The sequence below is a fragment of the Levilactobacillus lindianensis genome (assembly GCF_003946095.1).
Lineage (GTDB): Bacteria > Bacillota > Bacilli > Lactobacillales > Lactobacillaceae > Levilactobacillus > Levilactobacillus lindianensis.
The window spans coordinates 1-57,006 of the sequence record NZ_RHOD01000011.1; the positions used below are offsets into that span (position 1 = coordinate 1).

The window sequence follows — 57,006 nt, forward strand, 5'->3', positions numbered from 1 at the left end:
TGGGAAGTAGATACGGTGCTTTCTAGTCGAAGTGAGTCACGATCATGTCTGGTTACATTCGTAGAACGTAAGACCCGACTTCTATGGGCCATCAAAGCCCCTAATAGAACGGCTAAGGCTCTAAACACCGCCTTTGGCAAGTTTATGGGGGCCTTCGGTCCCCAAGTAAAATCCATTACTGTTGATCATGGTAAAGAGTTTGCCAATTATCAGGCCTTAGAACAGGATTATCAGATCAAAGTTTATTTTTGCCATCCATATTCACCATGGGAGCGAGGTTCCAATGAATATTTTAATAGGCGGTTACGCTGGTTCTTCCCGAAAAAGACCAATTTTAGCCAAGTAACGACTGATGAGATCCTAGCAGCACTTGAACTAATTAATCAACGACCATTAAAAATACATCATCAACAGACTGCCATTGAAAGATTCCGGGCTTGTTCGGATTAAACTTGTAATTTGCCATAATAAAGAATATCCACTTTATGCGTTACATTTTTTAACTTTATGACGACAGTTGAACCGGAGGCAGTCGTTTCAACATCATCCGATGGAAGGTCATCATCATCAACCTTTGCTGTCAAATTGCGTGAGTCGTCCACATCGTCAGCATTCTGATAAAAAGTCATGTGAGGCCCAATTTGATCCGTTAGCGTCACATTACCTAAATTTTTACTATCCGGATTGACAACGATTTGCCACACAACATATTGCGGATTTCCGTCTTTATCTACATCGTATTTAGTTATCGGCCAACCATTTTTTCTTATCAATGAAGCACTCGTACCACCAGCTCCAGAACCGCTAGATTCGGTTCCATGAACATGGATGCTAATAGTACCTTTTCGCCCCGTATTCGTGTTTTCCAAAACATTGTTAAAAGTAATAATCATTTGTTTGTCGTTGTCAGGATCAAGTGTCATCGTCCCCACCGGCTTATCACTCCCAGAAAGCATGACATCAATAGGTTTTGTCATAAAATTATCGTAAACCGCGGTTTTAGGTAACTGTACCTTAACATAATCCCCACTGCTTATTGCCTTCTGATCTTTAATTCCCCAGTCGTACTCCAACATATAGTCTTGACTACTAAGTAAGTCTGTATCAATCGAAATCGGATCAGTTACACCACTTTCAGTAATGCTCGCGGGCTTTGTGACACTTCCGGTCAAGTCGTCACCCGACAGCTCTGCAGCATTAGCCCTCACCTGACCAACACCCATCAAAATAAGTAGTCCAACTAACAAACTAAACCCCAATACTCCAATTTTCTTCCACATGACACACACCTCTACACCGTTTTTGTTTGCTGGCCTAATTATATATCAATCTCCGATCTAATTTAAGGGGTAATCTGTAATAGCATTAAACTAGGCTACCTCCAATAATAAAAGCCGTTATCAATCACCCGATAACGGCTTAGTTATACACTTATTCATTTTTACTATTAGGCTGAGAGTTCTTGACTTCATCAGCTAATTTCAATAGTTCATGCGCATGTTCCAACGCTAATTTCGTCACTTGAGTACCAGCTGACATCCGAGCCAATTCATCCACTCGGTTGGATTCGTCTAAACGTGTCAGAGAAGTCTCAGTCCGTTCACCCACAACCTTCTTCGCAATGAAGTAGTGATGATCGGCCATGGCCGCCACCTGCGGTAAATGGGTAATACACAAGACCTGAGACTCTCGGGCAATACCGCTGATCTTCTCGGCAATTGCCTGCGCTACTCGGCCACTGACCCCCGTGTCGACTTCATCAAAGATAATGGACGTAATTCCCTGAGATTCAGAGAAAATGGTCTTTAAAGCTAACATAATCCGGGACAGCTCACCACCGGAAGCAATCTTCGCCAGCGGCCGCATGGCTTCTCCCGGGTTGGTCCGTAGATAGAATTCCACGTGGTCGAGTCCAGTGCTTAGCAATCCCTCATTCTTGGGACGGGAGAAGCGAACGGCAAAGACCGTCTTGGCCATATAGAGGTCCGCGAGCTCCGCGTGAATGGCTTTTTCTAACTTCTCAGCTGCATGGTGCCTGGCCTCACTCAGCTGTTCACCCACCTCGTGGAGCTTGGTTTCCTGCGCAGCCACCTGTTCCTCGAGATCATCGGCTTGTTCATCGGTCGCCTGCATCTGTTTTAATTCCGCCGCAATTTTATCGTAGTACTTGAGCACCTGGGCCTCGGAGTCGCCGTACTTACGTTTGAGTTGATTGATCACGTCCAGACGCTGTTCAATCGCATCTAGCCGGCCCTCATCCCACTCAAGTAAATCCAATTGCGAAGACACGGCACCCACGGCATCCGTCAGCGCGTAGTAAGCCGTTTCTAAGCTGTCACTAATTTGTTTGAAGGCCGCGTCGAAGTCGGCAATGCCCTGCATGGCTTGCAAGGCACTACTCAGTTGGTCCGTGACACCCGGTGCGGTTTCCTCTCCCGTCAGCGTCATCTGACTGCGCTGTAGGGCGTCGTTGATCCGTTGATAATTATCCAGGCGGTCTCGTTCGGCCACCAGCTTATCCTCTTCTCCCGGTTGAAGATTGGCGGATTGAATTTCATTAACTTGGAAGGTCAACATGTCTAAGTGTTGCGCCCACTCTTTCTCGTTCGTCCGCCGATTCTCTAGCGTCGATTGGAGTTGGGTGTAGCGCTGATAGATCTGCCCATAATTTTTGCGGAGTTTAGCGACCTTGGCCCCGGAAAATTCGTCGAGCATTCCCAGGTGCTTCTCCGGTTGCATCAGCTCCTGATGCTCATTTTGCCCGTGAATATCTACGGCAGTTTCGCCAATCCGTTTCAAGGTACTGGTATTGACCAGCATCCCATTGACCCGACAGGTGTTGCGACCATTGGCGTGAATCTCTCTTTGGAGGATCACACTGCCATCATCATGGTCGATCCCCAGATCGTCTAAGACGCGGTAGGTGGTCCCCCCGGTGGGAAAAATAAAGCTCCCCTGAATGATCGCCTTATCAGTCCCGGTCCGCACGAAGTTGGCCGAGCCCCGACCACCGGCAAGTAAACCCACCGCATCAATAATGATAGATTTCCCGGCCCCGGTTTCCCCAGTTAAAACGGTCATGCCATTCTTAAAGGCCACGTCGAGGTGGTCGATAATTGCAAAATTTTTAATCGACAGTTCTTGTAACACGTGTTGACCCCCTAAATAAAACGACCACCGCTGCTTATCAGCTTGTGCTGGTTAGTCAGTCGTGGTCGGTCTCTAATCCGCAATCATGCGGTTAATCGTCTTTTCCAATTGTAAGGCACCCTGATGGGAAACACAAATGGTGAGTACCGAGCTATCGTCACCCAGCGCCCCAAATACAAATTCATAACGCATCTGTGTCAGTAACGACGCAATGACTGGGCCGTTACCGGGTAGCACCTTCAGGATCGTTAGGTCGCCTTGAATGGCGAAGGAAACGTAGGCATTCTGTAAGGTGCGTTGTAATTTTTTCTGCGTATCAATCTTTTTCTGAACAGGGAGACTGTAGCGATAACCGCCGGACTCCGCGGGGAGCTTGACCAGTTGCATCTCTTTAATATCCCGTGAGATGGTGGCCTGGGTCACATGAATCCCATCCTCAGCTAAGAGGTGGACAAAATCCTCTTGTCGTTCAATTTCTCGCGCAGTTAATAAACGTTTTAATAGCTGTTGGCGTTCCTGTTTCTTCATACTTGGCCCCCCTTATACGGATAAAATGCATAATCTTATCATATACCAGAGCTTAGTATTTGGAAAGTAAATTCTCATAAATTTCTCATAATCTATTTATTTAGGCCTTCGTAAGCCGCGTCAAGCGTGCTTTCAACGGAAACTGAACTTACACAGACTGCATTTTTATCAACTGATTTGAGGTGCACCAGGAACTCAATATTCCCTTCGCCCCCCTTAATTGGTGAATAATCCAGTCCCAGAACGCTGTAGCCGGTAGCCACGGCAAAATCAATGATACTCTGGACCACCTTGGTATGAACGGCGCGGTCTCGGATAATCCCGTGAGCCCCGACGTCTTCACGATCGGCTTCGAATTGGGGCTTAATGAGGGCGACCACCTCACCACCAGTAGCTAGAATGCCCTTTAGTGGTGGCAAGATGAGCTTTAACGAGATAAAGGACACGTCAATCGAACTAAAGGTTGGCTGACCATGAGTAAAGTCGGCCAGCTGGCTGTAGCGGAAGTTCGTATGCTCCATAACCACGACTCGTGGATCTTCCCGTAACTTCCACACCAACTGATTACTGCCGACATCCAAGGCATAACTGAGTTTGGCTCCGTTTTGAAGCATCACATCCGTGAAGCCCCCCGTCGACGAGCCAATGTCTAGAACCACGCGGTCGGTTACATCGATGTCAAAGACTTCGAGAGCCTTAGCCAGTTTGAACCCGCCTCGTGACACGTAAGGCAACGGATGACCCTTTAAATGTAATTCGGTATCCGCTGGAATCAGTGTTCCCGGCTTATCCAAGCGTTCTTCGTTGGTCCCGAGAATTTCACCAGCCATGACCGCGCGTTTCGCATCGGCCAGCTCATCAAATAACCCTTGTTCCACTAATAGCTCCGCTACTCGCTTCTTCTTCATGCTTTCACCCGTTTCGTATCAAAATAACTAAAGAATGCCCGTAATAGCGAGGCATCGGTCCCGGCTGGCAGATCGTCCAAGGCCTTTTGTCCGGCCGCAATGGTCTGAATGAGAGCCTGATTAGCGCCCTGTAGACCGAGCTTACCAGGATAGGTATTCTTAGCTTCGGCCGCATCCTTTTGTGTCGCCTTGCCCAATTCCGCTGCCGTACCCACCACATCTAAGATATCGTCGTAGATCTGAAAGGCCAGGCCAAAGGCATCGGCAAACCGCAAGTAGGCCTCGCGCCCTGCTGTTGGGACACCACCCATAATGAGTCCCGCCGCAACGGCATAATGAAGCAAAGCACCAGTCTTTTCTTTATGTAACACGCGGAGGTCGGCTAATGGTAAGTCAACGGCTTCGGACTGAATGTCCTTCGCCTGACCCGCTACCATCCCTGCCGGACCGGCTGCTTGCGCCAATGAAGTCACCAGCTCCGCCTGGACGGTTGTGTCAAGGCCGGTCGCCGTCAACCATTGAAAGGCCAGCGTCAACAAACCATCCCCCGCGAGCGTGGCCATACCAGCGCCAAACTTCACGTGGTTGGTCGGTTCTCCCCGTCGAAGATCGTCGTTGTCCATGGCCGGTAAGTCGTCGTGAATCAAGGAGTAGGTGTGTAACAATTCCAGCGCCATAATGGGCCGCCAAACTCGTTTAAGATCAATGGTTTGCCCAAGCGTCTGAAGTGTCGCTACCGTCAGTAAGGGCCGCAAGCGTTTGCCTCCAGCCAGAACCGAATACTGCATGGCCGCCGCTAAGCGATCATCCCCCGTGTCTTGGGCAATAGCATCGGCAAGTGGCGCATTCAACCGGGGTAGCCAGGTTGCTTCAAACGTTGCCAACTGAGTCTCAATCGGCATTGTCAGAGCCTCCTTGAGGCGTCTCAAAAGCCTGTTCCTGATCATTATCATTCATCATGGTTGCCAGGGTCTTCTCGGCACCTTGGAGCGTCGTCTGCAGGGTCTTACTGAGGTCGACCCCCTTCTTGAATTGTGCGAGGGCTTCTTCCAACGGCACATCGCCCTGTTCCAATTGCGTCACGATCTGTTCGAGTGTAGTCAAATTTTCTTCAAAGGTTGGTTGCTTTTCTTCAGTCATCTTGTTGGGTCTCCTTATCTGGTGTGATGCCCGTAATCTCTGCGGCAGCGGTCCCACCATCCAAATGAATGGTAACCGCCGCCTGCTTTAAGTCTGTGATGTGGCGAACCACGTGATCGTCTTGGACCACGTACCCGTACCCGCGCCCCATGATCTTCAATGGGCTCAGATAGTCCAGACCATTGACTAGCCGGCCAACTTTTTCCTGTTGAGCCGCCAGGTAGCGAGTTGCCGCGGCCGTCAACCGCGTTCGCAGCTGATTCACGTCCTGTTGCCCACGTTGGACCCGTGTTAACGGGTTACGGCTACGCAAGCCCTGTTGGGCCAGGGCCACCCGTTGACCCTGTTGGCGCAACTGGGCCTGCATGTTACGTTGTAGGCCTTGTTGGGCGTGATCTAAGCGTTGAACGTAGGTCTCGTAGAGGCGTTGCGGTTGCTGGAACACGTAGGCCTTCAGGAGCTTATTCAGGCGCTCCTGCTGGAAATTAATCCGATTGGCCATGGCATTATAGAGCCGCGTACGTTGCTGCTGCAATTTTAAAATCTCGTCATTTAAGACGGGGACCGCTAGCTCGGCCGCGGCCGTCGGTGTAGCCGCTCTAACATCGGCAACCAAATCGGCAATCGTGGTGTCCGTTTCGTGACCCACTGAGGAGATAATCGGAATTCGACTACCCGCAATGGCACGGGCGACCACTTCTTCATTGAACGGCCAGAGGTCTTCAATCGAGCCCCCACCACGACCAATAATCAGGGTGTCATAACTCCCATCAGCATTAACTCGTTGAATCTGGCGCACCAGATCCGGGGCCGCACCGTCACCCTGCACGACAGCCGGATACAACACGATCTGCGCGATCGGGTAACGTCGGCGCGTCGTCGTAATAATGTCACGGATGACCGCCCCACTGGGACTGGTAATCACCGCAATTCGTTTGGGAAAGCGGGGTAACGGGCGTTTAGGGGCACTAAACAGGCCCTCTGCCTCGAGTTTCTTTTTCAGTTGTTCATAAGCCTGGTAAAGCTGCCCAATCCCGTCTGGTTCCATGCGTTCGACGTAGATCTGGTAACTCCCACTAGGTTCATACAGTGAGATGCGCCCGGTAACCAGCACCTTCATCCCGGTTTCCGGCGTAAATTTTAGTTTTTCAAAGGCCGATCGAAACATAATGGCATTGATCTTGGCATGATCGTCTTTCAAACTAAAATATTGGTGCGCATGTGACCGTAACCGGAAGTTCGAAATTTCACCGGTTAGGTAGATCTTTCCCAGATAGGGATCGACATCAAATTTACGTTTTAAGTATTGCGTTAAGGCCGTTACCGTTAAATAATCATTGGTTGCCACGTTGTTCACTCCACTCACAAATATCCACGGTTTGTTGCATCAAGGTTGCGATGGTCATGGGACCCACGCCCCCAGGGACCGGCGTGATGGCTCCTGCACGGTCAAAGACGCCATCGAAGTCGACATCTCCCGTCAGCTTGCCCTGGTCGTCACGGTCCATCCCCACGTCGATCACGATGGCTCCAGGTTTGACGTCGTTAGCTTTGATCAAATGAGCCACACCGGTTGCCACGACCAAGACATCGGCCTCACGGGTCACCTCACTCAGGTGTTTGGTATACACATGGGCGGTGGTGACCGTCATGTCGGCATTCAGTAGCATGGCCGCCATGGGCCGGCCGACAATGCGACTACGGCCAACCACGACGGCGCGCTTGCCCCGCAAATGCATATGGAGAGACGCCAACATGGTCATGATCCCCCGTGGGGTACAGGATACTGGATAGTTACCTGGGAGATTATTGAAGAGCCGACCGACATTGACGGGATGGAATCCATCCACGTCCTTTTGGGGATCGATGGCGGCCACAACTGCCTGTTCATCGAGGCCCCGGGGCAACGGTGACTGCACGAGAATCCCGTTAATGGTCGCGTCCTGATTGTATTCGGCCACGACAGCCATCAAATCGGCTTGGCTGACCGTTGCGGGTAATTCCCGTACAACAGACTTGATGCCCAGCTTCACGGCCTTACGGTGCTTGTTACGCACGTATAAAGCACTGGCGGGATCGTCCCCCACGATAATCACGGCAAGTCCAGGCGTAATCCCCCGTTCCACTAACTTAGCGACGCGTTGCTGGGTCTGTGCGTTCAAGTCCTTGGCCAATTGTTTGCCATCAATAATGGTCGTCATAAATTCCCATCCTCCCCAAAATCTTACAAAGTTTAACTTCCATTTTAGCATATCTTTTCTGAAAACGGGGTGGCGATTCCCCCTGACTTTTAGATCGCGTGGCGCGAGACTTAGACCAAATAAAAAAGAGTTTGGGATGGCATCCCAGACCCCTTTTTCTCCAAACTGATATCGCCGAAACGTGTGCTCCAAGACAGCTGGTTCCGCCTTCAGCCGTCACGCTCACAAAAAAAGCCCAAGACATAAGGTCTCAGGCTTCTGAATTAATCTTCTTGGTTGGGCTCATTGTCCAGTGTGTGGGCCAATACCCCATTGATGAACCGTCGTGAGCGGTCGTCACTAAACATCTTGGCTAATTCCAAGGCTTCGTTGACAGCCACCCGGTCAGGCACCTCATCCACGTGGTCAATTTCAAAGAATGCGAGGCGCATGATCACAAGGTCAGTCTTCGCAATTCGTTTCAACTGCCACCCGGTACTCAGATACTGGTCGATTTGGGCATCCAGTTCTGTTTGGTACTGAAGAACACCGTTAACCAGCGTCGACAAGTACTCCGGCACGGGGACGATTTGATTGGGATCATCGGTCAGAACCCGCTGGTAGAGCGCGTCATGATCGGCTTCCGGGTTGGCATTTAATGCAAATAGCATTTGGAATGCGCGTTCCCGAATCTGATGTCGTGTAAGTGTCACTATTGGTCACTGTCTCCTTCGTCGCTCTGGTTAAACAGGTGATCGGGATCGACCTGTTGCGCCGTCTTTTCGGGAATGACGCCTTCCACGTGAACGTTAACTTCACGTAAATCAAGGTCGGTCATGAACAACAATTGTTGTTTTACGCTGTCTTGAATGGCTAAGGCAACCTTAGGAACCGCTACCCCGTAATCCAAGTAAACGTACACGTCAACTGCTAATTCATCGCCGTCAAACACCAACTTGACACCCTTACCGTGTTGTTCCTTACGGCCAAGGAGTTCCGTCACGCTGTTTGCCAGTGAACCACGCATCCGCGCAACGCCTTCGGTTTGGCTGGCCGCAATGCCCACGATAATTTCGAGAACTTGTGGGGCCACCTCAATTCTGCCGAGTGCGGGTTCCTTTGATTCTAAAATGATATTAGTATCTTCTGCCATTCATTGACCCTCCCTTACTGATTAAACGTTGGACTAATTAAGCACGGGAAATGTAGGTCCCATCGGTCGTGTTGATTGAAAGCTTGTCCCCTTCGTTAACGAAGAAAGGTACTTGAACCACTAAACCAGTGTTCATCGTAGCAGGCTTGGAACCACCAGAAGCCGTGTTCCCCTTGATACCAGGTTCAGTAGCCTTAACTTCCAAGACAACCGTGTTGGGAACTTCGATCCCCAAGACTTCGGAACCGTATTGAATCAAGTCCACGTTCATGTTTTCTTGTAAGTACAAGAGTTGGTCTTTGATGGATTCTGAAGGCACTTCGATTTGTTCGAAGTTGTCCGTGTCCATGAAGACACGACTGTCACCATCTTCGTAAAGGTATTGCATGCTACGCGTTTGGATGTCAGCTAATTCCATCTTGGCACCAGAACGGAACGTTTTTTCTTGAACGGCACCGGTCCGCAAGTTCTTAAGCTTTGAACGAACGAAAGCGCCACCCTTACCAGGCTTGACGTGTTGGAACTCAACGATCCGCCAGATAGCGTGATCAACTTCGATAGTTAAACCATTTTTAAAATCAGCAGTAGAAATTGCCATAATCTTGTAGCCTCCTAAAATATGTCCTCTTTATAATATCAATTCTTACCCATAAAAAGCAAGACAGTAGCCGACTTACAGAATAATTAAATTCCGTGGGGCAGTCGTGAGGATCTCGTGCCCAGTCGCCGTAACCAAGATATCGTCTTCGATTCGCAAGCCACCCTCGTTGGCAAAGTACACCCCGGGTTCAACCGTAATGACTTCGTTAGCGGCCATCACATCCGGCCAATGACGACCGATGTTTGGTCCCTCGTGGATGTCCAGTCCGATCCCATGACCAGTTCCGTGAATAAAGGCCTCACCGAAACCGCGATCCGTCAGTAAATCACGACCAATCCGATCGAGTTCACCCCCGGTAACGCCCGGCTTGACCGCAGCGATGATGGCCTGTTGCGCATCTGCGACCGCCTGGTAGGCGGCCTTTAGATGCTCTCCCGGATCGCCAAGGGCCACGGTTCGCGTCACATCAGACGTGTACCCGTCAACGTAGAACCCACAGTCAATTGTGACCATGTCGTGAGCGGCTAACACCTTGTCACTCGCCGATCCATGGGGCCAAGCGGCACGTTTGCCACTCGCCACGATCGTCTCGAAACTAGTGCCAGTTGCCCCGTGGTCCAGCATCCATTCTCCTAACCAGTTGGCTACCTGTCGCTCGGTCTGACCGACCTTAATCTGGTCAAACAACGCGATTAGACCTTGACTCGTCAGCGCAGTTGCCCGGCGAATCGCGGCCAATTCGGCGGCATCCTTAATCTGGCGGAGATTGTCGACCACCCCAGCCATCGGCACGATGTCCGTTACCAGGTGCTCGTCTAACCACTGATACTCGTTGAGCGGTAAACTATCCTCAATCCCGAGTACCGTGGCACCAGCGGCCTGTAAGCGGTCATTAACGGCTTGCAGGTAATCACGGGTAATGACCAGTGGCATCTGAGGCACCGTGGTCTGAAATTCCGTCTGATAGCGGGCGTCGGTGATGAATACTGCTTCGTGCGCCGTGATGAGGAGATACCCGTCACCACCCTCCAAGCTAGCACCGGCGAGATACTGCTGATTGCTAGCATTGGAGACCAAGAAGCTGTCGATACTTAACCGATCAAATTGCGCTTGTAACCGTTCAATTCGAGTTGTCATGGACCGAACCTCCCTTGCTTTCTAAGAGAAAAAAGAAGAACTCAAAGCGAATTGGTCTCGCCTCAAGCTCTTCAGTCGTACGAGGAAAACCTCGTGTTATTTAGCTGCTTCTTCTGCAACTGGGTAAACGGATACTTGTCGCTTGTCGCGGCCGAGTCGTTCAAATTTAACAACACCGGCAACCTTAGCGAACAAAGTATCGTCACCACCGCGGCCTACGTTAACGCCAGGGTAAATGTGCGTCCCACGTTGACGGTAAAGGATTGAGCCACCGGTAACGATAGAGCCGTCAGCAGCCTTCGTTCCAAGACGACGACCAGCTGAGTCCCGACCGTTGGCAGTGGACCCACCCCCTTTATGGTGAGAGAAGAATTGTAAGTTCATGTTCATCAGCATCTGTTTCACCTCCGCAAATTTAATCGTTTATTTGAGCGAATTTCACAAAATCCGCGTAATTTTCGGCGACATCCTTTAATCCATCTTCAAAACTCTGGAGGAGTGTCTGTCCCTTTAATTCGGTCGTTGCTTCCAGCTTTGGTGGTAAGGTAACTTCCAGAAAGCCCCCTGCCTGATCGCGATTGTCGACTTGCACCGGAATCGAAGCGACCCGTTGTAAGCCATTGACAGTACTGATCGCAAGCACCGATACCGCAGCACAAACAATGTCTTGACCGTACTCACCTGAGTCAGCATGGCCAGTGATTTGAAATGAATTGATTCGGTTGGTTCCATGATGGAACGTCGCATGAATCACGGCAATCGCCTCTTTAATCTTTGAACTTAAGCGTTGATAGCATCAACGACAACCTTGGTATATGGTTGACGGTGACCTACCTTCGTGTGTTGGCCCTTCTTAGGCTTGTACTTGTAAGAAACAACCTTCTTTTCCAGACCCTGCTTTTCAACAGTTCCAGTTACGGTTGCCCCTGCAACAGTTGGCGTCCCGATCTTAGGCTTGTCACCACCGACAAAGACAACTTGGTCAAAAGTAACCTTTTCACCAGCTTCAACGTTCAACTTTTCGACGTAAACAGGTTGGCCTGCTTCGACCTTGTACTGCTTGCCGCCAGTTACGATAATTGCGTACATGGATGTGCACCTCCTTATATATTTAGACTTAGACTCGCCGAAATCAAGTGCTCCGCAAGGGAAAACTTAATAACTTGTTCCGAGCGGTTGCAGCTGTGGAAGTCCACAAATACAACATGAAAATTATACTTGATGGGTTTCTCCACGTCAAGCTTTTTCTGTAACCAACGCGGAATCCAGGCCCACCAGGGAGAACCAATCGGCTAGAACCGTGACCTCACTGGAAGCTAATTGTCGAAAGGATTGGGCTAAAAAGTCGGGTCGATACCGCCGATTATCTGCCAGCCAAGCCTCGACTAACCCTAAAAAGCTGGTCGTGAGAAAGGTTATCTGCACATCAATCGGTGGCGTTGCCGTGACCGGAACATGTTGACTATAACCTTGCAATTCTTGGGTAAAGCGCTGCCGCAACTGTGGTCGAAATTGCGTGAATTGTGGGTCCAAGAGAACCGACAAAATTTGATGATGACCATCCACGTAACGTAGCGCGGGACCCAGAGCAAAACCACGGGTCAGCTCGCCATCCGGTGCCAGCGTTGTTTTAGCCGCCTCAAACCACTCGGTAATCACCTGTTGTTCGGTCTGTTCTAAAAAATCGGTCTTGTCCTTGTAATGTAAATAGAAGGTCCCTCGAGTAATCTCGGCGGTCTTGGTGAGTTGCTGAACCGAGATCTGCCGAATGGTCTTCTGTTGGAGGAGCTGACTGAGTGCCTGGCGTAACCGTTCATTGGTCCGCACAACACGCGGGTCTTGTTGTCCGATAGTAATGACCTCCCTTCCCATGAATCGCAAAAAGGAATCGAAACTTGCGCCACGATTCCTTCAGTATCTATCAGTAATTATGGGCCTGTCGGTCGAGATTGACTTGCCGTTTGGCCTCATAGGCTGCCTGAATCTCGTCTTGACTGAAGCCGAAATCCACGAAGCCCCATTTCAGAAAGAGCCGCCAAGCATGGCGGAAATCTTCCTGGCGGTGCGCAAAGTGACTGTTAAACACCATGCGTTTCAAAATTAAGTACTGCTGATCCAAGTCCTTGGCTGGACGACTCTTTTCGAGTCCCGCCAGATCCTCTTCAGTTGTCATAATTAAATGCGTCCAGGTCTTCTTGGCCGCAACCAGAAAGAAGAAGTCCATGGCATCGGTATATTCGGTCAATAGCGTTTCACGCGCCGACTGACCATCCGTTGCCTTACCTCGGTGCGTCTTCCAGACCTTGAACCACTCCGAGGTATTCGCAATCTCAGCCAGTTCAACATCTAAAGCCACATAAGCATTTTCGATCTGTGAGTTACGAGACATTTCGATATTCTTGTCTGCCGTAATCTGCTCATCCAAAGCAATGGATTGTTGGACCAATTTGGCTAATTCTAACACGTCGTCTCGCCTCCTAACCGAAGATCAACGGATCGGATTTAATCTCCAAGTCCGTCAGGTTTTCTAAGTACCAGTCACGCATGAAGGCATATTTCAAGAGCACGTCAAACCAGGAGATCTTCTGGTCATCGTCGTGAACCGTCAGAACCCATTCCGGCTGACCTGACAACTGATTGTTAAAGATGTCGACGATCACGCCGTCATCCAAGCTGATCTCCGCACCGTTGCCGTTGACGCCGTTAGTCAGCATGTAGTCATTCTTGGCGGCCATCACGAACAAGCGATCAACAATCCCAGCTGGCAAATCAGCGGCACGCACTGCATAATTTTGCCGGTTAGCGGCATCCAGAATATTAAAGTCCACGGAGTAGCCGTAGTCCGTCTTCAAGTAACGGGCAAAGTCAATCAAGACTTGAACGGAAGTCTTGACCGTCTCGGCAGGAACCGTTTCGTGTAAATCGATCACGAAGAGCTGCGTCAAGGCGTGGCTATTGAACCGGAGCATCTTGCGTTCCAAGTTCAAATAGAACAACGATTGGCCCGTCGCACGTTCCCGATAGAACACACCACCATTAGCGGAAGGTTCTACCCGGAAGTTAAACGTCCCCCGGTCACCTAACGCTGTCAATTGTTGGGTTAACTCTTCATGATGATCCCGAGATTGTAAGATGACCTGATTGCCTTGGTCGTGTAATTCTAACATCCGCGACATAAATAATAAGTAGTAATCCGCATTACTGTACTGATGTGGGAACGTTACGTAATCCGAATCAAGCTGGAAATCGGCTAACTGGGTTGCTGCACTAACCAAATCGTCGGGATTCGTGGTCCGGATGAGTTGGTCCATTAACTTCGTAAAGGTTAAGCCGGTCTCGAGACCAGCCTTAATAGCCTCATTGTAGTTCAGGAGTCGACCACTCGTGGTCAGCGTCGATGGATCATTTTCATTAATCATCGACCGTCACCTCACCCTCGCTCTTGCCTAGCAGGCTATTCAAGTAGTCCGCATATAGGCTGGCATTGTGGGCCTCGAAGTGTTCGAAGTCATCGAAGGCGTCGCGAATGCTCTGTTTTTCGTAATTCAAAATTGTATCTTCCTTGGACAATACCAAGATCCGATCATCATTAGCCTTGATGGCCTTGTGCGCATTCAAAGCCTTCTCGTCTTCGTCGGCTAACTTGGTCAGTTGGTCAATAATAGTTTGGCGTTCTTCCTTAACTTTCCCAGACTCCCAGGGCATGCTACTCTTACCACTGTTTTCCTTGAGTTGGTCACGAAGTTCAGCCTTTTGGCTATCGCGGGCGTCTTGAGCGTCCACAAGCTGTTGAAGCCGCTCACTTTCAGCGGAGACGGCTTCAATCTTAGCCGTGTTGAGCCGCTGATTCTGATTCTCTAAGGCAAAGGAGTCACGTAACTTTTGGTACTCGGTCTTATCGAAGTCAAAGCGGACGTTCACGACATCCAAATCACCGAACAAACGCCGGTCCCACCAATTTCCAAAGTAGATGTGGAATAGGCCAGTCGTATATTCTTCGTAATAAAAGAACGGGTAAATGTGCCCTAAGTAATCGATTAAATTGTCACTCAAATAATGGCTAATCTGGGGATGAATGTTATCGACCAGCTCGGCTAAATGATTCACGGCGCGCTTGGTTCGCGTCTTCTTTACTTCTTGGTAATAGCGAACTTGATCAAGCAGTTCGTAGATTTTTCGGTCATCGCCGTGTTGAACCGCTGCTTGCATGGTACTCAAGTAGTCTAGTTTGTTCGCAATTGCTTGCGTTAAAATGTCGGCTGCACTAGCTTGTTGTTCTTGGTTTTCCATGGATTATCCCTCATTCTCATGTTCCCTAGCCGTTGCTGAAAACATTTGGTTATACCTTCATGTTACCAAAAATGGGAACAGAATAAAGCAGTTTGGCCGAATTTCACTTGAAAACAAGGATTTTTTTAACCGCTTTCTGCTTTGTCCCCCCTTAGACAGCAAAAAGGACCGCCCCCGCAAGGTCGATCCTTCATTAGTTTGGCAGTCAAGCCGTCAAACGTTACTTTTTTAGTAGAGTTCCAGGTACTGATCCCGTTCCCACTGTGAGACTTGGGTCCGGTAAGAGTCGTATTCCAAGGTCTTGGCTTCGATGAAGCTCTGGAAGAGGTGTTCACCCATAGCGCCACGCATAACATCGTCGGCCGCTAAGTCCTTCAAGGCATTGTGCAGCGTATCTGGCAGGTTCGTGATGTGGTTCTCCTGTCGTTCGGAAGCATCCATGCGGTAAATGTTGCGATCAACCGCTTCACGAGGAGCTAATTGATTCCGCAACCCGTCCAGACCAGCCTCCAAGACGGCGGCAATGGCCAAGTATGGGTTGGCTGCGGGGTCAACACTCCGTAATTCCAACCGAGTAGACAAGCCACGAGAATTTGGTACTCGAATCAGTGGGGACCGGTTAGAACCGGACCAAGCCACGTAAACCGGGGCTTCATAGCCGGGAACCAGCCGCTTGTAACTGTTGACGATCGGGTTGCAGATAGCGGTAAAGCTCCGGGCGTGCTTGAGTAGTCCCCCCAGGAAGTGGAAGGCATCCTCAGACAATTCCATGTCGCCCTTAGCATCGTAGAACGCATTGCCTTGGTCGTGGAAGAGGGACATGTTCAAGTGCATCCCAGAACCGTTGATGCCGGCCAAAGGCTTTGGCATGAAGGTTGCATACAAGCCATACTTCCGAGCAATGGTCTTAACGACCAGCTTGAACGTTTGAATGTTATCGGCAGCGGTCAAGGCATCGGCATACTTGAAGTCAATTTCGTGTTGGCCAGGTGCCACTTCATGATGCGCTGCTTCGACGTCGAAGCCCATGTCTTCCATGGTCAGCACAATCTCACGGCGGCAATTTTCACCCAAGTCCATTGGAGCCATATCAAAGTAGCTCCCTTTATCGTTGAGTTCCGTCGTTGGCTTCCCATTTTCATCCATCTTGAACAGGAAGAATTCTGGCTCCGGCCCAATATTGAAGTCCGTGAAGCCGGCCTTGCGCATGTCATCTAAAACCCGGATCAGGTTATTCCGTGGATCGCCCTCAAATGGCTTTCCATCGGTCGTGTAGACCTCACAAATGACTCGGGCAATCTTGCCACGTTCTGTACTCCAGGGGAAGATCATCCAAGTCGAGAGGTCGGGATATAAGTACATGTCACTTTCTTCAATCCGCACAAAGCCGTCAATTGAAGACCCGTCAAACATCAATTTGTTATCAAGTAGCTTATCCATTTGACTGATAGGCACTTCCACGTTCTTAATCGTTCCGAATAAGTCCGTAAACATTAACCGTAAAAACTTCACGTTTTCTTCCTTCGCCATGCGGCGAATATCGTCCTTCGTATTGGTTGCTTTTGCCATCAAAAATCGCTCCCTGTCAGTTATCTTGTCGTCTAATGTCGGTCGGGTTAAAAGGGTCGTTGAATCCCTGAATTGGGATGTCCCAGACCACCCTGACGAATAAATTCATCCTGCAAGATTCGCCGGACGTCCTCATCGGTCAAGGGTTGTTGCTGGGCTGACTGCTTCGCCTTCGTAGCCGCTTGCTGTTGATCATAGATCGCCTTGATACCAGCAATGTTTACGCCGTCAGCAAGGTAATCGCGAATCTCTAGTAACCGATCCACGTCGTTGAGTGAATACAACCGGCGATTCCCGTCACTCCGTTCAGGCGTGATTAATCCCTGTGCTTCGTAATAGCGAATCTGCCGAGCAGTCAGGCTCGTCAGTTTCATGACAGTTCCCATTGGCAAAACGGCTAATGAACGCCGTAATTCCTTCTCCTTCATTCGACTGACCCCCTTAACTTATGATGTCATCATACCACCTGGACAACTTGAGTCAAGCTTTCATGTCATGTTTCCTAACATGAAAGTAAAAGATTTTATTAACTCTCTAACCACTGGCTAACCTGGTGGTCGATGACTGTCCGTTGTTCGGGATGTTGGACCAGATCATACCAGGTTGCCGTTGTCTGATTCCGAAACCAAGTTAGTTGGCGTTTGGCATAGTGCCGTGAGTCCTGTTTAATCTGTTCAAAGGCTTGCGACCAGGCCGCTGGTTGGTCGATCACTGGCAACAATTCACGATACCCAATCCCAGTGGCTGCCGGGAGGGTTGTTCCTCCCTGAGCAGCCAACCAGGCCACTTCATCTGTCAGACCAGCCGTCTTCATCAGATCCACTCGTTGGTTGATTCGGTCATATAACAGGGCGCGATCGGTGTTCAGTGCCAGATAGAGTTCGTCATACTGTGCCCCGTCATCCGCTTGATGGGAGAATGGGCGCCCGGTCACCGCGATGACCTCTAAGGCCCGCACGGTGCGGCGGACATTAGCAACCGGAATCTTACTAGCCGCCAGTGGATCTTGGTCCGCCAGTCGGTGCCACAATACCTCAGGACCCTCCTTCGCCGCAATCGCACGGAACTTTTCTCGAACCACCGGATCACCGGGAGCCGAGGACCCCAAGCGCAAACCGTCAAACAATGCCTGCAGATAAAACCCGGTCCCACCGGCAATGATCGGTAGATGCCCGCGATCGTGAATTTCCGTGATTAGCCGCTGGGCAGCGGCCACGAATTGGGCCACCGTGAACTGTTCATTAACGTCACAAACATCGATCAGGTGGTGAGTCGCCTGGGCCTGTTCTGCGGGGGTCGCTTTGGCCGTTCCAATATCCAGATGCCGATAGACCTGCATTGAGTCCCCCGAGATAATTTCACCGTTGAATTCTTGAGCCAGCGCAATCGCTAACGCTGTCTTGCCGACCGCCGTGGGGCCGACAATTGCTAAAACCTTTTCCATGACTCTAGTCTCCTTGTATGTGACGTCGTAACTGGACTGCCCGCGCCGGATAGTCCGTGATAATGCCGCGAAAATGATGTCTGAAGCAATAACTCATGTCTGCTGGCCGGTTAACCGTCCAGGGCCGTAATTGGACCCGTGGCAACCAAAAGCGATGGGCTTTGACCCACCGAATATCTGGGTGCCACTCCACCACCTCATGTCGTCTTAATAGGCGCTTAGCCCAGCGACTATTGGTCTGAAATAACTGCGCGTATTCCGCCTGTGGGTACAGGTGCCGAAGACTAACTAATGATTGTGGCCGAAAGCTTGAAAAAACGAGTTTAAATGACCGAGAGTGTTGCGCAAAATAGGTGGCCACCTGGGTCTCAATCCCCGGATATGGATACCTATTCGTTTTTAATTCGAGGTTGAGGCTTCCTGTGAAGTGTCGGCCATTCAGCAGATCCACTACTTCGTCTAACGTGGGAATGGTTGCCGGTAGCTGTCGTTGCGGATCTCCCGCGTCTAGCTGCCGCAACTGGGCTAGCGTAAGATCCTTCACTGCCCCGGTACCGTTCGTGGTTCGATCAACTGTCTCATCGTGAATGATGACCAGTTGGCCGTCTCGCGACAACTGAACGTCCGTCTCAATACCATCAGCACCGGCAGTTAAGGCGGCCTTAAAGGCCATCAAGGTGTTCTCCGGTAAGGTACCGGCACTCCCCCGATGTGCGAAGATCTGTGTCCACTGGAATTGTCCCATCTCGTCGCCCCCCATTTTCTTTCCACTAGCAAGGTTACCACAAAATCTCGGTCAATTTGCGAAACTTTTACGCCGCGACTTCCGCTAATCGCTAGCATTTTCGCCGGATAAACGGCATAATGGAAGCGGATAACTTAAATTCTATGATGATGGGAGTCGAGTTATGATGAAGCATTTTACCAAGGGATTTATCTTTGGCGTTGTGGCAACTGCTAGTGCCGTTGCCGGTGCCGTCTTCTCTTTCAAGAAGACCGTTGTTGAACCAATTGAGGACCAAGAATCTCGGTTTGAAGAAAACCGGAAACGCGCTAACCGGAAGAGCCACTCAGCTCACCACGGTTAATCAGTCGCAATTAAAAATGGACGTCTGGCTAATTACCGGGACGTCCATTTTTGTTGTTTAATACTTTGACTTCTTGGTCTTACCTTGCCAACGCGCATAGCCCGATTTCAAGATATAGATTTCTTTGTAGTCGTCCTTGCCGAGGATCAAAGCGGCCCGCGTACTCAGCGCCTTACTTTGGTCATACAAGTAAATGGGGAGGTCATCCCGCAGTTGCTTGTAGTAAGCCTTAAACGTTGAATAAGGGATGTTCCGTGCGCCTAAAATGTGGCCCGCATCAAATTCCTTCTTTTCACGCAGATCCACAACCTGAGCCTTACGCATCCCCGCCTGGAAAGTCGGTTCATCGATGACCTTAGCCACCCGATTACGCCGAATGACCGTTGACCATTGCCAACCGCCCCAGACCGCGATGAGAACGATAAGGATGATCAAGTAGACCGTCCATACTGAAATTGTACCTGTTGCTCCAATAACCAAAACTAATTCGCCCTTCCTAATTCCATAGACTCGTTAAGTCTTTTATTAATTTGTTTTTTGAAAACGCAGTGCTAACGATGCGGCACCGATGATCCCAGCGTCGTTACCCAATTGTGCCAACCGCAACTTAGTTGAATCTCGAACGGATGGGAAGGCATTTTCTTGGAAGTAACGGGTCGTTGGTTGTAACAAGGTGTTCCCAGCGTTTGACACGCCCCCGCCAATGATGATATTGGCAGGATTCAGAATATTGGCCACGTTGGCCAAAGCCAAGCCCAGATAGAAGGTTACCCGGTCAACCACTTGGTTAGCCAGAATATCGCCATTATCTGCCAGGTAGAAGACCATCTTAGACGTCACACTCTCTTGGTTGTCTTCCATTTCCTTCAAACGTGACGTCCCCATGAAGTCCTTGGCCATGTCGGCAGCGACGTGGACCACACCCGTTGCGGATGCATACTGTTCAAGACAACCACGCTTCCCACAGGTACACAGGTAGCCATTAGGTTGAACGGTCACGTGGCCAAGTTCACCAGCGCCACCATTTACCCCATGAAGGAGGTGTCCACCGGCAATGACCCCGCCACCAACACCAGTACCTAAGGTTACAAAGACAACATCATCGTCCTTTTCCCCGGCACCTTTCCAGTATTCACCCAATGAAGCCACGTTGGCATCATTGTCCAGAATGAACTGTAATCCGACACCGGCCTGGATCTGGTCACGAACACGTTGCCGCTTCGTCCAGTTCAGATTGAAGGCGCCAATAACCGTTCCGTTTTCAATATCAACGGAACCCGGCGTCCCCATCCCGATACCAAGAAAATCGTTCTTACTGAATTCTGAATTGCTGATATGTTGATTGATGGACGTCACAATGTTTGGCACAATGTGGCTGCCTTCATCGGAGATATCCGTAGGAATACTCCACTTTGCAAGGACTTCGCCCGCAACGGACAAGAAGGCCATCTTGGTGGTTGTCCCACCCAAGTCAATTCCGATTAAATTACGTGCCATAACTCTAAATCCCTCCAATGGATTGGTGTCGATCTCTTGCTTTTTCTTCTTCAATACGGTGTTCGCGACGCAAAACGAGTTTGGCGGCGATGAAGGTCTCAGTGTCGACAACCCCTGCCTTTCGCAGGTTGTTGAGCTCCAAGGTCATCACCTCGATGTCCCACATCCGCTTGCCTACGTACACGTAAATATCAAATTTTTTAAGTAGCTGCTGAACATCATATAACGTTTTCATTGTCCCACAACCTCCATGAAATTGCACGAGCCATTTTGGCCATTTAGCGGCTTAGCCCGTTCATATACAACCAGACCAATCCACCAATTAGGACTACGGTCGCTACAACTCGTTTAACTGTACTTACTCGACCAATTCTTGGAACACCCAATGTATACGCTGTCAAGAATCCGGCAACCAAACCACCAATATGCCCAGCAAGATCGATCCCTGGGGCAAAGAGGTCAAACAAAATGTTCATGACAACAAACGCCAGGAAAGTCTGGGATAGCTGCCGAATCCCAGGATTCTGCCAGAAGGACTCTCCCAACATCAGAAAGGCCCCAAACAAGCCGAAGATAGCGGTACTAGCCCCAGCTGACAGACTGTCAGAGAAGCAAAAGCTCGCAATGTTCCCGCCAATTCCAGATATCAGAAAAAGTCCCAGGAACCGCGCGTGGCCAAAGGCCGCTTCGATTTGAATCCCCACAAAGTATAACGTAATCATGTTCATGAGGATATGGGTAAATCCAATATGCAGGAATATTGGTGTGATTAACCGCCACCACTGACCCTGTTGAATAAGCACGTTCACCTTGGCCCCGTAAGTAATCAGAACGTTAACGTTGGTGCTTCCCCCGCTAACCGTCATGGCGAGATAAACCACGACCATGATCGCGACTAACCCGACAGTCATATAGGGCTGGTTATCCAAACGATTCAATCGATATTTGAATTTTTGTGCCACCTTGCCGCTCCCTTTCTACTTGGTTGGTGCGACGAGCACCCGATCGAGAATGACGTCGAAGGGGTCAACTTGCCAATTTGGTACGCTCACCTGCTGCACAGGAAACGCTAACGCCACCTTGGTTCCCGTAGTCCGTTGTAGGTAACGGTCGTAATAACCACCACCAAACCCAATCCGTTCTCCGCTTCGCGCGTAGAGCAAACCGGGTACCACAATCAGGTCAAAGGCGGCCGGTGAGATAATCTGCCCATCCGCCGGCTCCATCAGGCCAAACGCCGTCTTAGCCAGGTGTGTATCGTTAGTCAGCGTATGAAATGCCATCTGTCGTGCCGGCAACGTTTGGGGCACGGCCACCGTCTTACCGGTCCGCTGAGCAGCGGCGATGATCGGGGCCGTAGGCAGCTCTAAATCGGTGCTGATGGTCGTTGCAATGGTTGTCGCTTGCTGCCACTCGGTCAATGCAAACAATTGCTCATAGAGGCTCTGAGCACCCGCCTCGCGTTCTGCTGGTGTCAATTGCTTTAAAGCCCGAATCGTCTGCTGGCGCAGATCTGCTTTACTTACCATGATAGTTGACCCCCTTTAAGAAAATTTCAATAAAAAAAGGTGCGGGCTCCCGCCCGTACCCTTACTTAGTTTCGCGATGCAAAGTTACTTTCCGGTCACGTGGGCAGTACTTCTTAAATTCAACCCGGTCCGGATTATTACGCCGGTTCTTGCTGGATAAGTAGTTGCGTTCGTGACATTCAGTACATTCTAAAGTGATGTGTACACGCATTGTGGGTAACCTCCCAACTTTTTCAGAATTACAGGCTAGAGCCTTAACTTGTAATATATTACCATTATCCCGGGATAATTACCAGTCAAAATTCCAAATATGTTAAGGGGAAATACTTAACAGCTGAATTATCGGGTCCTGAGCGGCTTTCCTTATCCCTTGCAGTAAGGAACATGACGCCAATGACCCTTTTCCTTCAACATTTCCGCCCAGTCCATAATTTTAACGCGTTAGACTAAAAAAGGATGCTGACCGCATGACTGGTCAGCATCCTTCTAAAATCCTATTGATCAATCGTTGAAGTCGATTGCACGGACTTCCAGTAAGCCGCGTAAATCTTCTTCGCCAACTGCATATTGTTACTTTCGGCGTTAACCCCCAGGTTCGGCATGGCCAAGGCCACCACTACCTGTGGATGCGTCGATGGTGCGTAAGACGCCAGACTCAAGGTAACCGTTTCGCTACCCTTGTAGAAGGTTTGTGCCGTCCCCGTCTTAGCGGAAATCTTTGGCGTAATGGATGACATCGCGCCACCGGTCTTATAAGTATTGCTCCCATGAACCACGTCATAGAGCCCTTCCTTAACCAACCGCTTCTCGGCTGCCGTCATATCAATCGTGTTCAAGACCTTAGGTTCTACCGTCGACTTGACGGCACCCAACGTGCCATCGGACTTGGTTCCCCGAATGGCATGAACCACGTGGGGAGCGATTCGCGTTCCCCCATTGGCAATTGTTGACATGTACTGAGCAACTTGAAGCACCGTGTACGCGTCGTAGTTCCCGAAGGACAAGTCCAGGGCATTCCCAATGTGGGCAAAACTGCTAGACCCTTCCAAACCAGAACTTTCGCCAGGTAGATCGATCCCCGTTTTGACCCCGAGACCGAATTGCTTAAAGTAGCCTCGTTCGATATCAAAAGCCTTGGTGCTCATGGTCAGAGCGGCACCGGATGAGTAATTAAAACCGGCTTCCTTCATGGCCAATTGCATCATATAGGAGTTAGATGATACTTCCAAAGCACCGGCTGCGTTAACCGCGATGTTCGAACCCCCACCATGGTTAAACCAGGAAGACTTCTTTACCCCACCGATGTTGATCGGCATATCGGTTAAGGTACTGTTGGTGGGGGTAATGACACCTTTCATCAAGGCACCAGAAACCATGGCCCCCTTGACGACAGACCCCATCACAATATCGCTATTGATGGTTCCCAAGGCATTGTTAGTGATCTTACCCGTGGATGGATTCCGGTCGACCCCGGCCATCCCAATCACGCCCCCAGTATTCGGGTTCATGACGACGGCGTAGGTCCCGGTCGAATAACCACCGGCACCTTGTTCGGCCGATTTCACGAGCGACTGCAACTGACTCTGGAACTTCGAGTTGATGGTGAGCTGGAGGTTGTCCCCCTTCTGGCCCCCATACTTCTGAACTTCCTTCGTCACGGTATTGTTACCGGCAACCTCGACCTGCTTTTCAGCCTTGGTTCCCCGCAAGACGGACTCATATTCCTTTTCCAGATACGATTGTCCGACACTGTCGTTTCGTGAATAGCCTTGTGCTAAGAGCTCATTGATCCGGTCACTTGGTAACCCGGTCTTTTCCGATGAAACCGTCCCGATGATGGAATTCATCGACGTGCCATTAGGATAATCACGTGACCAGCTCGTGCCAACCTTCACGCCTGGCATCTCGGATAAGTGTTCCCCAATCTCGGCGATTTCTCGATTGGAAACACCAGAGTCCTTGATGTACGTGGTTGACAAGGCATAGGCCCCACTCATCTTCGCAAAAATTGTCGCCGCATTCTGTTGCGACTTCGTCAATTTAAAGGATGAGTCATTTTCGAGGTAGCTATGGGCCTTATCATAGAGCTGTGTGACGGTCATCCCCTTGGTCCCGGATAATTTACCCTCCACGGCCTTAAGGTTCTTGGAATCCGTCAAGTAGTAATCGATCGCCTGGCGTGGCGTCAAACTACTCGTCGAAACCGTTAAGTAATCACCTAATGTATTGGCAATCTGATACATGTTGGTCGATAAAACATTGACCCCTTTAGTGTAGGAGATCGCTTGGTGCGCTTTGTTTCCCACTAAGACTTTCCCGGTGGAATCGTAAACCATTCCCCGTTGAACGTTAGTGGTTTCAATCGTGGTGTCGGTTGAGTTCACCTCAGCCTTGAATTTTGCCCCATAGAAGACTTGCAGATACGCTAACTGACCAATCAGCGCCGCAAATAATAGGGCAACAATGATGAAAAGAAAGTTTAACCGAAACGGGATCTCCGACTTTTTAGGGCCGCCAGATCGCTGACTTCGGTTACTTACTCGATTATAGAAATTCTTCACAACAGTTCTGCTCCTTATTGTACAGCTACTATTTTACCAAACTTCACCGCGTGCCACTATCCCGCTACCGAAATTTAATGTTTCTATGCTATTCTAGAGACCATAATCAAAAATGTACAGGATCACGTGCAACTTTTATAATTTCTAAAGATTGAGGTGGCTTTTTTGCAAGATCGAAAACAGCGTCAACGGCTTTCACCACGCCAATTAACTTTAATTGGGGCTTTCCTAACGCCTCTAATTCTAATGACGGCCTACTTTATTTATCGGAAGATGGCGCCCTTTGGGTCGAGTAGCCTCCTGACTGTCGACCTGGGACAACAGTACATCGATTTCTTTGCTTACATGCGCCGAGCCCTACTCCACGATCCCAGCAGCATCTTCTACTCGTTTGCTAACGGACTGGGAGGCGAAATGCTGGGAACTTGGGCTTACTACCTCTTGAGCCCCCTCAATTGGCTGTTACTCTTCTTCCCTGGGTCCTCACTGACCAGTGGTGTCTTTATCATCACCGTCCTCAAGTATGGCCTGGCCGGACTGACCTTTGGCTGGCTATTATTAAAGACGACTAAGCAACGTGGCCTGTTCGTCATCACCTTTGCCACGGCTTATGCCCTGATGGGCTGGTCCGTTGCCAACCAGTTAAATGTTATGTGGCTCGATGCCGCTTACCTACTCCCCCTGGTTTTCTATGGACTTTACCAGCTCATGCACACCGGTAAATGGCGGCCTTACGTGCTTTGGTTGGCAGTTACTTTAATCGTGAACTACTACATGGCCTACATGGTCTGTCTCTTCATGATCCTGAGCTTTGTCTTCCTGGCCGTCGACCGCTATACCAACTGGCGACACCTCGCCCAACAGATGGGCCAATTTGCCGTAACCTCGATCACGGCTGGCCTTCTCTCGGCGGTGGTGCTCCTGCCAACCTGGTGGTCGCTCTCTCAGAGCAAGGCCCAGTACACCGTGACGTCTTTTAAATGGAAGTTTGAATTCTTCCCACCAAAAATGGTGGCCAAGTTTTTCCTCGGCGCCTTTAACTTTGATCAGATGCCATCCGGTACGGCCAACCTCTTCATCGGTGCCATTGCCCTAATTGGCGCGCTCTTCTACTTTGGCGATCGGCGGGTTCACCTGCGGACACGGATCACAGCGGGACTCATTACGATCTTTTTAGCCTTATCATTGTGCGTTCAGCCACTCGATCTCCTGTGGCACGCCGGCCAGTTCCCAGTCTGGTACCCGTACCGCTTCTCCTTTGTCGTGAGCTTCTGGCTCATCTGGTTGGCTGCTCAGACGCTGACCATCGACTTTCAACCAAGTGCTCTGGCAATTGCGTTGGTAACGCTGATTATTGTCGCCGGTAGTGCCTACGTCGCCATCTCCCTCAAACAATTTAAGTTTCTTCAATTTAATCAAGTTCTCTTGGGTCTGCTCTTCGTCATTCTCGCCCTCGCGTTAACGACCTTGCCCGTCAAACATCACTGGATTTACCCGATCACCTTCTTCGTCATCGGGGTAACCGAGGTGACAGCCAACGCCTTCATCTCCTTAAACAATATTAGTTACGTTTCTCAGGACGAGTACGGCAACTACACGGATGAGCTCCAACGTTTAGTAAACGGCGTCCAGAAGACCGATAACGGCTTCTATCGCATGGGCAAGACCTTTGTGCGAACTAAGGGCGATGCCTTCCAAACCGGTTTCAATGGTGGCGGCGTCTTCTCCTCCGTTCTACCCAAAGCGGTTCCCGCCTTCTATGGCAACACCGGGAATCCCGATGGCGACGGTTTCGTCGCCTATAGTAACGGGACGCTAGTGACCGACTCTCTGTTAAACATGAAGTACTACTTCCAGAATAAGACGCTTTCAGGGGCCTTAAGTGGTGCAAGTATGCTCCCCGCCAGCAGTAATAAGGCCGACCTGGCCGATTATCGCGCCCTGAGTCAGGATCACTGGACCACCACCTATCAGAACCCCTACGCTTTACCACTGGGTTATGCGGCCAATTCCCAAATTTTGTCGTTGAAGGACACGACCGCCGATCCCGCACAGTATCAAGCTAACTGGTTAGCTGCGTTGACGGGTCGTCAAGCAGACCGTCACCTGTACCAAGCAGAAAACTTCGATCAGGTCACCTTTGATAACATTAACCAGCAAACCAAGATTACCGGTGCCGTGTTGCAAAAGAAGAATCTCCTGAAACCTGGTAGCATCACCCTCACGATCAAGCCGAAAACCAATGATGCCATCTATATGACATTTGGATCGACCGTTAATCCGGACAATGCAACCTTCGTCTTGAATGGTCAGCCCTTGAATCAGTACAAGACCTATCGTCATACCATCCTAGTCAGTGTGGCCGATCATGCCAAAGGCAAGACCACCAAGCTCACTGTCCAGCTGAAGAAAGGATCGTTGTGGCTGGAAAACTTCACGCTTTATCGGCTGGATACCGCACAGTTCAAGTCTGCGGTAACTCAACTCAAGACCAGTCCTTGGCGTCTAACCAAGCACAGTAGCCGGTCATTTAGCGGTAACATCACGACCAAGAAAGACCACCAAGTCCTCAATACGTCGATCCCATACTCTGCCGGTTGGCGAGCAACCGTTAATGGCCATCGCGTCAAGACCTACAAGACTGTTGGCATGTTCACCGCGCTCAAGCTACCTCGTGGTACTAGTCACGTCACGTTATCCTACTGGCCACCACTGTTTAACGCGGGCCTCCTGCTCAGCGGATTAACAGCATTGAGCCTCATTGGTCTCAGCTGGTTCCAGCGACGACGTCATTAATTTCAGACAAACGAAAAGCATCAGCGACATGCGCTCGCTGATGCTTTTTTGCGTTCAAACTTAATCCAATTCACCGTTATCCTGATAGATGTAGGTTGGTCCATCCGTCTCCGGGTCATAATCAATCGTCAGATCGTACCCAACGAAGAACCACTCGTCGCCCTCCGTGATGTAGTACGTCACGTTATCCTTCTTTTCAGCTACGATGGGATCACGGGGGTGATCATCGGGGGTCATCCCCAGTGAAAAACCTTGGTGTACAGGGGTCTTCCCGTACACCTTGCCGAAGAACCGAATACCACGGCCAGTCATACCCATCTCGTCGCGGAACCACTTGCTAGCCGTATCCGTCACCGTAATCTTCATGTCGTAGGACTCCCTTTACCGTTTAATGAATTCGCTTTCAACACCATTTATACCACGTCTACATGCTTGCACGCAAGATAATGGTTACGCTTTCATTATGGCGGAAGTTAAGCCCCATTACCACCCTTCTGCTTGTGGGATTTATCACGAATCCAAGCTTACCGAGCACAACAAAAGGGAGGCAACTGTGGTCACCTCCCTTGGATTTACTGTAAAAATATTTTTTGAGAATCAGGTTAGCTCGTAAAGTTGCCCGAGTCACTTAAGTTGGAATTGTCGAGACGTGCGCCAGCAGGCAACTGGCTTCGCTTAAACCTGATAACCAGCTAAACGTCTTCTGGCATACTCTTTTTATTCCACGTCCAAGATCTTAACGGACATGTCACCACCAGGCGTTGGGAAGGTTACTTCATCGCCCTTGCGGTGACCTAGCAGGCCCTTAGCAATCGCAGAGTCATTAGAAATCTTGCCAGCCATTGGATCGGCTTCGGCAGCACCGACGATGGTGTATTCTTCAGGTTCTTCATCTGGTAATTCCTTGAAGGTAACCTTCTTACCTACCGTCAATTCGTCCTTATCGGTTCCATCGTTGTCGATGATTTGGGCGTATTGGATCATCCGTTCAACCGTGCTGATCCGGGTTTCTAACATACTTTGTTCATCCTTGGCTGATTCGTATTCAGAGTTCTCGGAAAGGTCCCCGTATGATCGCGCAATCTTGATGCGGTCGATAACCTTAGGCCGTTTGACCATCTTTAAATCTTCAAGTTCTTTTTCGAGCTTTTCCTTACCCTCTTCAGTCATTGGATACATTTTATCTTGTGCCACGCTGAACACCCCTAATTATTAGTTTTATTTTTTAGTTGCCCTGCCGAGTGGCGGGTCGCTAGTCTTCGTGTCAATGCTATCTCACCGAAAAGTGTGCTAAAAAGGCCGCCGATGCCGAATCAACGCTATTGCTGACCGGCTAGTCGTCCCTTTTACACACCGAATTTTGGTTAAGTTCACAAAAGGTTAGCCCACTTGCAGCTAACCCGTCCTATTCTATATGGTTGTGTCTGGATTGTCAAAAACTTGGTGATTCCCATTAGCTTCGAGGATGGCCCGAATCTTCGTTACCAAGAGGTCAATGGCAACTTGGTTCTCGCCACCTTCTGGCACGATGAGATCGGCATATCGCTTGGTTGGTTCCACGAATTGATGGTACGTTGGCTTAACCGTCGCTAAGTACTGTTGGATGATGGAATCTAAAGAACGACCCCGTTCATTCATGTCCCGTTCGATCCGCCGAATAATCCGGATATCATCATCCGTATCAACGAAGACTTTGATATCCATCAAGTCTCGCAGGCGTTCGTCATCCAAGATCAGAATTCCTTCCAAAATGATGACATCGCGAGGTTCCTGATGAATGGTCTTAGTGCTTCGTGTCGAAAGGTTGTAGTCGTAGACCGGTTTTTCGATGGGTTGGTAGTTCAGCAGTTGTTGTAACTGACTGATTAACAAATCTGTATCGAAGGCCAGTGGGTGGTCGTAGTTTACGGCTGCCCGTTCTTCCATGGTCATTTCTGACTGGTCATTGTAGTATGAATCTTGCTGTAAGATCATGATTGAATGTCCAATCAACTGATTGAAGATTGCTCGACTAACAGTGGTCTTTCCACTCCCGGAACCCCCGGTAACACCAATAATGATCGGTCGCTTTTTCCCTGCCAAATCTGTCGCCATCCTTTATTTATTATCGCTTGCTAATGAACTGGTTAACGCCTGATGCTGTGCATAAGTTTCTGAGAAGTAAACCTTCCCCGTCTTGGTATTGGCAATGAAGTAATAGTACCCCTTACTACGTGCCTTCGGGTGCAGTACCGCCGTAATCGACGAAGTACTTGGGTTGTTGAAAGGTCCCGGTCCAAAGCCCGTATGAATGTACAGGTTGTATGGCGACTTTTTCCTCAAATCCTTATAGGTCAACGTCTTCTTGGTAGTCTTCAAGGCATACTGAACGGAAATATCTGATTGGAGTGCCATTCCGGCCTTCAAACGATTAAAGAAGACACCCGCAATCTTATCACGATCGGTCTGTGAAACCCCTTCGCGTTCGACCAGAGAAGCTAACGTCAAGACTTCCTGCACGCTGTACTTCTGTTTTTTAATCGTCGCATAATTACCCTGCAGGTTCTGATTCGTCTTAGCCACCATCTGGGTCACGATCTGCTTGAGAGTCATCTTCTTCCCGGCTTCATAAGTTGCCGGTGCCAGATAACCTTCTAACCGATAGCGAACGTTCTTGGCCGACTTAGCGGAACCCAACAATTGGGGGTACTTTTCGACCAACTGGTTAAAGAAGGCTTCATCACCCATCAACTTGAGGAACTCCGTCTTGGTAAAGTCCGTCTGAATTGGAATTTCGGCGGCCAATTGGTCCACCGTTTCTCCTTCACGTACCAGTAATTTACCCGCCGTGCTTTGGATTGGTTCCGCTGAACCACCCTTCTGCAATTGCTTGGCAATCTGATGCAAGGTCATTGAAGGCTTGAGTTGATAATAACCGGCCTGAAAGTTTGTGAACTTATTGGATTTAACGTAATAGTTAAACACCATCCCGCTCTTAACGACTTTCTGATCCTGAAGGATCTGGCCAATCTTATTGGACGTGGCACCCAGGGGAACGTGAACCTGTACCACATTGTTATTCTTGGTATCCATCGGCTTGAGTGCCGTCTGGAAGAAATGATACCCAAAGAATCCAATCACAACGGCTAAGATGACTATCAGGCTAATCACCCCGACCATAATTCTGTGGCCAAACGACCGTTTGTTACCCGAATCCTGTCGTGACGGGATGGGATTTTTGTCATTATCCAACTTATTTCCTCCGTTCTTTGCCATAGTCCACTCTATTATACAGAAGTTCCCGGCTCGCGGAAACATGAAAGCGCTACTTTGATAAAATTGTAATCTTTAGGACTTATACGAAAGACGCGTCCAACTCTCGAGTGAGAATCAAACGCGTCTAAAGTAAGCAATTTAACGGATTTCGGCACCAAGTTCTTCTTCAAGCCGCTTCGATACTTTATCAAAGGCTTGAGTAACGGCGTCATCCACCAGCGTCTCGTGCTTGTCTTGGTAAGTTAAGGTGTAAGCCAAGGACTTCTTGCCCTTAGGTACCTTAACCCCATCGTAAACGTCAAACAACTTGACAGATTGGAGGAAGGCCCCCCCGCGACGTTCAATTAACGCCACGATCTGGTCGTTGGTCACATCATTATCCACCAACATCGCAATATCACGGGTGATGGCTGGGTAACGCGAAATGACATCGTATTGGTTTTCTTGCTTTGGCATATCCACAATGGCCTGCAGGTTCAATTCGAAGACATAAGTCGTCCCCACCTTGAACTGTTTGGCGATCGATGGATGCACCTCACCTAAGAACCCAATCCGGTGACCGTGAACTAAGATATCCGCGGTCCGTCCGGGATGCATCTCTGGCATGTCGGCGTTAGGCACATACGTGACGTCGCCATTAACTGCCATGTCCTTGAGATAAGCCGCCACGATCCCCTTCATTTGGAAAAAGTCGACGGGTTGTGCTGGTTGATTCCAAGCCGCGGGCAGTAAGGTTCCCGTGATGGCCCCAGCAATATGTTCCTCTTCGGCTGGACGGTCTTGCCCATCTTCACGGTAGAAGACCCGGCCTTGTTCATACAACGCGACGTCTTTAACTTTCCGCGCTGAGTTGTAGGCAATATCATCTAACAAACCAGTGATGAGATTCATTCGCAGAACGGCGTGATCCACCGTCATTGGCCAAGCCAATTCGGTCGTTTCACTGGCTCGCATCATAAACATCTTCGCCTTATCAGCCGTCGTTAAGGCGTATGAGATGGCCTGGTTGAGGCCTAAGCCCTCTAAAGACTTGCGAGTTGCCCGTACTAAGCGGTGCTTAGCCGTCAAGGATCCCATTGTCATTCGGCCGGTTGGTAAGGTTGCTGGCAAGCGATCGTATCCGTAAATACGGGCGATTTCTTCCAACAGATCGGCTGGAATGTGGATGTCATTGCGTCGAACTGGAACCGTCACGGTCAACTCATCTTCAGCCACCTTAACCTGGAATTCCAAGCTTTCCAAGATGTGGACAACTTGATCCATCGTTAACTTGGTCCCGAGCACGGCATTAACGTGCGTCAAAGTCAGACTAATCACAGCGGGTTCTGGCACGTTGTTACTCCCGACAACGGACCCCCGCTGAACTTCTCCATCGGCCAGTTCGTTCATCATCTGAGCGGCAGCATCCAAGGCTTCTTGTACACCAGCTTGGTTAACGCCTCGTTCGAAACGTTGGGAAGCATCCGTGTGTAAATTATGCCGCTGGGCCGCCTTACGGATATGGTCATGTTCGAAGACCGCAGATTCAATCGCCACCGTGGTCGTGCCATCCTGAATGGAAGCATCTAAGCCACCCATGACACCGGCTAAGGCGATGGGGCCCTTTTGATCGGCGATCACAATATCATTTTCGTCGAGGTCGTGGTCATTTTCATCCAAAGTGGTTAACTTTTCGCCGGCCTTGGCAGTCCGAACGTAAACATCTTCACCATTGAACTTATCATAGTCGAAAGCGTGTAAAGGTTGACCGTATTTCAGCATGATGTAGTTCGTGATATCAACCACATTATTGATTGGCCGCATCCCAGCGTTCCACAGACGAATCTGTAACCACATTGGACTTGGTGCCAGCTTCAAATTTTTCACCAGGCGCATCCGATATTGTGATGATAACGTGGCGTCCACGTGAACGGCCAACTGGTCATCAATCGTGGCACCAGCTTCCTTAACCTCTGGATGGTCTAACTCAACTGGCTTGTCGTAAATGGCGGCCAAGTCATGCAGGGTTCCGTAGACACTCAACATGTCTCCACGGTTAGGGGTAACATCGAGATCGATCAGGCTGTCGTTCATCCCTAAATAATCGTAAACGGCATCCCCGGGCGTAGCGTCCTCTGGCAAGACATAAATACCTTCAACGTAAGCCTTAGGCACAACATCTTCACTGAAGCCGATTTCTTGTAAGGCACAGATCATCCCTGCTGAAGGGATCCCACGCATCTTAGACTTCTTGATCTTTACGTTGTTGGCAATCCGTGAACCTGGTAAAGCCACAATCACGTGTTGACCCTTGGCAATGTTAGGGGCCCCACAGACAATCTGTAAGGGGTCATCCTCCCCAACGTCTACCTGGCAAACGTGCAGGTGATCGGAATCTGGGTGAGCTTCCACCGAAAGGACGTGGCCGACCACGATCTTCTTCAACCCATCGCTAGGCTTGGTGACATCATCGACTTCAACGGAGGTCCGTTCAATCTTCTCAGCCAAGTCAACGGGCTTAACGTCTAAATCTAAATATTCTTTAATCCAATTGTATGAAATCTTCATGGTTGGCGATTATCCTTTCTTTGTGAATTGTGTGAGAAAACGAACGTCATTCAAGTAGAAGTTCCGGATGTCATCAACACCGTACTTCAACATGGCGAAACGGTCAGGACCGACCCCAAAGGCAAATCCGCCGTAAACGTCGGGATCCACACCAGCCATCTTCAAAACATTCGGGTGAACCATACCGGCACCAAGAACTTCGATCCAACCGGTATTCTTGCAGACCTTGCAACCCTTACCACCACAGTTGAAGCAGGTAATATCGGCTTCAACAGATGGTTCGGTAAACGGGAAGTAACTTGGGCGTAACCGTACATCGAACTTGTCCCCGAATAATTCGTGGGCCAAGACCTGTAACGTCCCCTTTAAGTCAGCCATGGTGATGTGCTTGTCGATAACCAAACCTTCTACCTGATGGAATTGGTGAGAGTGGGTTGGGTCATCGGTATCACGCCGGTAAACCACACCTGGGGAGATCATCTTCAATGGACCCTTGTTGAAATCATGCTTTTCCAGCGTCCGTGCTTGCATGGGTGATGTCTGCGTCCGCATCAGGATTTCTTTCGTGATGTAGAAGGTATCTTGCATATCACGGGCTGGGTGATTCTTAGGCAGGTTCATCATTTCAAAGTTGTACTTGTCTTCTTCGACTTCTGGACCACTCAAAACTTGGTAACCCATGCCCAAGAATAAGTCTTCAATCTGATCGATGATCTGTTGAATCACGTGAGGTTCACCCTTAGCAACGGGCGTTCCCGGTAACGTGACGTCGACAGTCTCCTTGGCTAATTGAGCATTCAAGACGGCCTGTTCCAATTCTTCCTTACGTTGCGTCAACGCAGCGGTCAGGTCATCTCTGATTTCGTTAGCAAATGCCCCCACCTTTGGTCGTTCAGCGGCATCCAAGTCACGCATCCCCCGCAGAACTTCGGTGATGGGCCCCTTTTTCCCTAACAGCTGGACACGCACTTGATTAACGTCTTTTAAATCTGCTGATTGCTTGATATCTGCTAAGCCACGTTGCCGCAGCTCGCTGAGTTTATCTTTTAACGACATACGTCATCCTCCATTTATCTATTTATTTTCACTATTTATCGACTCACTACTGGGATCCGGGACCGAAATTGGCCCCTTTTTCCACAAAAAAGGCTCCGTCCCCATAACTAGGGACGAAGCTTCGCGGTACCACCCTGATTCAGTTGGTACACAAGGATACCAACCACACTCAGAAGTGATAACGGTCACTCACCGGTCAATCATTCATCACGTCGCCGTGACTCCCGATTACAACTCAAGAACTGAATTCACCCAAGTAATTTGAAGTTTGCTTCCAATCACGGCAAACTCTTCCTGACAAATTGCACCGGCTACTGCTTTTCTATCATCGTCTTTAAATTATTACATCTCATAGCCTAGCGAACTTCTGCGTCGCTGTCAACTACTTCTGATCTTCCTCAACGGGGCAAGACCACTTGTCTGACCACACGTGGATGGCGGTCATCACGTCCTTGAGCTCAGCACCCTTGGCGGTTAACTCATATTCAATCAACGAATTATCCGGAAAGGTCCGTCGCAAAATGACGCCATTAACCTCCAACTCCTTGAGCCGCTCAACTAATACCCGGTCACTACAACGGGGAATCTTCCGGGCTAAATCCCGGAACCGCTGAGGTCCTTCCTGCAGAAGTACCTCAATAATGAGTCCATTCCACTTCTTTCCTAAGAAAGAAAAGGTACGTTCAAATCTCGGGCAGAGTGAGAAGTCCACTTCGGAACCCGTGGCTGTATTCGATGGCACTGTTTGCATATTCAACTCGCCCCCATCCGCGTTTCAACGAAACTAGGCGTTCGGCGTTAACTTTTCAACCAACGTGTGGACGCGCTTGCGAGCAGGCCCACAAAATTCGTGAACTGCTTCGTAGTCATCGACCAGCGACACAATGGCGCTTTCCCGATACTTTGGCATAGCCAGGGTTGCTCCCCACATGTGCTTCAAAATGATATCCTTTTCCATTGGGCTTAAGTCCGTTAGCTTCTCAGCATTACGCAGAGCCACCCGTGGGTGGATAAAGGCATGGGACCCCAAGTTAAACTTCGTCGTCCGCCAATCATAATAGAAGAGATCATGTAACAAACCACCCCGTGCAGTGGCCCGGGTATTCAAACCAAGTTTCTTCGCAATCAAATAACTGTTATACGACACCGAAATAGAATGTTCCAAGCGTGTCGAATGGTGGTGCTGGGTGTAATTCGCCAGGCGTTGAACCGGCTCCTTTTCCAACAAGTCAGAAACTAAGGCAAGGTACTCGGGATCATCACGCCAAGTAAGTTTGTTCATAGAATGCTTCCTTTTCATTATAGATTATGATTTTTGTCCCTCAATTACACCTTATCATACTGCCTTTGGCGCAAAAAGCAACCATATTGCTTGCAATTAACCGCGGTTAACCCTTTCTTAACCTTATTCAGCCAACCGAAACATCACGATCCCAGCCGCAATCGCAACATTCAACGACTCCGCCCGACCCTTAATTGGAATATACAGGTTCTGAGTCGTCATCCGCTGAAGATCTGGTGCCATCCCGTTGCCTTCATTTCCCATGACAATAGCGCCTTGACTCAGACTAGGCACCTCACGATAGTCCTTGGCCTGTGGGTCCAGATTGGTCCCATAGACGGGCAATTTCCGGTCGGTAAAGGCCGTGATCCAGTCATGAAGGTCACCTTCGACCAACTGCACATGGAATTGACTCCCCTGCATTGAACGTAGGACCTTGGGCAGAAAACGACTGACACTGCCGTGACCCAAGACCACCCCGGTTAGTCCGGCCGCATCCGCCGTCCGAACCATCGTCCCAATGTTCCCTGGATCCTGAACCTGATCCAGAAATAACCAGACGCCAGTGGCTTGTTTGGGATCAACGTGGGCATCGTTGGGTATCGAAGCCGTCGCAAAGATCCCTTGTGGGGTACTCGTATCCCCAATCGTTTGCGCAATGCTGTCCGTCAATTCATAAACTGGAACCGCCGGGAAAGCCCCCTCATGTGCCGTAAGCTGCTCTTCAGTCCCCATGATGGCTGTGAGTGGCAGCTGCGCCTTAATGGCCTCCTGCACCAAATGCCAGCCCTCTAAGAGGTACGTCTGAGTCGACTTACGCCCCTTCTTGGTGGTCAGCGCTCGCCACTGCTTAACCCGCTTATTTTGACTTGATGTGATCCGTTCTCTCAACGTTGATTACTCCTATCCGTTACTTTTTTCTAATTTTACCACATCACTAGGCAGACCTGAGCACTCGCGGTATGATTAACCTAAATCTTTTTATAGGAGGCTATTCGCCTTGGAAACGCAAAAAATCCTAGTTGCCGGTCAAGTTCAGGGCGTCGGTTTTCGTTGGTCCGCTAGCCAAGTGGCTCAGCGAATCGGCCTAACTGGCACCGTTCGCAACCGTCGCGATGGTCAGGTCGAACTCATTGCCACCGGGTCGGCAGAGCAACTGGCCGAACTCGTCGTCCAACTTAAACGGGGAATCACTCCCTGGATTGTCGTCGATCGTCTTAGCATCACGTCGTTACCATTACAGAAGTTTTCGGACTTCCAGATTATTATTTGAAAAACGGCGTCAGATCAAGTAATATGTTGACTGTTAATGACGATTTCGTCGTTTGGGGGCGTACGCGCTCTACATCGTTTACTAAAAAGGGGTTCAAATTAAATATGAAGATTTCCAAAAAAGTCTCGGTAACCGCCGCGCTGGCGGGACTAGCCTTAGTCCTCAGTGGTTGTGTACAGACTAAGAATGGTAAACCGTACGGCTTTGTCTACGATTATCTAGCCGTTCCGGGACAACACGTCATGAACTGGCTGGCTCAGGTCTTCGGCGGCAGCTACGGCTGGGCCATCATCGTCTTGACCTTCATCGTGCGGATGGTTCTGCTTCCCGTCATGGTTCGCCAGATGCGTAGCGCCACCGTTCAACAAGAAAAGGTCTCCATGATTCGCCCACAACTGGCCAAGTACCAGGAAATGCAAAAGAATGCCAAGACCCAAGAAGAAAAGGCTGCGGCTGGCCAAGCTATCATGGCCGTCTACAAGAACAACGGGATTAGCATGACCGGTGGACTCGGTTGTCTGCCCCTACTGATTCAGATGCCAATCTTCGCCGCCCTCTATGCCGCTATCCGGTATTCACCAGAACTTTCTAAGGCTGCCTTCTTCGGCATTCCTTTAGGAAAGTCCAGTTGGATTCTCGCAATCTTATCCTTTGCCGCCTACCTGTTGCAGGGTTACCTCTCTACTCTTGGGGTACCGAAGGAACAGAAGAAGCAAATGCAAACAGCCATGCTGATGTCACCCATCATGATCTTATTCTTCACGATGAGTTCACCTGCTGGTCTAGGTCTTTACTTCTTCGTCGGGGGACTGTTCGCCTGTGTTCAGACGTTAATCATCAACTTCTACCGTCCTCGAATCCGGCGTGAAATCAGTGACCAGATGGCTAAGAATCCCAAGCCAGTGGTTGAGGTTCCGATCGTCAAACCAACCGAAGCCAAGGCTGCTAAGAAACAAGTCCAACAGAAAAACCGCCAACGTAACGCTGGTAAGCAACAACATCACAAATAAAGTCATGTCAAAATGGCCATTACTGCTAATCCAGTAATGGCCCTTTTTGTATCTAACAATATTCAATTTCTTTCAGTACTGAACAAGCCAAATGGTTATCTCTGAACACCTAATCTAGTGATTGCCTTTAATCAATAAAGTAGCACTCATCCTGATTTATTGTTGTTAGTAGCAATATGCTTACCAGCAGCATTTAAGAGATGCTATTTTAGCTCATCATCAGGTTCTGTCGGGCGCCGCTAGGAACCGTTTCCCGGGCCACTGCCTTCCAAGTTTCGACATTTTGGCCCTTAGTCTCAATCTTCAAGAAATGGTGTGGCTTAAGCTTCCACTGAACGTCAAAGGTTAATTTCCGTGACTTGCCTTGTTCATTATAGGTTTGCAAAACATAGGTGTATTCATCCTCACCACCACCCCCAATGAAATGTTTAATCGGTTGACTCGTCGTGTCGGCATACACCGTCTCGTTCTTCACCCAAGGATTCACATTATCGTGGGCCATCGCCACCTCACTCCCCCGATTGCGAGTCATGGCTGGCGCAAAGATGGCACCAATTGCCAGTAAGATCAACAGGGTTCCTGAGATGGTCAGTAATGCTTTAAGAATTTTCATGAATAATCTCCTCCAAGTTGCTTAGTTACTAGACTAACTAAGCAGTTATCTTAGAATACCATTCTTTCACAATCTGTCAACCACTATTCGCACCTTAGGCGATCAAAAAAAGGGGTGAGACTTTGGTCTCACCCCTTTTCGCTTCAAGCGTCTATCGTTGAAACATGCAACAAAAGGCAGTCAACTCCACTTACCCCCATAGACAAACAATCCCAGACTGGGGTTGTTCACCTATCGACGTGAAGGCTCATTGACTCCTTGCCCTTTGCCACACTCTCCTTACGCCTTATTTATTAAGATTTTGTCTTAGGATCTTCATGGTGATCGTCGTTGCTATCATCTTCCAATAGCGCCGATTTAATGCCGGTGGACACACCACCGTTGGCGATAGCCTGAGCCTGTTCCTTCTTGGCATTCAGAACCTTCGCTGCGGCATCCGGTAGAATTGGTAACGAAATCCGGAACACAGATCCGTGTCCCACCGCACTTTCAATGGTAATTCGCCCATGGTAAGCCTCGATTAGGCGCTTGGCAATCGCCAAGCCTAAACCGTTGCCACCCTTGGTCCTAGAACGCGCCTTGTCAACTCGGTAGAATCGGTTGAAGACGCGGTCCATATTCTGCTGTGAGATCCCTTCACCGAAGTCCTGAACGGCTACCTCGACGTTACGCATGTCACTTTCAAACGTCAAGTGGATTTCCTTGCGGGCCTGCGTGTACTTAACCGCATTGTCCAGGAGGATGATGAGAATCTGTTCCAAATGGTTCCGATAAATTTGCACCTGAACCGGACGATGAACATCGTCGTCCAGGATAAAGGTGAAGTCTGGATGAATCATTTTAAAGTTATCATAGACCTGCTGGACGACCTCGCTGACGTTGGTCACCTCATTAGTGTAGTTAACCTCGATCTGTTCGGCCCGCTGGAGATCCAACATCTCTTGAACCAAGCTCTTCATCCGTTTGGTTTCCTGTAAGGAAGCCTTGATCGACTCATCCAAGACCTCTGGATCATCTTTACCCCAACGGTCTAGCATTTCCATATGTCCCTGGATAATCGCCACTGGCGTCCGTAACTCGTGGGAAACGTCCTCAACGAATTGTTGTTGCTGGTCCATGTAGCCCTGAGTCGTGTCCAACATGTCGTTAAATAGCGTTCCGAGGTCGCTGAGCTCGTCCGTATGCCGAATCTCGGGTACTCGTCGGTCCGTCTGCGGATCCTCTCTAACGGCATGAATCGTCTCTCTAATGGCCTCCACTGGGCGCAGTAAGAACGAAGCCAGAATATAACTCAAGATGGCTGCCGCCAATCCCGCAATAAGTCCTAACACCAAGGCAACCTGGTAGAGCTTTACCTGAGTCGCTCGGTAATCCTTCAGATTATCAGTAACCTGAACATATCCCAATAAACGATTCCCTTGCTTACCTCGGATTGGCATCCGACCGACAAGGTGTGTCGTCTTATTGATCGTTTTAACAGCAATCCGCTGACGCGATGAGGCTTTGAATGGTGCCACGGTCTTATCGGTCGCATAGAGAATTTCTCCTTGCGTGTCGTAAACTGTCACCGTTTGACTGTCTCGTGACAATGTCGATAAGATCGCATTGTTGTAAGGCATGGCACCCTTACCTTTGCCCCTTGGCTCATCGGCTAACACCGTCCGTGGTCGTAACAGCTCATCCACCTGACCACTCGATAACGCCTTCTTTTGACTACTCAAGCGTTCCACCACGACGTTTAAAGAATCAGCCACGTGGGTGCGCTCTTGTCGCATCAACACCGTCATAAAACTACTAAAAATAAGAATGATGATAACCCCAAAGATAACCAACACCCCGAACGCGGTAGACAGTGTCCATTCCCATTTCAAAGAAAGACGGAAGCCCCGCTTTTTAGGCTGTTCTTCCGTTCCCCGTTCTAATTCAGTTGCTTTCACGACCGCATCACGTACCCTGTCCCACGGACCGTTTGGATGTAACTCTTCTGGCCAGGAACGTCAATTTTATTTCGAAGGTACCGCACATACACGTCGACCACATTGGTTTCGACTTCGGACTCATAACCCCAGACCTTGGTTAACAGCACGTCTCGTGCTAAAACGACGTTGATGTTTTCCATTAAAGCCAGGAGTAATTCATATTCTCGCTTCGTCAGGTTAATCACTTCATCACCACGCCGAACGATCCGGTTTTCCTTCTCGATCGTTAAATCCTTGAACTTAACCGTGGTCTGCTTGGTATTCTTCTGTTCACCTTCAAGGTGAATCCGGCGTAAGAGTGCCCGCACCCGAGCCAAAAGCTCTTCGATGGCAAATGGCTTCACAATGTAGTCATCGGCACCATGGTCCAAGCCGGAAACGCGATCGATCACAGAATCCCGAGCCGTCATCATGATAATTGGTGTGCTCTTCACTTCACGAACTCGGCGAGCCACTTCAATCCCATTTAGTTCGGGGAGCATCAGATCGAGCAGAATCACATCAAAATCCTGTGACAAGGCTGCTTCCAACCCTGTCCGTCCGTTAAACTGCACGTTAGTCTCATAACCCTCGTGCTTTAGTTCCAGCTCAACAAAGCGAGCAAGATTTTTTTCATCTTCAATAATTAAAATTCGACTCATTGCACTTTAACTCCTCTGGTTGGTTAACTGCGTTCGAGTCGCTGCAAAACCACCAGCGACAAGGACGTCCGATATTCATTTCAACATTTAATTTTATCATAGTTTCTCATAATTGTATGCGAAAACCAACATCCCTGTCATATTTATCTAATTATTAAGACTTCTAGGCCCCATTGAAAAGCCTCATAAGAAAATGCAACCGGTTGTACCCATTTGATATCCTTGCTTTTGCAAATCGTGCTAGCATGTTGCTTCACATTTGGTTGTTCAGCGTATAATCTGTGCGATCCAGTGGTGCCGTGGCCCGGTACGACGGCGTTTGAAAATTATTTATTTTTTGTTCATTTTTTCACTTGAAATTGGGAGCGAATTTAGTATACTAGCCTTGTAGACAAAATAAAAAGGAGTCTTAAATTATGAAAGCAGCAGTTATTCGCGATTCAGTTGACGGTTACGTCGATATTAAAGATGTTACCTTACGTCCTATCACCCACGGTGAAGCCCTAGTTAAGATGGAATATTGTGGTCTTTGCCACACCGACTTACACGTTGCCGCTGGTGACTTCGGTAAGCAACCAGGCCGGATCATTGGCCATGAAGGTGTCGGCCGTGTTATCCAAGTTGCCGATGACGTTAACAACTTAAAGATCGGTGACCGGGTTTCTATCGCTTGGTTCTTCAAGGGCTGTGGCCACTGTGAATACTGCTTGACTGGCCGCGAAACACTTTGCCGTAACGTCAAGAACTCTGGCTTTACTGTTGACGGTGCCATGGCTGAAGAATGTATCGTTGATGCCAACTACGCTGTCAAGGTCCCAGAAGGTTTGGACCCAGTTGAAGCAACTTCCCTGACCTGTGCTGGTGTTACCATGTACAAGGCTCTCAAGGTTGGCGAAACGAAGCCAGGCCAATGGGTTGAAGTTGTTGGTGCCGGTGGTTTAGGTAACTTGGCTATTCAATACGCTCACAACGTTTTCGGCGCCCACGTCGTTGCCGTTGATGGTAACCCAGACAAATTAGCTGCTGCTAAGGCAAACGGTGCCGAAGTCCTGATCAACCGTCATGACAACAACGTTGCTGAACAAATTCAAGAAAAGGTCGGCGGTGTTAATAACGCCCAAGTCACTGCTGTTAACAAGGATGCCTTCACACAATCCGTTAACGCTTTGAAGCCAGATGGTAAGTTAGTTGCCGTTGCCTTACCACAAGGTGACATGGAATTAAACATTGCCAAGACTGTTTTGGATGGTATCTCCGTTCGTGGTTCCCTGGTTGGAACTCGTCAAGACTTAGCCGAAACCTTCCAATTTGGTGCCGAAGGTAAAGTTCACCCAATCGTTCAGACCCGTCGTTTGGATGAAGTTAATGACATCATTGACGAAATGAAAGCTAACAAGATTGTTGGCCGGATGGTTGTCGACTTCACTAAGTAATTTAAGAAAATTCAATACTTCCATGAAAAGCCCGCTCTCCGTGACAGAGCGGGCTTTTTGCTGTTCCTTTCAGATGTACAATGCGTGCAGCGTCTTAAGATCCGCGACCGAGAGTTTTAAGTGGCCTTGATCCATAGGATACATGACCGAACGCCGGCTCTGACTGTGATCGAGTCCAATGGCATGGCCAACCTCATGAATGGCCACAGACGTCCGAATACCCGTCTCTGGGTGCGCCAGGTTCAGACCAGCATGGGCCCGATTGATAGTATAAGTTCCAAGACCAACGTAGTGTTCAATCTCGGGTCCCCCCTCGCCTAATTCCAAATAATTGGGCCGCTGGTCATCGGCCGCACGGTGATAGGTAAAGAAGGTAATGCCATTCTGGCGGCCCCGTGGCGTTCCCGGGACTAATCGCACAGCCCCAGTTTGATTGTACACCGCCACAGCTTTCTTGAAGGCTGGTCGCACCTCACTAGGAACCTTGGCATCAAAATGATAGTAATAGGTTCGCCGTAACGGATGCTCCCCAGCAATCTTTTCAATTGGCGTTGGTGCGCCATCTTTTGGCCGTGGAAGCACTGTCTCTAATTTCCGCACGACTTGTTTGGCCTCGATGAGACTTGCGTGAAAGTTCCGCGGCAATTCCCAAATTAAAAATACGACTGACACAACAAATATAACGAGCCGTCCCCAGCGACGTTTGGTCATCAGCAATCTCCCTTACTTCAATTGATTAAAACTAGTTTAGCCGGTTTCGACGCCAACCCCTAGAGATATTCGCTCACTTGCCCAAATTCTGTGCAGTTGACTTTCATTTTTGAGCCACAGAAAATTAGTCTTATTATAATTTAAGAATTCAATCGTCAAGACAACACAATTGTGCACAACCTGTCGATCATATGAGAATTTGCTAAAACTTCCAGAACCACAAAAAAAACGAACCCCATCGGGTCCGTCTTCAACGCTATTTAAATAGTTAGCAAGTCTGCTGGGGTCTTCAAGAAATACGTCGGCCTTTCAGCCTTAACTGATTCGGGATCTGCTGCCCCCCACATAGCTGCGGCAGTCGCCACTCCTGCATTGTGACCCATTTGCATGTCATATTTGGCATCACCAATCATGACACTCTCTGCCAAATCAAGATCAAATCGGCGAACCAGATTCACAATGCCATCTGGAGCTGGCTTGTAATGATCCACGGTATCGGACCCGCTGATCGCCACGAACGTCGACTCGAGCCCAACTTGTTTGAGGTTACGCTGGAGTGGCACCGAATGTTTACTGGAGACCACATAGAGATTGGCGCCTCGCTGTTTTAATTGCTTCAGAGTTGTGGCCATACCGTCGAATAAGGCGATACCTTCCCGTTCCGTCACATGGTACTGGGAACGAAAGACCGTGTAGAGATCGTCAAGGTCTTGATCACTCAAGGATTCCTGAGCCATCTTGGCAAAGGAGACCTCAATGGGAACGCCCATATAGCTCACCACAGCCTCACGACTGGGAACAGCCAACCCCTGAGCCTCATAGGCCCGTTGGGTCGACAACACAGCCACATTACGCGTATCGGCTAAAGTACTATCAAAATCAAAGAAGAAGTTCTTCATCTCACTCACCTCGTCAAATCATCCGCCAGCAATGCGGCTTGAATCGTCCGTAAGACGCCATCATGCTCGTTATCCAGACTGGTCGTTTGCGTAGCGGCCTCTCGGATTTTTGCCGGGGCATTGGCCATCGCCCAGCCCTGACCGGCATATGCAATCAAGGGGAGATCGTTATCACCGTCACCAAAAGCCATAATGTCCTCAGCTTCCACCTCAAAGTGACGCGCTAACCACTGAATAGCTTGAAGCTTACCAACGTTAGCCCCCACCACATCAACAACGCCATACCCGCTGTCATGGGCTCGTAGCCGGCCATCAAAGTGGCGATTGAGTGTCAGGACCAAGTCGGCCGCTTGACCCGGCGCCGTTGAAACACTGATCTTTTTGATACGATCAGACACCGTGGTCAAATCGTCAACCTGTTGGAGATTATCGTAGAATTTCGAAGCGGCATCCAAAAGCACCTGTGGCGCACCCGTCTCAGTATATGATCCATTTTGACCAACCAAGATGATGTAAGCATTCGCTAAGACTGCCTGCTGGCGATCAACAGTCAGAAATTGATGAACCTGTTCGGTTGTCAGACTCCCGTCGAAGACCTGGTGGCCTTTGAGATAGATGGAAGCCCCATTCTCCGCCACGATCGCTAAGTTGTCAGCCATGACGTCCTTGAAGAGTTGCTTCAGATGGGCAAACTGATTTCCAGACGATAGCACCAATTGAATGCCGCGCCGGTCAAGGGCTTGGAGCGTCTCTTTAAAGAGGTTCCGATTGAAGCTCTGGTCATTGTGTAGTAGCGTCCCATTTAAGTCGGTCGCAATTAATTTAGTTCCCAAAATTTCACTCCTCGGATAGTAGTCAGTGAGGTCATTATACCTGTTTTTAAATTGAAATGACAAAAAAACTCCCAGAAGCCGCGGACTTCATGGGAGTTTCTTATTGCTAATTCGTTAAAATTAGTTGTTTGCGTTCTTAACCGCAACGACCTGACGGCCATCGTAGAAACCGCAACTTGGGCAAACCATGTGTGACTTACGTAATTCACCACAGTTTGGGCAAGGAGTCAAACCTGGGGTAGCCAACTTAATGTGACCCCGACGCATACGCTTCTTCGTCTTAGACGTTTTCCGTGCTGGTACAGCCAAAGAAAACACCTCCTTTTAATAAAATTATATCCACTAGTGAAAAAATTTTTAAGGCTTACAAAGGCGATTATTGATCATCCTGATCAGGGAAGAAATCTTTTAACTTTGCAAGACGTGGATCAACTGATTGATTTTCCTTCTCGACCTTGGCAAGATCGGCTTCCGCAACAACCGCCCAGTCATCACCGGTTGGCATTGCGGCACCTTGCTTCTCGGTGTCTGAAAGAATGTGCATCGGAATCTGTAAAATAATGTTGTCCCCGATGGCCTTATCGAAATCGATTAGGTCATCCTTGACGACCATCACCACGTCGGTTTTCTCAAACCGTTGTGTGGCTTCAGGGTCGGACACATAAAATTCCGTCATGTTAAAGGCTACTGGTAAATCCACCGGTGTAAGTGACCGGCTGGATGGGACCGTTAAGTCCGCGGTAACCTGTGCGTCAACGACAATGTCACCACCCGTAATCACGGATACCTGACCCTTGACGTGGACGGGACCGAGGTCCAAGACCTCTTCGCCGTATCGTTCCATCAAATCGGCGCGTAAATCTAAGGTCTCATCAAACGCCAACGGGTCGTTACGGTGACTTCTTCGTAGCTCGGTCAATGACCATTTCATCGTAATCCCTCCAATGCAACGTGATAAATTATACCTGTCAAAAATAATGATGTCAAGGTAATTTCCTTGATAGTCGATCAGAATCCACCATTTTTACCGGAATTCGACCATAATCCTGAGGGATACCGGTAATCAGGGTACGAATCTCACCCAATCGATTATCCAGAGCACCCACCCCATTTAACCAGTCGCGGTCGGCACGACTGATCAGCGGTAAGGCAACTTGCTTCTTGATCTGGTGCAGGTATGCCTGCCCCCGATCCGTATACCCTAACACGCGTAAGTATCGCGGCTGAGCCCCCATTTCGGTGGGTTTGATCTGTCCCAACAAATAGGTTGCCTGCCGTTGCAAACGTGTATAGGTATAACGCTTGGTCTTTACGGCTTGCATGAAGGCAGCAAAACTCGAACTGCCTAATGCGGCCCGCTGCAGGCGATACTCGACACCCTCGGTGATCTGATAATGTTCTCGCAGATCCGTCACGTGCCCACTCACCAGCTGATATCGTAAGGCCGGCCAGAAATTCTCCCAGTCTGTCAGCTGAACGGCTTGTAAAGCCGCTAGCGTGCTCTCGGGGACGACCGGAGTAACTGCCCCCCAATCCTGCTTAAGGGCCGCAGAACGGATAGCAGTCGCACTGGCAAACGAGCTCGTTGCCGCGATCGTCTGATCACCATGCTGACTTCCCCGTCGAGACAGGGGCAACAATCCTAAATTGCCGTCTTGTTGCCGATTGGCCAACGCATAGAAGAAGCCCAAGATATCGTTTGGCGCATCGAGGGTAATGCCCGTCTGCTCCTTGAGATAGCCTTGAAATAAGGTGGCATAAGTCTGATCAAAACGCTTGAAGGTCGCCGGGTCCTGCGGAATATGGGCCATCAACCGATCGTAGTCCATATCTGGATGTTCGGTCCCAAAGGCCATCCAGTCGCAACCCAACGCCTGAAGGATGGCCACCCCACCCGCAGCAAAGAGATGCGCCGGTTGAACCGCTATGGCACTGGGTAGTTCGATCACCAGATCAACACCACCGGCCAAGGCTGCCTTAGTTCGTTGCCATTTATCCATGAGTGCTGGTTCGCCGCGCTGAACCCAGTTGCCACTCATCGCTGCGACCACCACATCGGCACCGGTCGCAGCTTGCGCCCGGTAAATCTGATCGGCATGGCCATTATGAAATGGATTGTATTCGGCAACAATCCCCACTGCATGTAACGTCATGTCGCTAGGCCTCCCGCGTAACCTCGAAGAACCAGCGGGTTGTATCTGGCGCAACCTCAGCCTGACCAAAGTCGGCACTCACCCGTTTCACAGTGAGCCCAGCTTGCGCCAGGGCTTGACGGTAATCCGCCAGGTCGTAGGTCCGCTCATGGTGGAGTTCCGTCACCTTACGATAGTCTCCAGTTTCTTCGTTTTGTGTAAAGAATGTCAAATCATGTTCGGCAGCATGAGGTTCATCTTCGATACCATAGCTAGTCCAGATAAAGGCCCGCTCATCATCAACGTAGTTATACATGTACCCTGGATAAACATCGTCCGTCTGATGCGGGGTAATCACGTCAAAAAGAAATTTCCCACCAACTGCCAGGTGCTGTTCAACCTGATGAAAGGCCTGTGTTACGGCGTCCAGATCCGGTAAATAACAGAATGAATCCGCAAAACACGTTACCGTCTGATAGGTACCAATCATTGACAGGTCGAGCATGTCACCGGCCATCAAGGGCATCGTGATTTCAGCTTCAGCCGCGTGTTTCGAGGCCAAAGCCAACATTTCCTCGGAGAGGTCCAAGCCACTAACTTGATACCCCTTCTGGGCCAATAGAACCCCCAGACGGCCACTCCCACAGGCAAGGTCTAATAAATCCCCGTCCTTCGGATCAACACGTTGGGCAACAAAATCCAGCCACTGATCGTACATGGCTGGATCAAACAATTCGTCGTAAAGCTCGGCAAAGGTTTGGTAAATCATGCCTCAGCCTCTACCCACTGGCCTAAGTCCACTTCAGGAGCATCGGACCAGAGCTTCTCTAAGTTATAGTGACCCCGCTGGTCTCGCTGGAAGACGTGAACGATAACATCGCCCAAGTCAATCAGGACCCAACTGGCCTCATTCTTACCTTCAACGTCCTTGATCGGCACGTTGTTGGCGTTCATTTGGTCCACAATCTCGTCGGCAATTGCTTGGACCTGACGGCTTGAACCGGCTTCCATGATTAAGAAGTAATCGGCCATGAGGCTAACCTTGCTCATATCCAACGCGGTCATATCCTCCGCGCGCTTATTGTCCGCAGCCTTAACTGCAATCTTTAGTACTGACTTGCTATCCATGCAAGCACTCCTCTCATAACTCATTTTAGTTTTGCTTTAATTCTTCTGCGTACTGGGGAACCCAGGCATTGTACGTATCCAGTGAGGCCGGGTAAACGGCCAAATCGTGGGCAACCAAATATTGGAGGGTGTGTTGCGCCTGAAAGGCAACGCCTGCCCCCAAGTTTTCGGCCGTGAGCTTCCGGGCAACATCGACCCCAGGAAAATCACGAGCCGGTTCGATGTAATCCGCCATGTACACAATCTGTTCCAGTGGCGTCATGTAGACGGCCCCAGTTGTATGGTGACGTACGGCGTTCAAAACATCCTCATCGTAGATGTGAAGCTCACGTTTGATGAGTTCCGCTCCCACGACACCGTGCCAAATGGCATTCCCATATTGACGAAGTTCTGCCGGCAAATGGTAGGCCGTAATGGCCGCCAAAAAGTCCTCGTCGGGTCGTTGCTTGGCGTAATCGTGAATCAGGCCTGCAATGCTGGCCTTTTCCATATCCACTCCATTTGCCTGAGCCAACGAGATGGCCGTCTGCTCAACTCGCAAGACGTGCTGAAACCGTTTAGGCCGCAACGCCTGTTTTAGTTCCGCGACGAGCGCCGCGCGAGTTCCAGGAAAAATATGTTGCTGATAATCTAACTCAGTCACGATATAACAGATGCTCCTTTATATAGAGATCCACCATTGTTGGTACCAGGTAACGAATGGATTGCCCCCGCCGTACCTGATCACGAACCATGGTCGAACTAATCCCAATCTGGGGCACATCCACCCAGAGAACCGGATACGGTGACTCGTGAGTGAATCCCTGCCGACAGACGCCGACAAACTGAACTAATTTCAAAAGATCATTGATGCGATACCACTTCGGCAGGTAGGCCACCATATCGCCCCCGATAATGAAGTAGTATTGATTCTCCGGGTGAGCCCGGGTTAATTGCAACATCGTGTCATACGAATAGCTCTTACCACCCCGCTCAACCTCAGTCAGCTCAAGGGAAAATCGTGGATTATCCTTGATAGCTGCCTTAACCATGGCAACCCGATCGGCTGCTGGAATGGCTATTTTACGGTCAACGTGTGGCGGCTCAGCATCGGGCATAAACAAAACCTTATCTAGCCCCAATTGGGTTGCGACTTGATCGGCGATGACGAGATGTCCCAGGTGCGGCGGATTGAAGGTTCCACCAAGAATGCCAATCCGGCGCTTCTTGGCGGTTGCCGCCATTTGTGTCGCAACCTGTGTACTCGTTTGCTCTGCAATTTTAACCACGACTGCCAGGCCTCCTACATGTTTTCAACGATTGATGAAATTCTTTGGTTTTCCTCATCCGTTGCTGGCCGGTACAGAACCAGGACGCGACCGATCGTTTGGACCACTTGAATCGACGTGTTGTCTTCGATAAAGGCCTTGGTTTCGTCAACCGTGACGTCAGCACTCTGTTGGAGATTAATCTTAATTAATTCGCGGTTTTCCAAAGCACCGGTTAGTTGATCTAACCAAGCTTCGGTTAAACCATTCTTCCCAACTGAGAAGAGTGGTCGCATGTTGTGGGCGTGGGCCCGTAAATAGCGTTTCTGTTTCCCTCGTAACAAATTGTCATCCTCCATTTAATTAAATCATTGCGCGACGTACTAGGACGCCGACTCCTGCTGGTGCCCAACCGGTCACATTGACACCGGCGGGAACGGTAATCCAACCCAGTCCTTCAAAGACCAGATCGCTTTTTTCAGTGATTTTAAATTCATGCGCAACCAAAGCTGGAAAATCGTCCACATTTTCTGCGTGAGGTGGTGTCAACAGTTGACCCACCTGTCGGCTGTAAAAGTCATCAGCGTTTTCCAACTTGGTGCGGTGAATGTAAAGATTATTTTCAAAGTAAGCCGTGAAACCAGCCTTAGGTCCCTTAGTATAGTCGAAGCGTGCCACCCCACCAAAGAACAGTGTTTGTTGGTCGTTCAACTGGTATTCCTTAGGCTTAACGGGTTTCTGTGGTGTCACAATCTTGAGGTCTTTACCATCCAAGAAGTGCGCCATCTGTTGGTTTTGAATGATCCCGGGGGTGTCGACTAAGACGTGGTCATCATCCAGCGGAATTTCAATCTTATCCAACGTGGTTCCAGGGAAGCGAGACGTCGTGATTAAATCCTTGACTCCGGTGTTTTGCCGGATGATCTGATTAATCAGCGTGGACTTCCCAACGTTCGTCACCCCGACGACGTAAACGTCGCGATCGCCACGGTACTTGTTGATGAGCTGTAGTAATTCGTCAACAGATTGGTTGGTCTTGGCACTCAACAGGGCCACGTCCATTGGACGGATACCCTGTTCATTGGCGCGTTGCCGAATCCAATCCTTCAGCTTACTACGCTTCAACGAGCGGGGCATCAGATCTTCCTTGTTCCCCACTAATAAGACGGGGTTATCCCCGACGAACCGGTGCAGACCAGGAATCACACTCCCATTAAAATCAAAGATATCGACGACGTAGACGATCAGCGCGTTGGCATCCTGAATCTGGGTCAGTAATTGTAAGAAGTCATCATCCGTCAGACCAACCGGTACGATTTCATTGTAGTGTCGTAACCGGAAGCATCGTTGACAATAGACCTCTTCTTTTTCAAGTCCCTTGTCGAGAGCCGACTGGGGCGTATAGCCAGGTGCCGTCTTGTCCGTCGTCTGAATAATCGCACCACAGCCAATACAATGAAGTGGTTCGCCATCAATTAAAACGGGTTCAGTGTGTTTTTCGTTCATCAAGATCCTCCTGCCAGGTTAATTCTGGATAATTGTGGTGTAACCGCCACAAAATGACTTTTTCTAAGAGCCGGTTTCCCTTGGTTACCCATGCGTCCGACTTCAAAATAGGTTTTACTAAGACACTTCTGACGCCGCTACGATGTGCAGCCCAGACGTCAGTCAAAATTTGGTCACCGACCATCACCGCTTCACGGCGGTTGAGGTGCCAGCGACGCAAGGCCCGCCGAATTCCCCAAGTGAGGGGTTTCAAGGCCCGATGTACATAAGGTAAGTCGAACGGCGCCACTGCACGGTCAACTCGAGCGCGACTGTTATTTGAGACCACAATCACCTGAATCCCGGCCATCTCAAGCATCGTCAACCAATGACGTAACTCGGGGGTCCCATCGGGATTGTTCCAAGCAATGAGCGTATTATCTAGGTCGGTTAACACCGCTTTGATGCCATTAGCCCGTAGTTGAGCCGGCGTCAAATCGTATATGTTTGTAACCATCCACGTTGGCTTGAATCTGGATACCATGCGGGTGACTGCCCCCCTTCGTCCAATTGCCGTTACCGGCTGTCTAGCATTTAATTATACGCAATTCCGGCCAATTTTACCACTCGGAACCGCCAGGATCCACGGCTAATTTCACACGGTAAAGTACGGATCGCGTCTCCCTGGAATAGAAGGCGCTTTCTCCTCCTTGGCCCCAGCCTCGTACTAATAAAAAAGACCCCGCTTAACAGCGAAGTCCCTTTCCATCGACTGAATTAAGCAGCCAATGCTTCTTTAGCTTGGTCAGCTAAAGCCTTGAATGCAGCCGCATCATTAACGGCTAAGTCGGCTAACATCTTACGGTTAACATCAATGTTAGCTAACTTCAAACCATGCATCAACTTGCTGTAGCTCAAACCATTGATCCGAGCAGCTGCGTTGATCCGAGTGATCCAAAGCTTACGGAAGTCACGCTTCGTGGCCTTACGATCACGGTAAGCGTATTGGTAACCCTTCCGAACTTGGTCCTTAGCAACCTTGAATAAACGGTGCTTTGAGCCCCGGTAACCCTTGGCTAACTTCAAAACTTTTCTACGACGTGCGCGTGTAACAGTACCGCCTTTAACTCGTGGCATAATCTTTTCCTCCTAAATCAATTCAAACATTATGTCGACATTTCGTCGACCCGAAAATCTAACGACTAGCTTACTTTTGTAATAATTGGTGGTAAGTCTTTAAAGTCGTTTCATCCATCATCCGGGTTCCACGAAGGTTCCGGCGTTGTTTCTTGGTCTTACCATGGAAACGGTGTTGCGTGTAGGCGTTACCACTCTTAAGGCCGCCATTAGCAGTTACTTTGAACCGCTTTGCTGCAGCACGGTTAGTCTTCATCTTTGGCATAATACGAAATTTCCTCCTTAAATTGGTAGCCGAGGCTACCCCATCAATTCTTACTTTTGTTCAGCGATGGGAGATAGCATGAGGAACATGCTTCGTCCATCCATCTTTGGTCGTTGTTCAACCGTCGCAACTTCAGAAGTTTCCGCTGCCATCCGGTTGAGCACCTGGCGACCAATGTCTTTATGGGTAATTGCCCGGCCCTTAAACCGAATCGATACCCGAACCTTTTCACCCTTAGCCAGGAACTTCTTAGCGTTCTTCAGCTTGGTGTTAAAGTCATTAGTATCAATGGTAGGACTCAGACGAACTTCCTTAACACTGACCACTTTTTGCTTTTTGCGCGCTTCGCGTTGCTTCTTTTGCAACTCGAACCGGTACTTCCCATAGTCCATAATGCGGGCTACCGGTGGCTTAGCTTTCGGTGCAACCAAAACTACATCGAGGTTCGCCTCTTCAGCGATCTGTAAAGCTTCACTCTTGGACTTAATGCCCAATTGTTCGCCATCATCGGCGATCAGCCGTACTTCACGTGCTCGAATCCCCTCGTTGACAATCGTGTCGTTTGCTATGGTAATCCACCTCCAAAATAATCTCGAGAACTTGCAGAAATCAACCCACAAAAAATGCGGGAACTTTTGATGAAAATCAAACAGCTCCCGCATGAAGTTCCATCGTAAAATGGAAATAACGTGCATATCCAGCCCAGTAACTTGCGTCGCTAGGCGAGAAGCGGAAGCCTCTGCTTAATTTCTCAACTTAACCATCATACCAGCTAGCCGATTCGATGTCAACGAGTTTTCGCTAAAGTTCGCTGATACCGGGGCTAGACACAAAACGAGGCCGTCTAAGCGCCCCCGTTTCTTCTATTCTCTGGTTGGCTACCAGAATTAAATTTAAATCTAGTTTTCTTCACGACTGTATGAAGCAATGTCACTCAGAATTTCCTTGACGAAGGCGTCACTACTCATGGAGTTACTGTCGTCTTCCCCGTACTTCCGGACAGAGACAGTGCCATTAGCCATTTCGTCTTCACCAACGACCAACGTGTATGGAATCTTGTGCGTTTGGGCGTCCCGAATCAGGTAGCCCATCTTTTCACCACGCTTGTCGACGTTAACCCGAACATCAGCAGCCTTTAATTCAGCAGCTAACTTGTCAGCGTAAGCCCCATGCTTTTCTTCGGAAACAGGAATGATGGTAACTTGTTTAGGTGCCAACCAAGTTGGGAAAGCACCCTTGTAGATTTCAGTCAGGTAAGCGGTGAACCGTTCCATCGTTGAAACCAAGCCACGGTGAATCATAACTGGACGGTGTTCTTCACCATCGGCACCGACATAGTGTAAGTCGAAGCGTTCTGGCAACATGAAGTCCAATTGGATAGTTGAGAGCGTTTCTTCGTTCCCAAGGGCCGTCTTGGTTTGGACGTCCAACTTAGGACCGTAGAAGGCTGCTTCCCCTTCGGCTTCAACGTAAGGCAAGCCAAGGTCATCCATGGCACCCTTCAACATCTTCTGGGCGTTGTTCCACATTTCATCGTCATCAAAGTACTTTTCAGTGTTCTTAGGATCACGGTAGCTTAACCGGAACGTGTAGTCCTTGATATCAAAGTCTTTGTAAACTTTAACCATCAAGTCCAGGATGCTCTTGAATTCGTCTTGGATTTGCTCTGGAGCAACGAACGTGTGACCATCGTTCAAGGTCATTTCACGAACCCGTTGCAAACCACTCAGGGCACCGGACTTTTCGTAACGGTGCATCATCCCTAATTCGGCGATCCGTAATGGCAATTCACGGTAAGAACGGATGTGGTGGTTGTAGATTTGAATATGGCTAGGACAGTTCATTGGCCGTAATTCAAGTTGTTCGCCATCACCCATGTCCATTGGTGGGAACATGTCTTCACGGTAGTGTGCCCAGTGACCGGATTGCTTGTACAGATCCAGGTTAGCTAAGACTGGCGTGTAAACGTGTTGGTAACCGTTGGCAACTTCCTTGTCGATGATGTAACGTTCGATCGTACGACGGATGGTAGCGCCATTTGGCATCCAGTATGGCAAGCCGGCACCAACCTTAGGATCAACGAAGAACAAGTCCAGTTGGTTCCCGATAACCCGGTGGTCACGTTCGCGAGCTTCTTGGCGCTTAGCTAAATCAGCGTCTAAGTCAGCTTGCTTGTAGAAGGCCGTCCCGTAGATCCGTTGGAGCATTGGATTTGAGGACTTGCCTTGCCAGTAAGCACCAGCAACGGAGAGTAACTTGAACTTCTTCACGTCACCCGTGTTAGCTAATTGGGCCCCGTCACTTAAGATTTCGTGGTCGCCAATCTTCAAGAAGTTAACTTGGTCGCCATCAACGGCTTTGATCAAGTCAGTCGTGTAAGGATCGTCCTTGGCCTTAGCCAAAGCGTCATCCTTGCTAACGGCGATGCGTTCGATAGTAGCCTTGTCGGCAATCAGCTTTTCAACGATTACGGCAATGGCGTCTAATTCATCAACACTGACTTGTTGGTCATCCTTGTCGGTATCCACGTAGAAGCCATCTTCGTCGGCACTAACTTCACCCAAACGAATGGCTGGGAATTCCTTCTTCAAGGCCATCCGAACTAAGGCGGCAGTCGTGTTCCGCAGAACAGTCAAGCCATCTTCGTCACCCTTCGTCACGATTTCGATACTGCCATCGTGTGCGATTGGGGTCAAATTGTCGATCAATTCGCCATCCAACTTAGCGGCAACTGCCTTTTTCCCTAAGCTAATGGAAATCGACTTTGCAACGTCTTCTGGCGTGGTGCCGGCTGGAAATTCTTTAACGTTGCCATCTGGAAACTTCAATGAAATATCTGCCATAGTTTACAATCTCCCTTACTGATTTTGGGCCTGACTACGAAAAAATCCCCAGTGCCAAAGAAGGCACTGGGGACGTCATTAACGTGGTTCCACCCGATATTTTTCACGAGACTGGTCCCGTGAACTCTAATCGTCGCTAACGGAACGGACCGGTCGAAAATTTCCTTTCGACAGCTAAGAAAGCGGTAATGTTGGCGGGCGCTAAGTCGGCTTCCAATCTAGTCCGGCTCTTCCTGTAAACGACTCCGCCACCACCATGTCTTTCATCATAGCTCTTGTGGTTTCAAAGACTATTAAACACTTGCGGCCAAATATTGTCAAGGGATGGCTGCGAAAAAATTCGAATCAACGATTAGTTTGATAATAACCGTCGCCTCCGGGGCGGTGGCAATGGGCTGGAACGCCGAGGGCGGACGGCCAAAGCCACAGAACGGTCTTTAGCCTTGTCCTTGAGCCGCTCAGAATTGCGTCTCAAGGACACCAATTCTCTAACCGGCCTGGCCCCCTGCCGGCAAGAGAATTCCCACAGCTGAGCTCATTGTCACCACCCCTCCGCCTCACATTTTCGCTTTTTTTTAATCGACCACTAAAGTTTTCCTGCAATCTGCGTTTTTAAAACGTTTAAAGACCTCCAAAATAAAAACTAACCAACTCTGACAGATAAATCCGCAGCGATAGTTAGTTTGCAATTTATATTCAGTCTTACTGTGGCCGGCGGTTAACCCCAACCATCGTGATCTCACGAGCTAAGAAACGAATCCGTTGCATCAGCCGTTGGGCCTTCAGCGGTTCGTCATCTCCGCGTGTTGAGATCCGCAAATGTTCCTTCTCCAATTGAGCCATGGAGAAGTTGGAACTGAAGAAAGTTGGTAATTCTTCTTGCATCCGGTATTCCAAAATCACACCCAAAATATCATCACGTACCCACGCCGACATGGCGTCGGCTCCGATATCATCAATCATCAAAACAGGTGCCTTTTTCAGGGATTCCAATTTGTCAGCCACCCCATTCTGAGCAATGGCATTCTTCATTTCAACGGCAAAGCTTGGGAAGTGGACCAACGTCGTAGCGAAGCCATCCGTTGCCAGTTGATGGGCAACGGCAGCTAACAAGTAGGTCTTACCGACGCCGAAGCTTCCGGCCAGATAAAGTGCCTGGTGACGACGTTTAGGGTTGGCTTCGTAAGCGTCGATGAAGTCTAGGGCTGCCATTAATGCCTCCGCCCGATCGTCATCCTGATCAAAATTGGCCAGTGTGGCTTCCCGAATGCTCTTAGGCATTGCAATCGACTTCACCCGTTGACGAAGCTGTTGCTGGGCTTGACGTTCCTGCGTCTGCGCCGTGGGCACGTAGGCCACATCAATCAAGTGGTTGGAGACGATCAACTGCGGTTCATAACCAGCTGCAAACGTCTCACCACCATTAGCAACTTTCGCGCGCTCCGTCACGAATTCATAGAGCTTAGCCGCCGAACGTGTCAACACGTCCTCTGCCAATTCTCCCTCATGATCTTGTAGAAATTTTTTAACCTCGGGATCGTTCGTTGCTTTCGCCATCAATTGACGGTAATTGTCATTGAGATGACGTTGGTTCATCAGCTTTTGCATCGTCTTACTTAGGTCTTCCATGCGCTAGTCCTCCTTCCCTTCTTTAGATCGCTGTTCT

Annotated in this window: 66 protein-coding genes, 1 pseudogene and 2 other annotated features (1 of these 69 only partly in view); of the genes and pseudogenes, 6 read left to right on the forward strand and 61 right to left on the reverse strand. The window is 49.5% G+C overall.

Going from position 1 to position 57,006, the window contains the following annotated elements; all coding sequences use genetic code 11:
* Positions 1-450: pseudogene (locus EKM70_RS05910) on the forward strand (IS30-like element ISLsa1 family transposase); the annotation flags it as partial.
* Here the strand turns inward: EKM70_RS05910 and EKM70_RS05915 are convergent.
* From EKM70_RS05915 to EKM70_RS06025, 23 genes are all read right to left on the reverse strand, one after another.
* On the reverse strand, positions 447-1,280 hold the full coding sequence (locus tag EKM70_RS05915; protein WP_125546151.1) for an Ig-like domain-containing protein: 834 nt from the start codon (positions 1,278-1,280) through the stop codon (positions 447-449). The pseudogene EKM70_RS05910 and the gene EKM70_RS05915 overlap by 4 nt on opposite strands.
* Positions 1,281-1,431: 151 nt before the next feature.
* Positions 1,432-3,150, reverse strand: a complete 1,719-nt coding sequence (recN, locus tag EKM70_RS05920) for a DNA repair protein RecN (protein WP_125546153.1) — start codon at positions 3,148-3,150, stop codon at positions 1,432-1,434.
* A gap of 72 nt (positions 3,151-3,222) precedes the next feature.
* Positions 3,223-3,678, reverse strand: coding sequence for an arginine repressor (locus EKM70_RS05925; RefSeq protein ID WP_057877924.1), 456 nt, complete (start codon positions 3,676-3,678; stop codon positions 3,223-3,225).
* 92 nt (positions 3,679-3,770) lie between these two features.
* On the reverse strand, positions 3,771-4,586 hold the full coding sequence (locus EKM70_RS05930; RefSeq protein WP_125546155.1) for a TlyA family RNA methyltransferase: 816 nt from the start codon (positions 4,584-4,586) through the stop codon (positions 3,771-3,773).
* Positions 4,583-5,488, reverse strand: coding sequence for a polyprenyl synthetase family protein (locus EKM70_RS05935; protein ID WP_191985888.1), 906 nt, complete (start codon positions 5,486-5,488; stop codon positions 4,583-4,585). The genes EKM70_RS05930 and EKM70_RS05935 overlap by 4 nt, the downstream gene beginning before the upstream one ends.
* Entirely contained in the window at positions 5,478-5,726 is a 249-nt protein-coding gene (locus EKM70_RS05940; protein WP_057877926.1) for an exodeoxyribonuclease VII small subunit, read from the reverse strand. Before EKM70_RS05940 ends, EKM70_RS05935 begins: the two co-directional genes overlap by 11 nt.
* Complete coding sequence (xseA, locus tag EKM70_RS05945) at positions 5,719-7,074, reverse strand: exodeoxyribonuclease VII large subunit (protein WP_125546157.1); 1,356 nt, start codon at positions 7,072-7,074, stop codon at positions 5,719-5,721. Before xseA ends, EKM70_RS05940 begins: the two co-directional genes overlap by 8 nt.
* Positions 7,061-7,927 carry a bifunctional methylenetetrahydrofolate dehydrogenase/methenyltetrahydrofolate cyclohydrolase FolD gene (gene folD, locus EKM70_RS05950; RefSeq protein WP_125546159.1) on the reverse strand — a complete coding sequence of 289 codons (867 nt, stop codon included), beginning with the start codon at positions 7,925-7,927 and terminating at the stop codon, positions 7,061-7,063. Before folD ends, xseA begins: the two co-directional genes overlap by 14 nt.
* Positions 7,928-8,190: 263 nt before the next feature.
* A complete protein-coding gene (nusB, locus tag EKM70_RS05955) occupies positions 8,191-8,619 on the reverse strand; it encodes a transcription antitermination factor NusB (RefSeq protein WP_125546161.1) in 429 nt (142 codons plus the stop codon).
* Positions 8,619-9,059: an Asp23/Gls24 family envelope stress response protein gene (locus tag EKM70_RS05960; protein ID WP_057877930.1), complete on the reverse strand. Its 441-nt coding sequence runs from the start codon at positions 9,057-9,059 to the stop codon at positions 8,619-8,621. Before EKM70_RS05960 ends, nusB begins: the two co-directional genes overlap by 1 nt.
* A gap of 37 nt (positions 9,060-9,096) precedes the next feature.
* Positions 9,097-9,657, reverse strand: a complete 561-nt coding sequence (gene efp / locus EKM70_RS05965) for an elongation factor P (RefSeq protein WP_125546163.1) — start codon at positions 9,655-9,657, stop codon at positions 9,097-9,099.
* A 75-nt stretch (positions 9,658-9,732) separates the two neighbouring features.
* Positions 9,733-10,797 carry a M24 family metallopeptidase gene (locus tag EKM70_RS05970; RefSeq protein WP_125546164.1) on the reverse strand — a complete coding sequence of 355 codons (1,065 nt, stop codon included), beginning with the start codon at positions 10,795-10,797 and terminating at the stop codon, positions 9,733-9,735.
* A 96-nt stretch (positions 10,798-10,893) separates the two neighbouring features.
* Positions 10,894-11,187 carry a 50S ribosomal protein L27 gene (rpmA, locus tag EKM70_RS05975; RefSeq protein WP_057878009.1) on the reverse strand — a complete coding sequence of 98 codons (294 nt, stop codon included), beginning with the start codon at positions 11,185-11,187 and terminating at the stop codon, positions 10,894-10,896.
* A gap of 25 nt (positions 11,188-11,212) precedes the next feature.
* The gene (locus EKM70_RS05980) at positions 11,213-11,551 is read right to left on the reverse strand and encodes a ribosomal-processing cysteine protease Prp (RefSeq protein ID WP_125546166.1); all 339 of its coding nucleotides are present in this window, start codon (positions 11,549-11,551) and stop codon (positions 11,213-11,215) included.
* A 26-nt stretch (positions 11,552-11,577) separates the two neighbouring features.
* Positions 11,578-11,886 carry a 50S ribosomal protein L21 gene (gene rplU, locus EKM70_RS05985; protein WP_057877934.1) on the reverse strand — a complete coding sequence of 103 codons (309 nt, stop codon included), beginning with the start codon at positions 11,884-11,886 and terminating at the stop codon, positions 11,578-11,580.
* A 20-nt stretch (positions 11,887-11,906) separates the two neighbouring features.
* Positions 11,907-11,985 (reverse strand) — a sequence feature (ribosomal protein L21 leader region).
* A 48-nt stretch (positions 11,986-12,033) separates the two neighbouring features.
* Positions 12,034-12,624 carry a TetR/AcrR family transcriptional regulator gene (locus EKM70_RS05990; protein WP_225416388.1) on the reverse strand — a complete coding sequence of 197 codons (591 nt, stop codon included), beginning with the start codon at positions 12,622-12,624 and terminating at the stop codon, positions 12,034-12,036.
* A gap of 94 nt (positions 12,625-12,718) precedes the next feature.
* A complete protein-coding gene (locus tag EKM70_RS05995; RefSeq protein WP_125546168.1) occupies positions 12,719-13,261 on the reverse strand; it encodes a dUTPase in 543 nt (180 codons plus the stop codon).
* A gap of 13 nt (positions 13,262-13,274) precedes the next feature.
* Positions 13,275-14,216, reverse strand: coding sequence for a hypothetical protein (locus EKM70_RS06000; protein ID WP_125546170.1), 942 nt, complete (start codon positions 14,214-14,216; stop codon positions 13,275-13,277).
* Complete coding sequence (locus tag EKM70_RS06005) at positions 14,209-15,087, reverse strand: exonuclease SbcC (RefSeq protein WP_125546172.1); 879 nt, start codon at positions 15,085-15,087, stop codon at positions 14,209-14,211. Before EKM70_RS06005 ends, EKM70_RS06000 begins: the two co-directional genes overlap by 8 nt.
* A 228-nt stretch (positions 15,088-15,315) precedes the next feature.
* Complete coding sequence (gene glnA, locus EKM70_RS06010; protein WP_125546174.1) at positions 15,316-16,656, reverse strand: type I glutamate--ammonia ligase; 1,341 nt, start codon at positions 16,654-16,656, stop codon at positions 15,316-15,318.
* A 47-nt stretch (positions 16,657-16,703) separates the two neighbouring features.
* Positions 16,704-17,084 carry a MerR family transcriptional regulator gene (locus EKM70_RS06015; RefSeq protein ID WP_125546176.1) on the reverse strand — a complete coding sequence of 127 codons (381 nt, stop codon included), beginning with the start codon at positions 17,082-17,084 and terminating at the stop codon, positions 16,704-16,706.
* 98 nt (positions 17,085-17,182) lie between these two features.
* Positions 17,183-18,100 (reverse strand): tRNA (adenosine(37)-N6)-dimethylallyltransferase MiaA, encoded by a 918-nt coding sequence (miaA, locus tag EKM70_RS06020; protein ID WP_125546178.1) that lies wholly within the window; start codon positions 18,098-18,100, stop codon positions 17,183-17,185.
* A gap of 4 nt (positions 18,101-18,104) precedes the next feature.
* Positions 18,105-18,845, reverse strand: coding sequence for a glycerophosphodiester phosphodiesterase (locus EKM70_RS06025; RefSeq protein ID WP_125546180.1), 741 nt, complete (start codon positions 18,843-18,845; stop codon positions 18,105-18,107).
* 166 nt (positions 18,846-19,011) lie between these two features.
* On the opposite strand from EKM70_RS06025, the gene EKM70_RS06030 reads away from it, so the two are divergent.
* Positions 19,012-19,188, forward strand: a complete 177-nt coding sequence (locus EKM70_RS06030) for a DUF3042 family protein (RefSeq protein ID WP_083488489.1) — start codon at positions 19,012-19,014, stop codon at positions 19,186-19,188.
* 57 nt (positions 19,189-19,245) lie between these two features.
* Here EKM70_RS06030 and EKM70_RS06035 read toward each other — a convergent pair whose 3' ends face one another.
* From EKM70_RS06035 to EKM70_RS06065, 7 genes are all read right to left on the reverse strand, one after another.
* On the reverse strand, positions 19,246-19,668 hold the full coding sequence (locus tag EKM70_RS06035; protein WP_125546182.1) for a rhodanese-like domain-containing protein: 423 nt from the start codon (positions 19,666-19,668) through the stop codon (positions 19,246-19,248).
* A 45-nt stretch (positions 19,669-19,713) separates the two neighbouring features.
* Positions 19,714-20,685: an ROK family glucokinase gene (locus EKM70_RS06040; protein ID WP_125546184.1), complete on the reverse strand. Its 972-nt coding sequence runs from the start codon at positions 20,683-20,685 to the stop codon at positions 19,714-19,716.
* A gap of 4 nt (positions 20,686-20,689) precedes the next feature.
* On the reverse strand, positions 20,690-20,920 hold the full coding sequence (locus tag EKM70_RS06045) for a YqgQ family protein (RefSeq protein WP_125546186.1): 231 nt from the start codon (positions 20,918-20,920) through the stop codon (positions 20,690-20,692).
* Between the two features lie 43 nt (positions 20,921-20,963).
* Entirely contained in the window at positions 20,964-21,596 is a 633-nt protein-coding gene (locus EKM70_RS06050) for a rhomboid family intramembrane serine protease (protein ID WP_125546313.1), read from the reverse strand.
* A 66-nt stretch (positions 21,597-21,662) separates the two neighbouring features.
* Entirely contained in the window at positions 21,663-22,214 is a 552-nt protein-coding gene (locus EKM70_RS06055) for a 5-formyltetrahydrofolate cyclo-ligase (protein ID WP_125546188.1), read from the reverse strand.
* A 61-nt stretch (positions 22,215-22,275) separates the two neighbouring features.
* Entirely contained in the window at positions 22,276-22,425 is a 150-nt protein-coding gene (rpmG, locus tag EKM70_RS06060) for a 50S ribosomal protein L33 (RefSeq protein WP_011667723.1), read from the reverse strand.
* A gap of 283 nt (positions 22,426-22,708) precedes the next feature.
* Positions 22,709-24,775: a peptidoglycan D,D-transpeptidase FtsI family protein gene (locus EKM70_RS06065; RefSeq protein WP_125546190.1), complete on the reverse strand. Its 2,067-nt coding sequence runs from the start codon at positions 24,773-24,775 to the stop codon at positions 22,709-22,711.
* Positions 24,776-24,931: 156 nt separating this feature from the next.
* Between EKM70_RS06065 and EKM70_RS06070 the strand changes: the two genes are divergently transcribed.
* On the forward strand, positions 24,932-27,571 hold the full coding sequence (locus EKM70_RS06070) for a YfhO family protein (protein WP_404819858.1): 2,640 nt from the start codon (positions 24,932-24,934) through the stop codon (positions 27,569-27,571).
* A gap of 60 nt (positions 27,572-27,631) precedes the next feature.
* On the opposite strand, the gene EKM70_RS06075 is transcribed toward EKM70_RS06070, so the two are convergent.
* The 9 genes from EKM70_RS06075 to EKM70_RS06115 all read right to left on the reverse strand — a co-directional run bounded on the left by EKM70_RS06075 (position 27,632) and on the right by EKM70_RS06115 (position 36,602).
* The gene (locus EKM70_RS06075; protein ID WP_125546194.1) at positions 27,632-27,937 is read right to left on the reverse strand and encodes a HesB/YadR/YfhF family protein; all 306 of its coding nucleotides are present in this window, start codon (positions 27,935-27,937) and stop codon (positions 27,632-27,634) included.
* A 351-nt stretch (positions 27,938-28,288) separates the two neighbouring features.
* Positions 28,289-28,750, reverse strand: coding sequence for a transcription elongation factor GreA (gene greA / locus EKM70_RS06080; RefSeq protein WP_404819860.1), 462 nt, complete (start codon positions 28,748-28,750; stop codon positions 28,289-28,291).
* Between the two features lie 231 nt (positions 28,751-28,981).
* Positions 28,982-29,653 carry a uridine kinase gene (gene udk, locus EKM70_RS06085; protein ID WP_404819859.1) on the reverse strand — a complete coding sequence of 224 codons (672 nt, stop codon included), beginning with the start codon at positions 29,651-29,653 and terminating at the stop codon, positions 28,982-28,984.
* Between the two features lie 15 nt (positions 29,654-29,668).
* Positions 29,669-30,826: an endolytic transglycosylase MltG gene (gene mltG / locus EKM70_RS06090; RefSeq protein ID WP_125546198.1), complete on the reverse strand. Its 1,158-nt coding sequence runs from the start codon at positions 30,824-30,826 to the stop codon at positions 29,669-29,671.
* A gap of 138 nt (positions 30,827-30,964) precedes the next feature.
* Positions 30,965-33,373: a phenylalanine--tRNA ligase subunit beta gene (gene pheT, locus EKM70_RS06095; RefSeq protein WP_125546200.1), complete on the reverse strand. Its 2,409-nt coding sequence runs from the start codon at positions 33,371-33,373 to the stop codon at positions 30,965-30,967.
* Positions 33,374-33,382: 9 nt separating this feature from the next.
* Positions 33,383-34,429: a phenylalanine--tRNA ligase subunit alpha gene (gene pheS / locus EKM70_RS06100; RefSeq protein WP_125546202.1), complete on the reverse strand. Its 1,047-nt coding sequence runs from the start codon at positions 34,427-34,429 to the stop codon at positions 33,383-33,385.
* A gap of 106 nt (positions 34,430-34,535) precedes the next feature.
* Positions 34,536-34,767, reverse strand: a binding site (T-box leader).
* Between the two features lie 44 nt (positions 34,768-34,811).
* Complete coding sequence (locus tag EKM70_RS06105) at positions 34,812-35,180, reverse strand: winged helix-turn-helix transcriptional regulator (protein WP_125546204.1); 369 nt, start codon at positions 35,178-35,180, stop codon at positions 34,812-34,814.
* Positions 35,181-35,213: 33 nt separating this feature from the next.
* Positions 35,214-35,711 carry an HD domain-containing protein gene (locus EKM70_RS06110; protein WP_057877956.1) on the reverse strand — a complete coding sequence of 166 codons (498 nt, stop codon included), beginning with the start codon at positions 35,709-35,711 and terminating at the stop codon, positions 35,214-35,216.
* Between the two features lie 123 nt (positions 35,712-35,834).
* Positions 35,835-36,602 carry a TrmH family RNA methyltransferase gene (locus tag EKM70_RS06115; protein WP_125546206.1) on the reverse strand — a complete coding sequence of 256 codons (768 nt, stop codon included), beginning with the start codon at positions 36,600-36,602 and terminating at the stop codon, positions 35,835-35,837.
* A 109-nt stretch (positions 36,603-36,711) separates the two neighbouring features.
* On the opposite strand from EKM70_RS06115, the gene EKM70_RS06120 reads away from it, so the two are divergent.
* Positions 36,712-36,984, forward strand: coding sequence for an acylphosphatase (locus tag EKM70_RS06120; RefSeq protein ID WP_125546208.1), 273 nt, complete (start codon positions 36,712-36,714; stop codon positions 36,982-36,984).
* A gap of 104 nt (positions 36,985-37,088) precedes the next feature.
* Positions 37,089-37,994, forward strand: a complete 906-nt coding sequence (yidC, locus tag EKM70_RS06125; protein WP_125546210.1) for a membrane protein insertase YidC — start codon at positions 37,089-37,091, stop codon at positions 37,992-37,994.
* A gap of 208 nt (positions 37,995-38,202) precedes the next feature.
* On the opposite strand, the gene EKM70_RS06130 is transcribed toward yidC, so the two are convergent.
* From EKM70_RS06130 to EKM70_RS06140, 3 genes are all read right to left on the reverse strand, one after another.
* On the reverse strand, positions 38,203-38,607 hold the full coding sequence (locus tag EKM70_RS06130) for a YxeA family protein (RefSeq protein ID WP_125546212.1): 405 nt from the start codon (positions 38,605-38,607) through the stop codon (positions 38,203-38,205).
* 293 nt (positions 38,608-38,900) lie between these two features.
* Complete coding sequence (locus EKM70_RS06135; protein ID WP_125546214.1) at positions 38,901-40,544, reverse strand: HAMP domain-containing sensor histidine kinase; 1,644 nt, start codon at positions 40,542-40,544, stop codon at positions 38,901-38,903.
* Complete coding sequence (locus EKM70_RS06140; RefSeq protein WP_057877962.1) at positions 40,541-41,227, reverse strand: response regulator transcription factor; 687 nt, start codon at positions 41,225-41,227, stop codon at positions 40,541-40,543. The genes EKM70_RS06135 and EKM70_RS06140 overlap by 4 nt, the downstream gene beginning before the upstream one ends.
* A 416-nt stretch (positions 41,228-41,643) precedes the next feature.
* Between EKM70_RS06140 and adhP the strand changes: the two genes are divergently transcribed.
* Positions 41,644-42,660 carry an alcohol dehydrogenase AdhP gene (adhP, locus tag EKM70_RS06145; RefSeq protein WP_125546216.1) on the forward strand — a complete coding sequence of 339 codons (1,017 nt, stop codon included), beginning with the start codon at positions 41,644-41,646 and terminating at the stop codon, positions 42,658-42,660.
* Positions 42,661-42,729: 69 nt separating this feature from the next.
* On the opposite strand, the gene EKM70_RS06150 is transcribed toward adhP, so the two are convergent.
* The 19 genes from EKM70_RS06150 to EKM70_RS06240 all read right to left on the reverse strand — a co-directional run.
* Positions 42,730-43,332, reverse strand: coding sequence for a matrixin family metalloprotease (locus EKM70_RS06150; RefSeq protein ID WP_225416389.1), 603 nt, complete (start codon positions 43,330-43,332; stop codon positions 42,730-42,732).
* 299 nt (positions 43,333-43,631) lie between these two features.
* Positions 43,632-44,270: an HAD family hydrolase gene (locus EKM70_RS06155; RefSeq protein WP_125546220.1), complete on the reverse strand. Its 639-nt coding sequence runs from the start codon at positions 44,268-44,270 to the stop codon at positions 43,632-43,634.
* Between the two features lie 5 nt (positions 44,271-44,275).
* The gene (locus tag EKM70_RS06160) at positions 44,276-45,103 is read right to left on the reverse strand and encodes a Cof-type HAD-IIB family hydrolase (RefSeq protein WP_125546222.1); all 828 of its coding nucleotides are present in this window, start codon (positions 45,101-45,103) and stop codon (positions 44,276-44,278) included.
* A 120-nt stretch (positions 45,104-45,223) separates the two neighbouring features.
* The gene (rpmF, locus tag EKM70_RS06165; RefSeq protein ID WP_057877966.1) at positions 45,224-45,412 is read right to left on the reverse strand and encodes a 50S ribosomal protein L32; all 189 of its coding nucleotides are present in this window, start codon (positions 45,410-45,412) and stop codon (positions 45,224-45,226) included.
* Positions 45,413-45,479: 67 nt separating this feature from the next.
* Complete coding sequence (locus tag EKM70_RS06170) at positions 45,480-46,034, reverse strand: YceD family protein (protein ID WP_125546224.1); 555 nt, start codon at positions 46,032-46,034, stop codon at positions 45,480-45,482.
* Between the two features lie 52 nt (positions 46,035-46,086).
* Positions 46,087-47,256: a nucleotidyltransferase gene (locus EKM70_RS06175; protein WP_125546226.1), complete on the reverse strand. Its 1,170-nt coding sequence runs from the start codon at positions 47,254-47,256 to the stop codon at positions 46,087-46,089.
* A 4-nt stretch (positions 47,257-47,260) separates the two neighbouring features.
* Complete coding sequence (locus EKM70_RS06180; protein ID WP_125546228.1) at positions 47,261-48,004, reverse strand: class I SAM-dependent DNA methyltransferase; 744 nt, start codon at positions 48,002-48,004, stop codon at positions 47,261-47,263.
* Positions 48,001-48,363: a ribosome silencing factor gene (rsfS, locus tag EKM70_RS06185; protein ID WP_125546230.1), complete on the reverse strand. Its 363-nt coding sequence runs from the start codon at positions 48,361-48,363 to the stop codon at positions 48,001-48,003. The genes EKM70_RS06180 and rsfS overlap by 4 nt, the downstream gene beginning before the upstream one ends.
* A 25-nt stretch (positions 48,364-48,388) precedes the next feature.
* A complete protein-coding gene (yqeK, locus tag EKM70_RS06190; protein WP_125546232.1) occupies positions 48,389-49,006 on the reverse strand; it encodes a bis(5'-nucleosyl)-tetraphosphatase (symmetrical) YqeK in 618 nt (205 codons plus the stop codon).
* Positions 48,999-49,631, reverse strand: coding sequence for a nicotinate-nucleotide adenylyltransferase (locus EKM70_RS06195; protein WP_125546233.1), 633 nt, complete (start codon positions 49,629-49,631; stop codon positions 48,999-49,001). Before EKM70_RS06195 ends, yqeK begins: the two co-directional genes overlap by 8 nt.
* Before the next feature lie 14 nt (positions 49,632-49,645).
* Positions 49,646-49,969, reverse strand: coding sequence for a ribosome assembly RNA-binding protein YhbY (gene yhbY, locus EKM70_RS06200; RefSeq protein WP_125546235.1), 324 nt, complete (start codon positions 49,967-49,969; stop codon positions 49,646-49,648).
* 4 nt (positions 49,970-49,973) lie between these two features.
* Positions 49,974-51,116 (reverse strand): ribosome biogenesis GTPase YqeH, encoded by a 1,143-nt coding sequence (gene yqeH, locus EKM70_RS06205; protein WP_125546237.1) that lies wholly within the window; start codon positions 51,114-51,116, stop codon positions 49,974-49,976.
* Positions 51,097-51,639, reverse strand: coding sequence for a YqeG family HAD IIIA-type phosphatase (locus EKM70_RS06210; RefSeq protein WP_125546239.1), 543 nt, complete (start codon positions 51,637-51,639; stop codon positions 51,097-51,099). The genes yqeH and EKM70_RS06210 overlap by 20 nt, the downstream gene beginning before the upstream one ends.
* Positions 51,640-51,872: 233 nt before the next feature.
* Positions 51,873-52,232, reverse strand: coding sequence for a 50S ribosomal protein L20 (gene rplT / locus EKM70_RS06215; RefSeq protein WP_057877976.1), 360 nt, complete (start codon positions 52,230-52,232; stop codon positions 51,873-51,875).
* Positions 52,233-52,302: 70 nt separating this feature from the next.
* On the reverse strand, positions 52,303-52,497 hold the full coding sequence (rpmI, locus tag EKM70_RS06220) for a 50S ribosomal protein L35 (protein ID WP_057877977.1): 195 nt from the start codon (positions 52,495-52,497) through the stop codon (positions 52,303-52,305).
* A gap of 50 nt (positions 52,498-52,547) precedes the next feature.
* Positions 52,548-53,072 carry a translation initiation factor IF-3 gene (gene infC, locus EKM70_RS06225; protein WP_225416392.1) on the reverse strand — a complete coding sequence of 175 codons (525 nt, stop codon included), beginning with the start codon at positions 53,070-53,072 and terminating at the stop codon, positions 52,548-52,550.
* Positions 53,073-53,396: 324 nt separating this feature from the next.
* Positions 53,397-55,340 carry a threonine--tRNA ligase gene (thrS, locus tag EKM70_RS06230; protein ID WP_125546241.1) on the reverse strand — a complete coding sequence of 648 codons (1,944 nt, stop codon included), beginning with the start codon at positions 55,338-55,340 and terminating at the stop codon, positions 53,397-53,399.
* Positions 55,341-56,042: 702 nt separating this feature from the next.
* Positions 56,043-56,969, reverse strand: a complete 927-nt coding sequence (dnaI, locus tag EKM70_RS06235) for a primosomal protein DnaI (RefSeq protein WP_125546243.1) — start codon at positions 56,967-56,969, stop codon at positions 56,043-56,045.
* Between the two features lie 3 nt (positions 56,970-56,972).
* Positions 56,973-57,006, reverse strand: the final stretch of a protein-coding gene (locus EKM70_RS06240; protein WP_125546245.1) for a replication initiation and membrane attachment family protein. The gene runs 1,340 nt beyond the window's last position; the window shows 34 of its 1,374 coding nt (coding positions 1,341-1,374); its start codon lies off the right edge, out of view; the stop codon is at positions 56,973-56,975.

Coding starts and splice junctions, on each gene's coding strand:
- EKM70_RS05915 (WP_125546151.1), bottom strand. CDS start 1,280: ATGTGGAAGAAAATTGGAGTATTGGGGTTTAGTTTGTTAGTTGGACTA.
- EKM70_RS05925 (WP_057877924.1), bottom strand. CDS start 3,678: ATGAAGAAACAGGAACGCCAACAGCTATTAAAACGTTTATTAACTGCG.
- EKM70_RS05930 (WP_125546155.1), bottom strand. CDS start 4,586: ATGAAGAAGAAGCGAGTAGCGGAGCTATTAGTGGAACAAGGGTTATTT.
- EKM70_RS05935 (WP_191985888.1), bottom strand. CDS start 5,488: ATGCCGATTGAGACTCAGTTGGCAACGTTTGAAGCAACCTGGCTACCC.
- EKM70_RS05940 (WP_057877926.1), bottom strand. CDS start 5,726: ATGACTGAAGAAAAGCAACCAACCTTTGAAGAAAATTTGACTACACTC.
- folD (WP_125546159.1), bottom strand. CDS start 7,927: ATGACGACCATTATTGATGGCAAACAATTGGCCAAGGACTTGAACGCA.
- EKM70_RS05960 (WP_057877930.1), bottom strand. CDS start 9,059: ATGGCAGAAGATACTAATATCATTTTAGAATCAAAGGAACCCGCACTC.
- efp (WP_125546163.1), bottom strand. CDS start 9,657: ATGGCAATTTCTACTGCTGATTTTAAAAATGGTTTAACTATCGAAGTT.
- EKM70_RS05970 (WP_125546164.1), bottom strand. CDS start 10,797: ATGACAACTCGAATTGAACGGTTACAAGCGCAATTTGATCGGTTAAGT.
- rpmA (WP_057878009.1), bottom strand. CDS start 11,187: ATGAACATGAACTTACAATTCTTCTCTCACCATAAAGGGGGTGGGTCC.
- rplU (WP_057877934.1), bottom strand. CDS start 11,886: ATGTACGCAATTATCGTAACTGGCGGCAAGCAGTACAAGGTCGAAGCA.
- EKM70_RS06000 (WP_125546170.1), bottom strand. CDS start 14,216: ATGATTAATGAAAATGATCCATCGACGCTGACCACGAGTGGTCGACTC.
- EKM70_RS06005 (WP_125546172.1), bottom strand. CDS start 15,087: ATGGAAAACCAAGAACAACAAGCTAGTGCAGCCGACATTTTAACGCAA.
- glnA (WP_125546174.1), bottom strand. CDS start 16,656: ATGGCAAAAGCAACCAATACGAAGGACGATATTCGCCGCATGGCGAAG.
- EKM70_RS06015 (WP_125546176.1), bottom strand. CDS start 17,084: ATGAAGGAGAAGGAATTACGGCGTTCATTAGCCGTTTTGCCAATGGGA.
- miaA (WP_125546178.1), bottom strand. CDS start 18,100: ATGGAAAAGGTTTTAGCAATTGTCGGCCCCACGGCGGTCGGCAAGACA.
- EKM70_RS06025 (WP_125546180.1), bottom strand. CDS start 18,845: ATGGGACAATTCCAGTGGACACAGATCTTCGCACATCGGGGGAGTGCC.
- EKM70_RS06030 (WP_083488489.1), top strand. CDS start 19,012: ATGAAGCATTTTACCAAGGGATTTATCTTTGGCGTTGTGGCAACTGCT.
- EKM70_RS06040 (WP_125546184.1), bottom strand. CDS start 20,685: ATGGCACGTAATTTAATCGGAATTGACTTGGGTGGGACAACCACCAAG.
- EKM70_RS06045 (WP_125546186.1), bottom strand. CDS start 20,920: ATGAAAACGTTATATGATGTTCAGCAGCTACTTAAAAAATTTGATATT.
- EKM70_RS06050 (WP_125546313.1), bottom strand. CDS start 21,596: ATGACTGTCGGGTTAGTCGCGATCATGGTCGTGGTTTATCTCGCCATG.
- EKM70_RS06055 (WP_125546188.1), bottom strand. CDS start 22,214: ATGGTAAGTAAAGCAGATCTGCGCCAGCAGACGATTCGGGCTTTAAAG.
- rpmG (WP_011667723.1), bottom strand. CDS start 22,425: ATGCGTGTACACATCACTTTAGAATGTACTGAATGTCACGAACGCAAC.
- EKM70_RS06075 (WP_125546194.1), bottom strand. CDS start 27,937: ATGAAGATTACGGTGACGGATACGGCTAGCAAGTGGTTCCGCGACGAG.
- greA (WP_404819860.1), bottom strand. CDS start 28,750: ATGTATCCAATGACTGAAGAGGGTAAGGAAAAGCTCGAAAAAGAACTT.
- mltG (WP_125546198.1), bottom strand. CDS start 30,826: ATGGCAAAGAACGGAGGAAATAAGTTGGATAATGACAAAAATCCCATC.
- pheT (WP_125546200.1), bottom strand. CDS start 33,373: ATGAAGATTTCATACAATTGGATTAAAGAATATTTAGATTTAGACGTT.
- pheS (WP_125546202.1), bottom strand. CDS start 34,429: ATGTCGTTAAAAGATAAACTCAGCGAGCTGCGGCAACGTGGCTTAGCA.
- EKM70_RS06105 (WP_125546204.1), bottom strand. CDS start 35,180: ATGCAAACAGTGCCATCGAATACAGCCACGGGTTCCGAAGTGGACTTC.
- EKM70_RS06110 (WP_057877956.1), bottom strand. CDS start 35,711: ATGAACAAACTTACTTGGCGTGATGATCCCGAGTACCTTGCCTTAGTT.
- yidC (WP_125546210.1), top strand. CDS start 37,089: ATGAAGATTTCCAAAAAAGTCTCGGTAACCGCCGCGCTGGCGGGACTA.
- EKM70_RS06130 (WP_125546212.1), bottom strand. CDS start 38,607: ATGAAAATTCTTAAAGCATTACTGACCATCTCAGGAACCCTGTTGATC.
- EKM70_RS06140 (WP_057877962.1), bottom strand. CDS start 41,227: ATGAGTCGAATTTTAATTATTGAAGATGAAAAAAATCTTGCTCGCTTT.
- adhP (WP_125546216.1), top strand. CDS start 41,644: ATGAAAGCAGCAGTTATTCGCGATTCAGTTGACGGTTACGTCGATATT.
- EKM70_RS06155 (WP_125546220.1), bottom strand. CDS start 44,270: ATGAAGAACTTCTTCTTTGATTTTGATAGTACTTTAGCCGATACGCGT.
- EKM70_RS06170 (WP_125546224.1), bottom strand. CDS start 46,034: ATGAAATGGTCATTGACCGAGCTACGAAGAAGTCACCGTAACGACCCG.
- EKM70_RS06175 (WP_125546226.1), bottom strand. CDS start 47,256: ATGACGTTACATGCAGTGGGGATTGTTGCCGAATACAATCCATTTCAT.
- EKM70_RS06180 (WP_125546228.1), bottom strand. CDS start 48,004: ATGATTTACCAAACCTTTGCCGAGCTTTACGACGAATTGTTTGATCCA.
- rsfS (WP_125546230.1), bottom strand. CDS start 48,363: ATGGATAGCAAGTCAGTACTAAAGATTGCAGTTAAGGCTGCGGACAAT.
- yhbY (WP_125546235.1), bottom strand. CDS start 49,969: ATGGAGGATGACAATTTGTTACGAGGGAAACAGAAACGCTATTTACGG.
- yqeH (WP_125546237.1), bottom strand. CDS start 51,116: ATGAACGAAAAACACACTGAACCCGTTTTAATTGATGGCGAACCACTT.
- EKM70_RS06210 (WP_125546239.1), bottom strand. CDS start 51,639: ATGGTATCCAGATTCAAGCCAACGTGGATGGTTACAAACATATACGAT.
- rplT (WP_057877976.1), bottom strand. CDS start 52,232: ATGCCACGAGTTAAAGGCGGTACTGTTACACGCGCACGTCGTAGAAAA.
- rpmI (WP_057877977.1), bottom strand. CDS start 52,497: ATGCCAAAGATGAAGACTAACCGTGCTGCAGCAAAGCGGTTCAAAGTA.
- thrS (WP_125546241.1), bottom strand. CDS start 55,340: ATGGCAGATATTTCATTGAAGTTTCCAGATGGCAACGTTAAAGAATTT.
- dnaI (WP_125546243.1), bottom strand. CDS start 56,969: ATGGAAGACCTAAGTAAGACGATGCAAAAGCTGATGAACCAACGTCAT.